At 60.6% G+C, this 55,570-nt stretch carries 54 protein-coding genes, 4 tRNA genes, 2 pseudogenes and 1 riboswitch (1 of these 61 cut by a window edge); of the genes and pseudogenes, 39 read left to right on the top strand and 21 right to left on the bottom strand.

The genetic code is table 11. The features are described from left to right. The 5 genes and pseudogenes from ACKZ62_RS08990 to ACKZ62_RS09010 form a co-directional block, all read left to right on the top strand. On the top strand, positions 1-516 hold the 3' portion of the coding sequence (locus tag ACKZ62_RS08990) for an ABC transporter substrate-binding protein (protein ID WP_095185651.1). It extends 315 nt beyond the left edge of the window; only the last 516 of its 831 coding nucleotides appear in the window; its start codon lies off the left edge, out of view; the stop codon is at positions 514-516. Between the two features lie 50 nt (positions 517-566). Next, positions 567-1,298: a class II aldolase and adducin N-terminal domain-containing protein gene (locus tag ACKZ62_RS08995; protein WP_447096555.1), complete on the top strand. Its 732-nt coding sequence runs from the start codon at positions 567-569 to the stop codon at positions 1,296-1,298. Between the two features lie 9 nt (positions 1,299-1,307). After that, positions 1,308-1,985 (top strand): DUF1028 domain-containing protein, encoded by a 678-nt coding sequence (locus ACKZ62_RS09000; RefSeq protein WP_032885893.1) that lies wholly within the window; start codon positions 1,308-1,310, stop codon positions 1,983-1,985. Beyond that, positions 1,982-3,133, top strand: coding sequence for an acetylornithine deacetylase (gene argE / locus ACKZ62_RS09005; protein WP_032885892.1), 1,152 nt, complete (start codon positions 1,982-1,984; stop codon positions 3,131-3,133). Before ACKZ62_RS09000 ends, argE begins: the two co-directional genes overlap by 4 nt. Continuing rightward, positions 3,134-3,325 (top strand): annotated as a pseudogene (locus tag ACKZ62_RS09010) (addiction module antidote protein); the annotation flags it as partial. Positions 3,326-3,498: 173 nt separating this feature from the next. Here ACKZ62_RS09010 and gudD read toward each other — a convergent pair. Further along, positions 3,499-4,824: a glucarate dehydratase gene (gene gudD, locus ACKZ62_RS09015; protein ID WP_447096556.1), complete on the bottom strand. Its 1,326-nt coding sequence runs from the start codon at positions 4,822-4,824 to the stop codon at positions 3,499-3,501. 19 nt (positions 4,825-4,843) lie between these two features. Beyond that, positions 4,844-6,205, bottom strand: coding sequence for an MFS transporter (locus tag ACKZ62_RS09020; protein WP_447096557.1), 1,362 nt, complete (start codon positions 6,203-6,205; stop codon positions 4,844-4,846). A 339-nt stretch (positions 6,206-6,544) separates the two neighbouring features. Here ACKZ62_RS09020 and ACKZ62_RS09025 point away from each other — a divergent pair, with 339 nt between their 5' ends. The 4 genes from ACKZ62_RS09025 to ACKZ62_RS09040 all read left to right on the top strand — a co-directional run bounded on the left by ACKZ62_RS09025 (position 6,545) and on the right by ACKZ62_RS09040 (position 10,684). Next, a complete protein-coding gene (locus tag ACKZ62_RS09025; protein ID WP_032885889.1) occupies positions 6,545-7,255 on the top strand; it encodes a FadR/GntR family transcriptional regulator in 711 nt (236 codons plus the stop codon). Between the two features lie 13 nt (positions 7,256-7,268). After that, complete coding sequence (locus ACKZ62_RS09030) at positions 7,269-7,961, top strand: tRNA (adenine(22)-N(1))-methyltransferase (protein WP_447096558.1); 693 nt, start codon at positions 7,269-7,271, stop codon at positions 7,959-7,961. Positions 7,962-8,000: 39 nt separating this feature from the next. Further along, complete coding sequence (locus tag ACKZ62_RS09035; RefSeq protein ID WP_032885886.1) at positions 8,001-8,291, top strand: DUF3144 domain-containing protein; 291 nt, start codon at positions 8,001-8,003, stop codon at positions 8,289-8,291. 335 nt (positions 8,292-8,626) lie between these two features. After that, the gene (locus ACKZ62_RS09040) at positions 8,627-10,684 is read left to right on the top strand and encodes a methyl-accepting chemotaxis protein (RefSeq protein WP_032885884.1); all 2,058 of its coding nucleotides are present in this window, start codon (positions 8,627-8,629) and stop codon (positions 10,682-10,684) included. Positions 10,685-10,687: 3 nt separating this feature from the next. On the opposite strand, the gene ACKZ62_RS09045 is transcribed toward ACKZ62_RS09040, so the two are convergent. Further along, complete coding sequence (locus tag ACKZ62_RS09045) at positions 10,688-11,809, bottom strand: beta-propeller fold lactonase family protein (protein WP_181640378.1); 1,122 nt, start codon at positions 11,807-11,809, stop codon at positions 10,688-10,690. A gap of 214 nt (positions 11,810-12,023) precedes the next feature. Here ACKZ62_RS09045 and ACKZ62_RS09050 point away from each other — a divergent pair, with 214 nt between their 5' ends. The 3 genes and pseudogenes from ACKZ62_RS09050 to ACKZ62_RS09060 all read left to right on the top strand — a co-directional run bounded on the left by ACKZ62_RS09050 (position 12,024) and on the right by ACKZ62_RS09060 (position 15,281). Then, positions 12,024-12,482: an REP-associated tyrosine transposase gene (locus ACKZ62_RS09050; RefSeq protein WP_032885881.1), complete on the top strand. Its 459-nt coding sequence runs from the start codon at positions 12,024-12,026 to the stop codon at positions 12,480-12,482. A gap of 271 nt (positions 12,483-12,753) precedes the next feature. After that, a pseudogene (locus tag ACKZ62_RS09055) lies at positions 12,754-12,843 on the top strand (REP-associated tyrosine transposase); the annotation flags it as partial. Between the two features lie 701 nt (positions 12,844-13,544). Next, positions 13,545-15,281 (top strand): OPT family oligopeptide transporter, encoded by a 1,737-nt coding sequence (locus tag ACKZ62_RS09060; RefSeq protein ID WP_447096559.1) that lies wholly within the window; start codon positions 13,545-13,547, stop codon positions 15,279-15,281. 27 nt (positions 15,282-15,308) lie between these two features. Here ACKZ62_RS09060 and ACKZ62_RS09065 read toward each other — a convergent pair whose 3' ends face one another. The 3 genes from ACKZ62_RS09065 to ACKZ62_RS09075 all read right to left on the bottom strand — a co-directional run bounded on the left by ACKZ62_RS09065 (position 15,309) and on the right by ACKZ62_RS09075 (position 17,684). After that, positions 15,309-15,935: a glutathione S-transferase family protein gene (locus tag ACKZ62_RS09065; RefSeq protein ID WP_447096560.1), complete on the bottom strand. Its 627-nt coding sequence runs from the start codon at positions 15,933-15,935 to the stop codon at positions 15,309-15,311. A gap of 89 nt (positions 15,936-16,024) precedes the next feature. Continuing rightward, positions 16,025-17,269, bottom strand: coding sequence for a hypothetical protein (locus ACKZ62_RS09070; protein ID WP_447096561.1), 1,245 nt, complete (start codon positions 17,267-17,269; stop codon positions 16,025-16,027). A 61-nt stretch (positions 17,270-17,330) separates the two neighbouring features. Further along, positions 17,331-17,684 (bottom strand): hypothetical protein, encoded by a 354-nt coding sequence (locus ACKZ62_RS09075; protein ID WP_447096562.1) that lies wholly within the window; start codon positions 17,682-17,684, stop codon positions 17,331-17,333. A gap of 111 nt (positions 17,685-17,795) precedes the next feature. Between ACKZ62_RS09075 and ACKZ62_RS09080 the strand changes: the two genes are divergently transcribed. Continuing rightward, on the top strand, positions 17,796-18,155 hold the full coding sequence (locus ACKZ62_RS09080; RefSeq protein ID WP_164440520.1) for a hypothetical protein: 360 nt from the start codon (positions 17,796-17,798) through the stop codon (positions 18,153-18,155). A 6-nt stretch (positions 18,156-18,161) separates the two neighbouring features. Continuing rightward, positions 18,162-18,470: a hypothetical protein gene (locus tag ACKZ62_RS09085; protein WP_181640374.1), complete on the top strand. Its 309-nt coding sequence runs from the start codon at positions 18,162-18,164 to the stop codon at positions 18,468-18,470. On the opposite strand, the gene ACKZ62_RS09090 is transcribed toward ACKZ62_RS09085, so the two are convergent. Both ACKZ62_RS09090 and ACKZ62_RS09095 read right to left on the bottom strand, forming a co-directional pair. Then, a complete protein-coding gene (locus ACKZ62_RS09090; protein WP_032885870.1) occupies positions 18,458-18,823 on the bottom strand; it encodes a cupin domain-containing protein in 366 nt (121 codons plus the stop codon). The two genes, ACKZ62_RS09085 and ACKZ62_RS09090, sit on opposite strands and share 13 nt — an antisense overlap. Before the next feature lie 91 nt (positions 18,824-18,914). After that, a complete protein-coding gene (locus ACKZ62_RS09095; protein WP_032885869.1) occupies positions 18,915-19,523 on the bottom strand; it encodes a LysE family translocator in 609 nt (202 codons plus the stop codon). 112 nt (positions 19,524-19,635) lie between these two features. On the opposite strand from ACKZ62_RS09095, the gene ACKZ62_RS09100 reads away from it, so the two are divergent. The 3 genes from ACKZ62_RS09100 to ACKZ62_RS09110 all read left to right on the top strand — a co-directional run bounded on the left by ACKZ62_RS09100 (position 19,636) and on the right by ACKZ62_RS09110 (position 22,219). Then, positions 19,636-20,493, top strand: a complete 858-nt coding sequence (locus ACKZ62_RS09100; protein ID WP_122764651.1) for a LysR family transcriptional regulator — start codon at positions 19,636-19,638, stop codon at positions 20,491-20,493. Between the two features lie 74 nt (positions 20,494-20,567). Further along, a complete protein-coding gene (locus tag ACKZ62_RS09105; RefSeq protein WP_032885867.1) occupies positions 20,568-21,296 on the top strand; it encodes a hypothetical protein in 729 nt (242 codons plus the stop codon). Positions 21,297-21,658: 362 nt separating this feature from the next. Further along, positions 21,659-22,219, top strand: a complete 561-nt coding sequence (locus tag ACKZ62_RS09110) for a hypothetical protein (protein ID WP_447096563.1) — start codon at positions 21,659-21,661, stop codon at positions 22,217-22,219. Positions 22,220-22,227: 8 nt separating this feature from the next. Here the strand turns inward: ACKZ62_RS09110 and ACKZ62_RS09115 are convergent, their stop codons facing one another. The 4 genes from ACKZ62_RS09115 to ACKZ62_RS09130 form a co-directional block, all read right to left on the bottom strand. After that, on the bottom strand, positions 22,228-22,851 hold the full coding sequence (locus ACKZ62_RS09115; protein WP_122680505.1) for an SMI1/KNR4 family protein: 624 nt from the start codon (positions 22,849-22,851) through the stop codon (positions 22,228-22,230). Positions 22,852-22,868: 17 nt separating this feature from the next. Continuing rightward, positions 22,869-23,564, bottom strand: coding sequence for a DUF1963 domain-containing protein (locus ACKZ62_RS09120; protein ID WP_179178689.1), 696 nt, complete (start codon positions 23,562-23,564; stop codon positions 22,869-22,871). 81 nt (positions 23,565-23,645) lie between these two features. Continuing rightward, positions 23,646-24,584 (bottom strand): hypothetical protein, encoded by a 939-nt coding sequence (locus ACKZ62_RS09125; RefSeq protein WP_447096946.1) that lies wholly within the window; start codon positions 24,582-24,584, stop codon positions 23,646-23,648. 72 nt (positions 24,585-24,656) lie between these two features. Continuing rightward, on the bottom strand, positions 24,657-24,782 hold the full coding sequence (locus ACKZ62_RS09130; protein WP_447096564.1) for a hypothetical protein: 126 nt from the start codon (positions 24,780-24,782) through the stop codon (positions 24,657-24,659). A gap of 223 nt (positions 24,783-25,005) precedes the next feature. Here ACKZ62_RS09130 and ACKZ62_RS09135 point away from each other — a divergent pair, with 223 nt between their 5' ends. The 4 genes from ACKZ62_RS09135 to ACKZ62_RS09150 all read left to right on the top strand — a co-directional run bounded on the left by ACKZ62_RS09135 (position 25,006) and on the right by ACKZ62_RS09150 (position 27,335). Beyond that, the gene (locus tag ACKZ62_RS09135) at positions 25,006-25,239 is read left to right on the top strand and encodes a hypothetical protein (RefSeq protein ID WP_032885861.1); all 234 of its coding nucleotides are present in this window, start codon (positions 25,006-25,008) and stop codon (positions 25,237-25,239) included. A gap of 67 nt (positions 25,240-25,306) precedes the next feature. Further along, positions 25,307-25,870, top strand: a complete 564-nt coding sequence (locus ACKZ62_RS09140) for a nucleotidyltransferase family protein (protein WP_447096565.1) — start codon at positions 25,307-25,309, stop codon at positions 25,868-25,870. Positions 25,871-25,974: 104 nt separating this feature from the next. Further along, entirely contained in the window at positions 25,975-26,415 is a 441-nt protein-coding gene (gene tspO / locus ACKZ62_RS09145) for a tryptophan-rich sensory protein TspO (RefSeq protein ID WP_032885858.1), read from the top strand. Next, a complete protein-coding gene (locus ACKZ62_RS09150) occupies positions 26,415-27,335 on the top strand; it encodes an alpha/beta hydrolase fold domain-containing protein (protein WP_447096566.1) in 921 nt (306 codons plus the stop codon). The genes tspO and ACKZ62_RS09150 overlap by 1 nt, the downstream gene beginning before the upstream one ends. 88 nt (positions 27,336-27,423) lie before the next feature. On the opposite strand, the gene ACKZ62_RS09155 is transcribed toward ACKZ62_RS09150, so the two are convergent. Beyond that, positions 27,424-28,476 (bottom strand): alkene reductase, encoded by a 1,053-nt coding sequence (locus ACKZ62_RS09155; RefSeq protein ID WP_447096567.1) that lies wholly within the window; start codon positions 28,474-28,476, stop codon positions 27,424-27,426. A gap of 100 nt (positions 28,477-28,576) precedes the next feature. Here ACKZ62_RS09155 and ACKZ62_RS09160 point away from each other — a divergent pair, with 100 nt between their 5' ends. The 3 genes from ACKZ62_RS09160 (at position 28,577) to ACKZ62_RS09170 (ending at position 30,530) form a co-directional block, all read left to right on the top strand. Beyond that, complete coding sequence (locus ACKZ62_RS09160; RefSeq protein ID WP_122764658.1) at positions 28,577-29,458, top strand: LysR family transcriptional regulator; 882 nt, start codon at positions 28,577-28,579, stop codon at positions 29,456-29,458. 137 nt (positions 29,459-29,595) lie between these two features. Next, entirely contained in the window at positions 29,596-30,045 is a 450-nt protein-coding gene (locus tag ACKZ62_RS09165) for a GNAT family N-acetyltransferase (RefSeq protein WP_447096568.1), read from the top strand. Then, positions 30,042-30,530, top strand: coding sequence for a GNAT family N-acetyltransferase (locus ACKZ62_RS09170; RefSeq protein ID WP_099603115.1), 489 nt, complete (start codon positions 30,042-30,044; stop codon positions 30,528-30,530). The genes ACKZ62_RS09165 and ACKZ62_RS09170 overlap by 4 nt, the downstream gene beginning before the upstream one ends. Before the next feature lie 778 nt (positions 30,531-31,308). Here ACKZ62_RS09170 and ACKZ62_RS09175 read toward each other — a convergent pair. The 4 genes from ACKZ62_RS09175 to ACKZ62_RS09190 form a co-directional block, all read right to left on the bottom strand. Continuing rightward, the gene (locus ACKZ62_RS09175) at positions 31,309-32,073 is read right to left on the bottom strand and encodes an ABC transporter ATP-binding protein (RefSeq protein WP_032885852.1); all 765 of its coding nucleotides are present in this window, start codon (positions 32,071-32,073) and stop codon (positions 31,309-31,311) included. Beyond that, entirely contained in the window at positions 32,070-33,074 is a 1,005-nt protein-coding gene (locus ACKZ62_RS09180) for a FecCD family ABC transporter permease (protein ID WP_177326422.1), read from the bottom strand. The genes ACKZ62_RS09175 and ACKZ62_RS09180 overlap by 4 nt, the downstream gene beginning before the upstream one ends. An 8-nt stretch (positions 33,075-33,082) precedes the next feature. Next, the gene (locus tag ACKZ62_RS09185) at positions 33,083-34,093 is read right to left on the bottom strand and encodes an ABC transporter substrate-binding protein (protein ID WP_447096569.1); all 1,011 of its coding nucleotides are present in this window, start codon (positions 34,091-34,093) and stop codon (positions 33,083-33,085) included. A 115-nt stretch (positions 34,094-34,208) separates the two neighbouring features. Continuing rightward, positions 34,209-34,402: riboswitch (cobalamin riboswitch) on the bottom strand. 252 nt (positions 34,403-34,654) lie between these two features. Next, complete coding sequence (locus tag ACKZ62_RS09190) at positions 34,655-36,037, bottom strand: aldehyde dehydrogenase family protein (RefSeq protein ID WP_095185550.1); 1,383 nt, start codon at positions 36,035-36,037, stop codon at positions 34,655-34,657. A gap of 105 nt (positions 36,038-36,142) precedes the next feature. Between ACKZ62_RS09190 and ptrR the strand changes: the two genes are divergently transcribed. Continuing rightward, complete coding sequence (gene ptrR, locus ACKZ62_RS09195) at positions 36,143-37,015, top strand: putrescine utilization regulator PtrR (RefSeq protein WP_032885963.1); 873 nt, start codon at positions 36,143-36,145, stop codon at positions 37,013-37,015. Between the two features lie 44 nt (positions 37,016-37,059). Here the strand turns inward: ptrR and ACKZ62_RS09200 are convergent, their stop codons facing one another. After that, positions 37,060-37,269 carry a hypothetical protein gene (locus ACKZ62_RS09200; RefSeq protein ID WP_032885847.1) on the bottom strand — a complete coding sequence of 70 codons (210 nt, stop codon included), beginning with the start codon at positions 37,267-37,269 and terminating at the stop codon, positions 37,060-37,062. 98 nt (positions 37,270-37,367) lie between these two features. Then, positions 37,368-38,564 carry an amino acid aminotransferase gene (locus ACKZ62_RS09205; RefSeq protein ID WP_032885846.1) on the bottom strand — a complete coding sequence of 399 codons (1,197 nt, stop codon included), beginning with the start codon at positions 38,562-38,564 and terminating at the stop codon, positions 37,368-37,370. 343 nt (positions 38,565-38,907) lie between these two features. On the opposite strand from ACKZ62_RS09205, the gene uvrB reads away from it, so the two are divergent. From uvrB to ACKZ62_RS09255, 10 genes are all read left to right on the top strand, one after another. Then, positions 38,908-40,923, top strand: a complete 2,016-nt coding sequence (uvrB, locus tag ACKZ62_RS09210; RefSeq protein WP_032885845.1) for an excinuclease ABC subunit UvrB — start codon at positions 38,908-38,910, stop codon at positions 40,921-40,923. A gap of 201 nt (positions 40,924-41,124) precedes the next feature. Further along, complete coding sequence (gene gltX, locus ACKZ62_RS09215; RefSeq protein ID WP_032885844.1) at positions 41,125-42,606, top strand: glutamate--tRNA ligase; 1,482 nt, start codon at positions 41,125-41,127, stop codon at positions 42,604-42,606. Between the two features lie 147 nt (positions 42,607-42,753). Continuing rightward, positions 42,754-42,829, top strand: a tRNA-Ala gene (locus ACKZ62_RS09220). Positions 42,830-42,907: 78 nt separating this feature from the next. Beyond that, positions 42,908-42,983: transfer RNA gene (locus ACKZ62_RS09225), tRNA-Glu, on the top strand. Between the two features lie 50 nt (positions 42,984-43,033). Next, positions 43,034-43,109: transfer RNA gene (locus ACKZ62_RS09230), tRNA-Ala, on the top strand. 78 nt (positions 43,110-43,187) lie between these two features. Further along, positions 43,188-43,263, top strand: a tRNA-Glu gene (locus ACKZ62_RS09235). A gap of 183 nt (positions 43,264-43,446) precedes the next feature. Then, a complete protein-coding gene (locus ACKZ62_RS09240) occupies positions 43,447-43,986 on the top strand; it encodes a TetR/AcrR family transcriptional regulator (RefSeq protein WP_032888304.1) in 540 nt (179 codons plus the stop codon). Between the two features lie 16 nt (positions 43,987-44,002). Continuing rightward, positions 44,003-44,836, top strand: a complete 834-nt coding sequence (locus tag ACKZ62_RS09245) for an alpha/beta hydrolase (protein ID WP_447096570.1) — start codon at positions 44,003-44,005, stop codon at positions 44,834-44,836. Between the two features lie 41 nt (positions 44,837-44,877). Further along, positions 44,878-45,312 (top strand): acyl-CoA thioesterase, encoded by a 435-nt coding sequence (locus ACKZ62_RS09250; RefSeq protein ID WP_032888298.1) that lies wholly within the window; start codon positions 44,878-44,880, stop codon positions 45,310-45,312. A 55-nt stretch (positions 45,313-45,367) separates the two neighbouring features. Continuing rightward, the gene (locus ACKZ62_RS09255) at positions 45,368-46,327 is read left to right on the top strand and encodes a tRNA dihydrouridine synthase (protein ID WP_032888297.1); all 960 of its coding nucleotides are present in this window, start codon (positions 45,368-45,370) and stop codon (positions 46,325-46,327) included. A 749-nt stretch (positions 46,328-47,076) separates the two neighbouring features. Here ACKZ62_RS09255 and ACKZ62_RS09260 read toward each other — a convergent pair. Then, positions 47,077-50,355 (bottom strand): EAL domain-containing protein, encoded by a 3,279-nt coding sequence (locus ACKZ62_RS09260; protein WP_032888294.1) that lies wholly within the window; start codon positions 50,353-50,355, stop codon positions 47,077-47,079. 66 nt (positions 50,356-50,421) lie between these two features. Continuing rightward, complete coding sequence (locus tag ACKZ62_RS09265) at positions 50,422-51,312, bottom strand: LysR family transcriptional regulator (RefSeq protein ID WP_032888291.1); 891 nt, start codon at positions 51,310-51,312, stop codon at positions 50,422-50,424. A 139-nt stretch (positions 51,313-51,451) separates the two neighbouring features. Here ACKZ62_RS09265 and leuC point away from each other — a divergent pair, with 139 nt between their 5' ends. The 4 genes from leuC (at position 51,452) to leuB (ending at position 55,554) form a co-directional block, all read left to right on the top strand. Next, a complete protein-coding gene (leuC, locus tag ACKZ62_RS09270; RefSeq protein WP_053128838.1) occupies positions 51,452-52,870 on the top strand; it encodes a 3-isopropylmalate dehydratase large subunit in 1,419 nt (472 codons plus the stop codon). Between the two features lie 10 nt (positions 52,871-52,880). Continuing rightward, entirely contained in the window at positions 52,881-53,525 is a 645-nt protein-coding gene (leuD, locus tag ACKZ62_RS09275) for a 3-isopropylmalate dehydratase small subunit (protein ID WP_032888286.1), read from the top strand. 129 nt (positions 53,526-53,654) lie between these two features. Next, positions 53,655-54,419, top strand: a complete 765-nt coding sequence (locus ACKZ62_RS09280; protein ID WP_122680517.1) for a class I SAM-dependent methyltransferase — start codon at positions 53,655-53,657, stop codon at positions 54,417-54,419. Positions 54,420-54,471: 52 nt separating this feature from the next. Beyond that, positions 54,472-55,554: a 3-isopropylmalate dehydrogenase gene (gene leuB / locus ACKZ62_RS09285; protein WP_017530190.1), complete on the top strand. Its 1,083-nt coding sequence runs from the start codon at positions 54,472-54,474 to the stop codon at positions 55,552-55,554. Positions 55,555-55,570: the final 16 nt, after the last annotated feature.

The raw sequence follows: 55,570 nt of genomic DNA on the forward strand, positions 1-55,570 counted from the left end.
CGGGTCAAGGTCATCGACATGATCCCTTACCTCAAGAGCGGCGAATCGATCCTGGCCCTCAAGGACAGCGCTTTCCAGCCCAAGACTCCGGAAGAGTTCTGCGGCCACAAGATCGGCTCCATGGGCGCTACCTCGTGGCTGGCGCAGATGAACAAGCTGTCGGCCGAGTACTGCGTGGCCAAGGGTTTGAAGCCGATCCTGATCAGCGAATACAGCACTGACCCACAAACCACCCAGGCCCTGTTGGCCCACGCGGTGGAAGCGCAAATTACCGACGCCGCCGTGGCCCGCGGTGTGATCGACAAGCTCGGTAGCCGCGTGGTGATTTCCTCCGACACCCTGATCTATCCGGTGCTGAACGGCTTCGGTGTGAAGAAGGGCAATGACACGGTGAAGCAAGCCTTGCTCGACGGTCTGGAGAAATACCGCGCCACGCCTGAATACGCGGCCTTGCTGAAGAAGTACAACTTCGAGGCGCCGACTGAGGCCGACCTCGCGGCGCTGATGCCGAAGTAACCCTACCGCGCGGCCGCAGCCTTGCGGTCGCGCTCAGAGGAGTCCGATCCATGGCGTTATCCCTCGAAGAACAGACACGCATCGACCTGGCGGCGACCTTTCGCATCATCGCCCACCTAGGCATGCATGAAGCGGTGGCCAACCACTTCAGCGCCGCGGTGTCGGCCGATGGCAAACAGTTTTTGCTCAACCCGAAGTGGAAGCACTTCTCGCGTATTCGCGCCAGCGACCTGGTGTTGTTGAACGCGGACGATCCCGCCTGTGCCGACAACCAAAATGTGGATTCGACGGCCTGGTCGATCCATGGGCAGATCCATCGGCTGCTGCCGCACACCCGCGCCGTGCTGCATTTGCACCCGGTGTACACCACCGCGGTGGCGTGCCTGGCCACGCCGCATATCCCGCCGATCGACCAGAACACCGCACGCTATTTCAACCGCGTGGCGGTGGATGAACTCTACGGCGGCATGGCCGATACGGAGGCGGAAGGCGCGCGCCTGGCCGGCCTGCTTGATGGCAAAACCCGGCTGTTGATGGGTAACCACGGCGTGATGGTGACCGCTGCGTCCATCGGTGAAGCCTTTGACGATATCTGGACCCTGGAACGCTCTTGCCAGATCCTCGTGACGGCCTGGTCCACCGGGCAGCCGCTGCGGTTGTTGTCCGATGAAGTGGCGGAGAAAACTGCGCGGAGTTGGGAAGGCATCGCGGATTTCTCACGCCGGCATTTTGAACAAATGAAGCAAATGATGATCGACGCCGACCCCTCGGTACTCGATTGAGGAACGCCCATGACCTTTTCCGTTGTCGCCCGCTGCGCCGAGACCGGCCAGTTGGGCATTGCGATCAGCTCGTCGAGCATTGCCGTGGGGGCGCGTTGCCCCTGGCTGCGTGCGGGTGTGGGCGCGGTAGCGTCGCAGAACATCACCTTGCCGAGCCTGGGGCCGCAAGTGCTGGATTTATTGGAGCAGGGCATGGCGCCGAGTGAGGCGCTGGCGGCAGTGTTCGCAGGGCAGGAGCACAGTGATTATCGCCAGGTGACGGTGATTGACCGCCAAGGCCGTACCGCGCACTTCAGCGGTGCGCAGACCTTGGGGATTCACGCGGCGGTCAGTGGTGAACAGTGTGTGGCGGCGGGGAATATGCTGGCCAATCCAGGCGTGATTGGCGCCATGGTGCGGGCTTTCGAACAGGCCTCGGGGCACCTTGCCGACCGACTGCTGGCGGCGATGCACACGGCGGTGGCTGAAGGCGGCGAGGCGGGGCCAGTGCATTCGGCGGCGCTGCTGGTGGTCGACGACGTGCTCTGGCCCATCGTCAACCTGCGCGTCGATTGGGCGGATAAAGACCCTATCGGCACGCTCGACAAACTCTGGCAGGCCTATCGCCCGCAATTGCAGGACTACATCGACCGCGCCCTCAACCCGCACATTGCTCCCGGCTATGCGGTACCAGGGGATGACCGATGACCAGCAGTCGCGACCTGCTGGCGCAACTGGTGCGCTTCGACACCACCAGTCGCGAATCCAACCTGGCCTTGATCGACTGTGTGCGCACCTATTTGCAGGACCACGGTGTGACCTGCGAGCTGGTCTACAACGAACACAAGAGCAAGGCCAACCTGCTGGCGACCATCGGCCCGGCTGATGTGCCCGGCATCGTGTTGTCCGGGCATACCGATGTGGTGCCGGTGGACGGCCAGCGCTGGAGCGTGGCGCCGTTCGAGCTGACGGAGAAAGGCGGCAAGTTGTACGGGCGTGGTACCGCCGATATGAAGGGCTATATCGCCTGCGTGTTGGCGTTGGTGCCGGCGTTGGTACAGGCGCCGCTGCGTATGCCGGTGCATATCGCGCTGTCCTATGACGAAGAGGTGGGTTGCCTCGGCGTGCGTTCGTTGCTTGAGCGTTTTCATGGGCAGGCGGTCAAGCCGTTGCTGTGTGTGATCGGCGAACCCACCGAACTCAAGCCGGTGCTCGGCCACAAGGGCAAGTTGGCGATGCGTTGTGACGTGCATGGCGCGGCCTGCCATTCGGCGTATGCGCCGTCCGGGGTGAATGCCATCGAATATGCCGCGCGGTTGATCGGTGAGCTGGTGCGGCTCGGCGAGTCACTCAAGGCACCGCGGCATCTGGATGAACGTTTTGATCCGCCGTTTTCCACGGTTCAGACCGGACTGGTCAACGGCGGCAAGGCGTTGAATATCGTCCCGCAGAATTGCACGTTTGATTTTGAAGTGCGCGCGCTGCCAGCCCAGGATCCCTGGCAGGTGGCGCAGCAGTTACGCGCCTATGCCGAACAGACTCTGCTGCCCGCGATGCAGGCGGTGAACGGGCAGTGCGCGATCAGTATCAGCGAGCTGTCCAGCTACCCGGGGCTGGCGACTTCTCTGGACAGCCAGGCCGCCGGATGGATCGCGCAGTTTTGTGGCTCGCGAGACTTCGGCACGGTTGCGTTTGGCACCGAGGGCGGGTTGTTTGATCAAGCTGGCATTCCCACCGTGGTGTGCGGGCCGGGCAGCATGGAGCAGGGGCATAAGCCGGATGAATTTATCAGCGTGGAACAACTGGAGGCCTGTGACCGAATGCTGGAGCGGGTGCTTGCGTTCGTGCGCCCGTAGGCGGCGGGGGGAAATCGCGAGAGCCTGTATAAAACGCTGAAAGGCGGTTCTAAAACGCGCTATGAGACGATTCAGAAACTGATGCTGTCGTTAGGCGTGGAACTGACGGTGCAGCCGATTGCGGCGGTGGCAAGCAAGAAAACCGCCAGAGCAAAGCGGGCTGCGGCCGGTAAACCCTGCCACGTGGTTTAGCGAGCGACCACAACCCTGAAAACACCGAGGCCCCCTGTGGGAGGGGGCTTGCTCCCGATAGCGGAGTGTCAGTCGATACATTTCTGGCTGATACACCGCAATCGGGAGCAAGCCCCCTCCCACATTGGATTGATTGTGTTTTGGTGGTCGGGCCTCCCTTAGAACCCAGCTCTTCAGCGCACCAGGCAAGGCTGCTTGTTGTTAAAACTCCACCCCGGAATCAAAAATTGCATCGCCACGCTGTCATCCCGTGCGCCAAGGCCCATGCCTTTGTACACCTCGTGGGCCTTGGCCACGGCGTTCATGTCGATGTCCACGCCCAGGCCAGGCTTGGCGGGTACCTTCACATAACCGCCTTCGATTTTCAGCGGCTCCTTGGTCAGGCGTTGGCCGTCCTGCCAGATCCAGTGGGTGTCGATGGCGGTGATGTCGCCCGGTGCGGCGGCGGCCACTTGGGTGAACATCGCCAGGGAAATGTCGAAGTGGTTGTTGGAGTGCGATCCCCAAGTCAGGCCCCAGTCGTTGCACATCTGCGCCACGCGCACGGAGCCCTGCATGGTCCAGAAGTGTGGATCGGCCAGGGGGATGTCCACCGATTGCAACTGGATCGCGTGGCCCATTTCGCGCCAGTCGGTGGCGATCATGTTGGTGGCGGTTTTCAGGCCCGTGGCGCGACGGAATTCAGCCATGACTTCGCGGCCCGAGTAACCATTTTCGGCGCCGCAGGGGTCTTCGGCGTAGGCGAGCACGTGGTGTTGATCGCGGCATAGGCGGATGGCTTCTTTGAGCGACCAGGCGCCGTTCGGGTCCAGCGTGATGCGTGCATCGGGGAAGCGTTCGGCGAGGGCGGTGACGGCTTCGATTTCTTCGTCGCCGCTTAAAACGCCGCCCTTGAGTTTGAAGTCGTTAAAGCCGTATTTGGCTTTGGCGGCTTCGGCCAGGCGCACCACGGCTTCGGCGGTCAGGGCTTTTTCATGGCGCAGGCGGAACCACTCGTCGTCACTGTCCGCCTCGTTGCGGTAGGCCAGGTCGGTGGCGTTGCGGTCGCCCACATAGAACAGATAGCCGAGCATCTTCACCGCGTCACGCTGCTGGCCCTCGCCGAGCAATGCGGCCACCGGCACTTCGAGGAACTGCCCCAGCAGGTCGAGCAGGGCGGCCTCCATCGCGGTGACGGCATGGATGGTGATGCGCAGGTCAAAGGTTTGCAGGCCACGACCAGCCGAATCCCGTGAGGCAAACGTGCTGCGCATTTGGTTGAGGATGCGTTGGTATTGGCCGATGGGTTGGCCGATCACCAGGCTGCGGGCGTCTTCCAGGGTTTCGCGGATGCGTTCGCCACCGGGCACTTCACCAACGCCGGTGTTGCCCGAGCTGTCCTTGAGAATCACGATGTTGCGGGTAAAAAACGGCCCGTGGGCGCCGCTGAGGTTGAGCAGCATGCTGTCGTGGCCGGCGACGGGGATGACCTGGAAGTGGGTGACGACTGGAGTATTCATGGCAAATTCCTAAAGAGGCTCAAAGAGGTTTGCTGAGGGCCGCGCCGGTTGGCGCTACGTCTGGCGACGTCAATGGGGCAGAGGGCGCGGTCTTGGCGAAAAACACCAGGATCGCCGCCAGCACTGAGGTACCGGCCAGGCCGTAGAGGCCGCCTTGGATCGAGCCGGTGGTCTGCTCCAGAAAGCCGAAAGTGGTCGGCGCAACGAAGCCGCCCAGGTTGCCGATGGAGTTGATCAGCGCGATCACGGCAGCGGCAATGCGTACATCCAGATAACCCTGGGGGATCGGCCAGAACAGCGAAGACGCCGACTTGAACCCGATGGCCGCAAAGCAGATCGCCACAAAGGCAAACACTGGCCCGCCGGTGGTGGACATGAACATGCCGGCCGCTGCAATCAACAGCGCCGCCGCGACCCAGGCCTGTTGGAACTTGAACTTTCCCGACAGCGATGCGAAGGCATACATGGCGATGATCGAGATCAGCCACGGAATCGAGTTGAAGAAGCCCACCTGCACATCACTCAAGTCGCCCATCTTTTTGATGATGCTCGGCAGCCAGAATGTCGCCGCGTAAATGGTCAGTTGGATGCAGAAGTACAGGCCGCAGAACAGCAGGATCTGGCGGTCCTTGAGCAGCTTGCCAAGGGTCGGTTTGACGCTGGTCAGCGCCTCACGCTGGCGTTGCTCCTCGTCGATGGCGCCGACCAGTGCGTCCTGTTCTTCGCGAGTCATCCATTTGGCGTCGTGGGGCTTGGAGTCCAGCCAGAACCACACGAAGAAACCGATCACCACCGAGGCCAGGCCTTCGATGGCGAACATCCATTGCCAACCGTGGAAGCCAAAGCCTTCGATCTGCAATAGCACACCCGACAGCGGGCCAGAGATCAACGAGGCCACCGCCGAGCCGCTGAGGAAAATCGCAATGGCTTTACCGCGCTCTGCGCCCGGCAACCAGCGTGTGAAGTAGTAGATCACTCCTGGGAAGAAGCCGGCTTCGGCCACGCCCAGCAGAAAGCGCAGGATGTAGAAGTGGGTTTCGTTTTGGATGAAGGCCATCATCGTCGCGACGATGCCCCAGGTGAACATGATGCGGGTCAGCCAGATACGCGCGCCGACCTTTTGCAGCAGCATGTTGGAGGGCACTTCGAACAGGGCATAACCGATGAAGAACAGCCCGGCACCGAACCCATAGGCCGCTGCGCCGATGCCCAAGTCGTGCTCCATGTGCGTGCGCACAAAGCCGATATTGACCCGGTCGATGTAGTTGAGGATGAACATGATCACGAACAGTGGGAGCACATGGCTCTTCACTTTGCGCACGGCGCGCGCGAGGACCGGATCACTGTGTGGAGCGGCAGATGCATGGCTTGAATTGTTCACAATTCAAAACTCCCCCTGATTATTTTTATGCGGGTTTGCGTGTTTTGTTGATAGACATCATACAAGTGGATTTCTGGAATTCGCAATCCAGTGATTGATGTTTTTGTGTTTATAAGGTCGTTGCTGGAATGATTTTTTTGTTATTAGCCAATGTTTATTGAGGTTTTGTCCGGGTTTTAGGCGTTGAAATGCCACCGTATTGAAGGTGACGGTAACCGTCGAGCGAGTCCGCCATCAGATTGGATGTCATACAAGCTGGATGGTTTTTCAATCAACCTCGGCGGCGTCCTTTGTCTGGGTGTTAAGCTCGCTCCAGCCCAACCCCGTGGACTTGCAGTAATGCCCAATGAAACCCCAACCCCCGTGCGTAAACGCTCCACCAACCTGGCCCAGGGCGTGGTCGACGCCCTGACCCAGCGCATCCTGCTCGGTCAGTTGAAACCCGGCGAAAAGCTGCCGTCGGAATCCACCATCGTGCTGGAGCATGGCGTCAGCCGGACGGTGGTGCGCGAGGCGCTATCCAAGTTGCAGGCTTCGGGGCTGGTAGAGACGCGTCACGGCATCGGCACCTTTGTGCTGGAGCAGAGCGCCCAACAAGGCTTGCGCCTGCATGTGGACACGGTCGCCAGCGTGCGCAACATGTTGGAACTGCGCCTGGGCCTGGAGGTGCAAGCGGTGGCGCTGGCTGCACTGCGTCGCACCGATGCTCAACTGGCCCACATGCGCGAAGCACTGGACGACTACCAGGCCTCTCTCGCCAACAACGACAGCTGCGTGGAAGAGGACAAACGCTTCCACCAACAGATCGCCGAAGCCACCGGCAATACCTTCTTCACCGAAATCATGTTGCACCTGGGTAACGCGATGATTCCGCGCACTCAGGTGAAGGTGGACGAACGTGGCGGGGCGGACTTTGCCAAACTCGGGCAATTGGCGAACCTGGAGCATGAGGCGATTTTCAATGCGATCAAACGCCAGGATCCGGACGCCGCACGCGCCGCCATGGTGTTGCATCTGACTAACAGCCGGGATCGATTTTCCGGGGAATGATAAGGAACACAGGTTGAACGAACACACCTTGTCCATGCGCCTGGAGCGCGTGGCAGCGCATGTGCCGAATGGCGCGCGTCTGGCCGATATCGGCTCGGACCATGCCTATCTGCCGGTGGCGTTAGTGCGCCGTGGCGTGATCGACGCGGCGCTGGCGGGAGAGGTCGCGACCACACCGTTCCAGGCAGCCGAACGGACCGTGCGCTCCAATGGCCTGGAGCAGCAGATTACTGTGCGCCTGGCCGATGGCTTGGCGGCCATCGAAGCGCGTGACGGCATTACAGCCATCAGCCTCTGCGGCATGGGCGGCGAGACGATCCGCGACATCCTTGAGGCCGGCAAAGCCCACCTGAGCGGCGCTGAGCGGCTGATCCTGCAACCCAATGGCGGTGAGCAACCGCTGCGCCTTTGGTTAATGCGCAATGGCTATCGCATCGTCAGCGAAGAGCTGTTGCATGAAAACCGCTTTTACTACGAAATCATCGTCGCTGAGCGCGCAGACCCTGTGGTGTATACCGCCGAACAACTGTTCTTCGGCCCGTTACTGATGCAGGCCCGTAGCCCGGTGTTTTTGGGCAAGTGGCAGCGCGCGTTACGCCTGAAGCAGAAGACCTTGGCTGCCTTTGAGCGTGCGCAGGCGGTGCCCGAGGCGAAGCTCCAAGAGATTAGCCAGCAGATCCGGTGGATGCTCACACTGCTGGCTTGATACACACCCATTCAACCGTGATAAATCAGGAACCCCGCAATGGCAGACGCTACCGACCACGCCTTCTACGATCGCGCCGACGCGCACATCGAACTGTCGAACGAACAGCTGAAAACCTTCGAAGACCTCGGCCAAGTCAGCGCTTCAATGATGTTCGGCACGACGCGGTTCAACGCCTGGGCGTGCGCACGCAACTTCAAGTCCGGTGAGCACATGGCCGAGGAGCGCGAGGCGATGCTCAAGTATTTCTGTGATCAGTATCGGTTGATGCTTGAGGACAATCTGGACGATCACATCAAGAACTTCAGTCGCTACATGCAGGCCAAATAGTCATTGCTCACTGCCTCTCACATAAAGCGCGGCGCCCTTCAAGTTTGGCTGGTTTGCTGCCGATAGGATGCCTGTGAATAAAGGTGTTCTGGACTGCACCTGGGCCAGTCGTCTCCGGCGGTTACAGCAGTCTTGCCAACACTGAGTGCTTTTGCCCCATTTTCGAGCACTCCATCGGCTCCAAAAGCGTGCCGCCCGCCCTGTTTCAGGGCTGTTGGTCAGCGGCCCGTATCTTGCTAGAGCCAAGCTAATCAATGACATGGCACTTTGCCGTTAGTCATTTCACGGCTTGGCCCACCGTGCACCACGTGGGTTGTTTGAGGGAGTAGTCGGACATGCACAGCTTGTTATCACCCGGTATCCGCCTGCTCGGACGTATGGGGTTTGCGCGCAAATTCCAAGTGTTGTTTTTCCTGTTCATGCTGCCCCTGGCTGGGAGCCTCTGGATGATCGGCCAGGACTATCGCGATAAATTAGGCGTGATTTCCACCGAGCAGTCCGGCGTGCGCCAACTGTTGGCCCTGGATGCACTGGACGGTCAATTGACGGCTCAGCGCAACCTGGCCGCGCGTTGGAAAGCGGCGGACATCCTGCACGCGCCGACGCCGGCGGCGAAGGCGGCGATGGACAAGGTCGATACGAATTTCCCGCTGATCCAGCAAAGCCTGCAAGCCTTGGGCGATGAGCTCAAAGCGCAGAACGCCAGCGCCGACATCCTCGCGCGCTACGAGGCGTTGCAGGCCACCGTCAAAGGCATGGACTCCGCTTCGCTGCGCACCGTGGGTTGGTGGCCGGATGGCTACGACCGTTTCACCTCGGCGCTGAGCGCGATGCAAACCCTGCGCGAACAGATCACCCTGGACGCCGGGCTGATCCTCGATCCCTGGCTGGAAACCTACATGCTCATGCAGATGGGCACACAGCAGACGCCAGACCTGATCGAGCGTATCGGTCGTATGGCGGGCGTCGGGCAGTCGTCCATTGCTTCGGGGCAGTTCACCTTGCAAAGCCGTTTGCAGATGCGCGACCTGCGCAGCCGCATTGGCGACGCGCGCGACCAGTTGGCCAAGGCGGCGGCTGCGCTCAAGGCCAAGCAATTCGACGGCATGGAGCCCTGGACTGCGCAGTACGACAACAGCCTGCAACTGTTGGATAACGAGCTTAAAGTGCTGGACGACGGCGTCTTCGGCGGCACCATCAAGCTCGATACCGCCGGTTTCGAGCGCAGTGTCGACGCCATGCTCGGTTCGCTCAGCGCACTGCGTGTGCAGTCGCTGACCTCCCTGGACGAGCGCTTGAGCTACTACCACCGCAACGCGAACGAACGCTTCATTCCTCTGGCGATGACCTTCGGCGTGCTGGCCCTGGCCGCGCTGTACCTGTTCATGTGCCTGCAAGCCTCCATACAGCGCAGCGCAAGAGGCATCACCACCCTGGCCGAATCCTTGCGCGACGGTAACCTGTGCGTCGAAGTGGCGGTGGAAGGGCGGGACGAGCTGGCACTGATCAGCACCGCGCTGAACGTGGCGGTGGTGCAATTGCGCACCAGCCTGCTGGGGGTCAACCACGAAACCCAGCAGCTCGGCTCAGCGGTCCTCACCCTCAATTCGCAATCGGGCAGTACCCTCAGCGAAGTCGAAGACCAGCAGCATCAAATCAGCCAGATCGCCGCCGCCGCTACGCAGTTGGCCGCGACGTCCATGGGCGTCGCCAGAAGCTGTGAACAAGCGTCGGGCAGTGCCCAGCAAACACGACGCATCGCCGAAGACAGCAGCCGCGACAGCCAACGCACCACGGCCAGCATCCAGCAACTCAACCAACGCCTTACCGATACGGCTGATGCTTTGCAGCAAGTCAGTCAGCAGGGGCAGCAGATTCAGTCGGTGGTCGACACGATTCGCGGCATTGCCGAGCAGACCAACCTGCTCGCACTCAACGCGGCCATCGAAGCAGCTCGCGCCGGCGAGCAGGGCAGGGGCTTTGCGGTGGTGGCCGATGAAGTGCGCAGTCTGTCCCAACGCACCCAGGCCTCCACGGCGCAGATCGCCGGCACCGTCGACAGCCTGCGCGCGACCGTGAGCCAGGCCGTTACGCTGATGGGCGCCGCGTGCGAGCAAGCATTGACCGACGCCGAGTCCGTCACCGGCCTGGGCACGCGCTTGGGCGAGATTGCCGGCGCGGTGCAGAACGTCACCGACACCCTGGCGCAAATCGCCACAGCGGTGGAAGAGCAAGCGGCGACGGCGGACGAAGTGAGCGGCAACATCCAGCAAGTCGATCAGGCGGCAGGACGTTTGCTGGATGGCGCGCGAGCGGTCAACCGGGCGGCGGACACCTTGAGCAAGGGCAGCCAGGCGTTGAGTGACAACACCGCGCGGTTTCGTTTGAGCTGAGTGCTATTTGGCTGCGGTGCGCAGGACTTCAATCCACAGCGCACCTTTGCCTGAAGCCGCCTCACCCACGCGTTTCAACGCACCTGCGCCGCTGATCGCGTAGGTACCGACCTTGTCGCTTTTCTCGCCGGTCACCAGCAACCATTGGCCATTGGGAGAGAAGGCGATATTGCGCGGTTGTTTCTCTTCGACCGGGTAGTTGTCGAGAAACGTCAGGCCACCCGTAGCCGCATCCACCGCAAACGCCGACACCGAGCTGCTGGTGCGCTCGCTCATCAGCAGTAGGGTGCCATCTGGGGACAAACGCAGGTCGGCGGCCCAGATGCGTGGCGTCGGGTCGTCCTTCAAATCATTGTTGCGCGCGTCCCGTACTTCGCCGTGGGCCAGTTTCAAACGCGCTGGAATGCCATTGGCTACGCCGATCTGCGTCAGCGCGCCGGTGCTGTCGTCAATGGAAAATGCAGTGACGGTGCCGCTCATTTCGCCGACCACATACAGGTATTTACCGTTGGCTGAAAACGCCAAGTGCCGAGGCCCGGTGTTGGCCGGCACGCTCACGTAGCCGGTGCCGATCGGCGTGAGTGCGCCGGTGTTTGCCTCGAAGCGATATTGCAGCACGTGGTCGTTGCCCAAGTTGCCGGCGTAGGCAAAGCGATTGCTGGGGTCGGTGCGTAGGGAGTGCGCGTGGGGGCCGGTCTTGTAGGTGAGGATCGGCTCGGGCTTATCGACGGGCTGCACACTGAGGGTGTCGGCCCCGTAAGAGGCCGCGAGCAGATAACGTCCGGCGCGGTCGGTGGCCAGGTAGGCCATGCTTTCTGCCAGCGGGGCCTTGGAGCGTGGCGTCAACCGCCCGCTGGCTGGATCAATACTGAAGCTCTGCACTTGAAACGGCTTGACCCGCAGCGCGGCATACAAGGTTTTACCGTCGGGGCTCAGGGCCATCGGGTTGACCTGATCACCGGCTGTTACCTGGTCAACCAGGCTCAACGCGCCGTTGCTCTCGTCCAGCCGGTACTGGGAAATCAAGCCATCGCCGGGGCTGGAAATGTACGCGAAGGTCGCAGCGTTGGCGTGTGCACTGAGTCCGCAGGCAATGGCGGCTGCCATGAGGAGGGGTTTATTCACGAGTGAGCCTTTATTGTTATGTTTGTGATCAGTCATCGTATGACTGTATTTCTGTCTCCGCAATAGTTGGTTTTTGGGCTCACTTGGCTGTGTCTCTTGCGACGCGCCGGTATGCCTGACCCACAGGGTTACATGTGGTCAACAAGTGACAGTTGCTCGTCCCCTGCGGCGCGCTAGCGTTAAGTCTCTTCAGGCATTTCACGTAGAGCAGCGGATGCGCCCCACACCTCAATCACACCGTCTGCGTCACGGCCGTTACTCGGAACACGGTCGCAGCTACCTCATCACCGCCGTGGTTCATCAGCGCCAGCGCTTATTCACTGACCTTTACCTGGGTCGCCTGCTGGTTGCCGAATTCCGGCAGGCTCATGAACTGGGACTGGTCGATTCACTGGCCTGGGTCGTCATGCCTGACCACATTCACTGGTTGTTTGAGTTGAAGCAAAAGGCGTTGGCAGACGTGGTGCGACGTATTAAGTCGCGCAGTACGCTGGTCATTAACCAGCGTCGTCAAAGTAAAGAGCGTGTTTGGCAACCCGGCTATCACGATAGGGCAGTGCGTGCGGACGATGATCTTCGCAAGATGGCGCGTTACATCATTGCCAACCCTCTACGAGCCGGCCTGGTGGAGCGGGTGGGGGATTATTCGTTGTGGGATGCGGCGTGGCTATGAATAAGAGGGGCGAACTCCTGTGTTTGGCAGACTTCCCTGGTGAGCAGGTTTTTGTGGTGGGCAGGCTTCTCTGGTGAGCAGGTTTCTGTAGTGAGCAGGCTTCTTATGGTGAGCAGTGGCTTTTGTGGTGAGCGGGCTTGCCCCGCGCTGGGCTGCGAAGCAGCCCCAAAACCTGCCAGCGCGATCTACCTGACGAAACGCGGTGTTCTTGATGGGGCCGCTTCGCAGCCCAGCGCGGGGCAAGCCCGCTCACCACAAAAAAAGCTTGCCTGCCACGCGTTACATCATTGCCAACCCTTTACGAGCCGGTCTGGTGGAGCGGGTGGGGGATTATTCGTTGTGGGATGCGGCGTGGCTATGAAGAAGAGGGGCGAACTCCTGTGTTTGGCAGACTTCCCTGGTGAGCAGGTTTTTGTGGTGAGCAGGCTTCTCTGGTGAGCCGGTTTCTGTAGTGAGCAGGCTTCTTACGGTGAGCAGTGGCTTTTGTGGTGAGCGGGCTTGCCCCGCGCTGGGCTGCGAAGCAGCCCTAAAACCTGCCAGCGCGATCTACCTGACGAAACGCGGTGTTCTTGATGGGGCCGCTTCGCAGCCCAGCGCGGGGCAAGCCCGCTCACCACAAAAAGCTTTCTTGCCACCCACAAGCAGGCTGATCACAAAAAGCTCACTTGCCACCTAAGAACAGGCGAACTCCTGTGTTTGGCAGGCTTCTTACGGTGAGCAGTGGCTTTTGTGGTGAGCGGGCTTGCCCCGCGCTGGGCTGCGAAGCAGCCCCAAAACCTGCCAGCGCGATCTACCTGACGAAACGCGGTGTTCTTGATAGGGCCGCTTCGCAGCCCAGCGCGGGGCAAGCCCGCTCACTACAAAAAGCTTAGTTGCCACCTACAGCAGGCTGACCACAAAAAGCTTATGTGCCACCTACACGCAGGCTGACCAAAAAAAGCCCGCACATCACAAGAGCGGACGTGCTTTGCGCTGCTGTTCCTTCTTGCCGATTCAGGAACCTTCAGGGCCCACAGGGCTCACTTGTTAGGTCGCCCTGTTTCATTGCCGAAAGGAATCCGCATGCTGTCAGCCTCGCCAGCCATTCCCCAGTACGCCCCCGTCGAACGCGAACTCAGCCTGCGTGCCGTCGTCACCGGCACCGTGCTCGGTATTTTGCTCACACCATCCAATGTGTACGCCGGCTTGAAGATCGGCTGGTCGTTCAACATGTCGATCATCGCCCTGCTGGCGGGTTATGCGATCTGGCAAGGCTTGGCTAAGCGTTCCACCGAGCAACTGCCGTGGACCTTGCATGAGAGCAATATCAACCAGACCGTCGCCTCGGCCGCCGCTTCGATCATCTCTGGCGGTTTGGTGGCGCCGATTCCGGCCTACACCTTGTTGACCGGCAACCAGTTAGACGCGTTGCCGATGATCGCCTGGGTGTTCTCGGTGAGTTTCCTGGGCATTTGGATCGCCTGGTACCTGCGCCCCTCGTTGCTCAATGACAAGGCGCTGAAGTTCCCCGAAGGCATGGCCACCCTGGAAACCCTGCTGCACATCTACAACCACGGACGCGAAGCCGCGACACGATTGAAGGTGCTGCTCAGCGCCGCGTTGCTGTCCGGATTGGTGAAGTGGGTGGACACCTTCATGTGGGCCTTTCCGCGCTGGTCGCCGACAGCCCCGTTGGAGCGTCTGACCTTTACCGCCGATCCTTCGCTGTTGCTGCTGGGGTTCGGCGGCATTATCGGTATTCGCGTCGGCCTGACTCTGCTGCTCGGCGCCTTGATTGCGTGGGGTGGCCTGGGCCCGTGGCTGCTGGCACAGAACCTGGTGACGTTGCCGGCAGACAGCAGCGGCCCGCAATTCGCTGCATTGGTGGAATGGTTGCTGTGGCCCGGTGTGAGCCTGATGGTGTGTTCCACCTTGGCCTCGCTGACGATTCGTTTGTGGGCGTTGCGCTCCTCCACGAAAGCTGACGGCGGCAAGATGTGCAGCGTGCCCAAGCCCGGGCCGGCCGCTGGTTTTATCCTGTCGATAGGCTTGGTAGTCAGCCTGCAAGCGCTGTTGTTCGGCATCAATCTGTGGATGGCATTGCTGACCATTCCTCTGGCGATCTGCCTCGCGGCCGTCGCCGCCCGCGTGGTGGGTGCCACCGGTATTCCGCCGATTGGCGCCATCGGGCAATTGTCCCAACTGAGCTTCGGCATCGTTGCTCCCGGCCAGGTGCCGATCAACCTGATGAGCGCCAACACCGCTGGCGGCTCGGCGGGGCAATGTACGGACTTGATGAACGATTTCAAGGTGGGCAAAGCGATTGGTGCTACGCCGCACAAACAAGTGATCGCGCAGATCCTGGGGATTTTCATCGGCAGCATCGTTGGCGTGTTTGCGTACCTGGCGCTGATTCCGGATCCGCAGTCCATGCTGCTTACCGAAGAGTGGCCGGCGCCCGCGGTGGCGACGTGGAAAGCCGTGGCGCAAACCCTGACCCACGGGCTGGATTCATTGTCGACGAGCATCCGCTGGGCGATTGCCATTGGCGGCGGTGCAGGCGTGTTGTTGGGCGTGCTCGACAGCCTGTTGCCGGCCCATCGTTCCCGCTACTTGCCGAGTGCCGCCGCGTTGGGGTTGGCTTTTGTCCTGCCGGCTTCGGTGTCGTTGATGATGGCGATGGGCGCGGTGCTCACCTGGTTGGTGAGTTGCCGTTGGCCAAGTATCACTGAGCGCTTTGCGATTACCGCAGCGGCGGGGTTGATTGCCGGGGAGAGCATTACCGGGGTGGGCGCATCGTTGTGGCAGATGGTGGGCTAGTCGCACACCCACCGTGCCCGGGTTTACTTAGTGGGCAAATGCATACTCGCCGCCCTGTTCCAGCGCCTGGCGATACGCCGGCCGCGCCTGGAGCCGCTGCACCCACGCTGACAGGTGCGGGTACGCCTGCAACTTGCCCTGGGCCTTGGCGATTTCGCCGATGAAACTCATCTGGATGTCTGCCCCGCTCAGCTCATCACCCAGCAGATACGGCGCGTGCCCCAGCGCATCGTTGAGATAGCCCAAATAGTTGGCGACCTCGGATTCGATGCGTGGATGCAACGGTGCACCGGCATCCCCCAGGCGTCCCACGTAGAGGTTAAGCATCAGCGGCAACATGGCCGAACCTTCGGCGAAATGCAGCCATTGCACGTATTTATCGTAGTCGGCCGAGGCAGGATCGGGTTGCAGGCGGCCGTCGCCATGGCGGCGGATCAGGTAGTCGACGATGGCGCCGGATTCGATCACCACATTGGCACCGTCTTCAATCACCGGGGACTTGCCCAGGGCGTTGATTGCCTTGAGTTCAGGCGGTGCGAGGTTGGTCTTTGGGTCGCGCTGGTAACGCTTGATTTCGTAGGGCAGGCCAAGCTCTTCCAGCAGCCACAGGATGCGCTGCGAGCGTGAGTTGTTGAGGTGGTGAACAATGATCATGGGAACTCCACGGGGCAGGGGGTGTGCATCAACAGACCGCTGGGCTGGCGCAGAGTGCCCCAGATCCCAGCGTCCTGGCGTTGGGCTGATCAGCGCACGACATCCAGCGCGGTGTATTGATTCACGTAGTGGAACCGGCTCGACGTCGACTCCAGCGTCAGGGCCACGCCCAAGTCCTCGATAAACGCACGCGAGGTCTTGTAGTCGCCCTGGTCGCACTCAAGCTTGATGGCGTCGCCGGTCAAGGAGGCAAACACCTGGCGCGCCGGGAAGCGCTCACCCACCTTGCAGATCAATGAGGTGTCGGTGGGGGTGTCGGTGGGCTTGGCGGGGACGTTCAGCATCTGCATGTCTGCGCGCAGGATCTGGCCAGGGGCCCAACTGCTCGGCACTTTCAACTCGACTGCGAGGGTTTGCAGCACTCGCCCATCGCCGACGCCGTTCATCTTCGACTTCAACTGGATCAAGTCGGCGAGCACCAGGCGATCGACGTTGAAGGCGTTGCCGTACACCTCATTCTTCTTCAGCAAGCCGCCGTCGGCGGTGAAGGTGACCGAGGTCGGACTGTCCTGGCTGCCGTCGCCTTTCTTGGACAGGTAGGAGTAGCTCAACCTCTTGAATTTCGGCTGCAACAGCGGCGAATCGAGGCGTTGGAGCACGCTGGCAGGTACGTCGACATCGTTGATGCTGGTTTCTACCACGGTACGCGGGTAGTCAACCGGCGCAATGTCCGGCCGCAGCCAGGCCAGCAGCGCAGCATCGACGCCGCCCTGTACCGAGCAACTGACGCGTGTTTGCTCGCCATCGGGTTCGACGATCAGCACGCGCTCAACGTTGCGCGTGCCCGGTGCCTTGCCCGGTTGCGGTTTGATCGCCTGCCAGCGGTCGCCGACCTTGAGTTCACTGCGAATATAAGACCCGTCGATTTTTTGCAGCCGCGCGGGCACGTCCAGCAGTGGTGCCAGGTGCTGGGCTACCTCGTCCACACCGCCTTGCACGACAAAACCCCAGTAATAGTAGCGTCCCAACTGATCGAGGTCGGCGGCCTCGTCGGCGTACGACAACAGCTTCAGGCCTGCGATGGGCGGCGCGCTGACGGGCACCTGATTGGCTTGGCGGTCGGCACGGTTTTTAACGGCGATCCAGGTGAAGTCCTTGTCCTGCTTGAGCGGCGCATAGGCCTGCCACGCGGCACGGTGCGTGTTCAGGCTGCTGAAGAAGGTCGCGTCGCAGCGCGTGAAGGCCTTGAGCGTCTCGGTCAATGCGGCGTCGTCGGCGTGGGCGATGGCGGGCAGCAACAGGGCAGAAGCGAGAAGCAGGGCGGGCGACTTCATTGAGCGGGATTTCCGTATCGGGGCAGGAGGAGGGCATTATCCAGAGATTACGAGGCAGCCACTAGCGTTGCAGGCGCACACGCCAATCGCCACCGTGCTGGCGCTGGCATTCCTCTTCAGAGTCAAAACGCACACAGCGGTCAACCTGTACGGGCGCTACCTCGGCGTCATCCAGCGCCGCAGCGGTCAATTCACGCATGCGCTGGTCGACACCGGTCGCAAGGGCGTGGTCCTTGTTGGCGTGCGTATCGAACACCCAGATCACCCGCAGGCTTTGGGGAAAGGCTGTGTAATCGACAATGTGGGTCAACCATTCGAAGCCGGGGATTTCGGCTTTGGCGGTTTCGCAGGCGTCGGTCAGGGTGGCGACGAGTCGGCGCTCAATGCGGGCGCTGTCGCGTTTGGTCGGTGGCATAAGGGCTCCGGGGGGCGCAGGAAAAACAAACAATGGCGCGACAATGGCAGAACCTAGGGCCCTTTTCCACGTCCAACCTCGCGACATTCACGTCTGAAGGATATGGAATCCGTGACCAAAGCTTTTGCCGCTCTTGCCTTTCTCCTCCTCGGCGCTTGCACGCAGTACCGCTACATCCACCCTGAAACCCCACAGGGCCAGCAGTGCGTGGCCGAGCTGGATGCCAACGTCAACGCCTGCGAACAGCGCGCAAAAGACAGCGCCGAGGGCCAGCGCGTGTTGGATGAGGCGCAAAGAAACAGCTACCAAACGTGCACTCATCAATTTTCGTCGAGCGCCTCGAACCCCGATCCGTGCTCCGGTTTGAAGCCGAGCAGCGTGGCGTCTGTGCAAAGCAACACCTGTCGTGAAGGCTATACCGACAAGTTCATCGCCTGCGGCGGACGGCTGGAAGAGATCAAGGACAAATAACCCGCAATGGACCAAAAAACCCAACTGATCCTACTCGCAGAGCAGGCCACCGAGGACCTGTTCCGCTGGAGTCGTTTTGTCGCCCATACCGAATTTCTGTGGCAGGACATCACCCTGGTCACCGACGCTGACGCTTGGCAACGCCAGTGGTTTGAGCTGGAAATCGTCAACGGCCTGGCGTTATCTGAGTGGGAAGAAGACGGCCGACCGAATGATTGGTCGGCGCGCTGGTGTGAAGGCTATCAGCAGGAGGCGGTTGAGTTGGTGAATGAGCTACTGGGGTTGCTGGGGGCGGCGACGTTTCAGATCCACTGATCATTCTCGGCAGTGCGCTCACCCCCTTCATGCCCGGTGTTCAGGATGCCGCGTGGTTCGATCATCATCAGCTTGGCTTCGCCGTCGGCCGCCGTCCTGTGTTCGACGCCACGGGGCACCACGTACAGCTCGCCCGGAGCCACATACACCGGGCCATCCGGGAGGTCGATACGCAAAGTGCCTTCAAGCACCAGAAAGGCCTCATCGGTTTCCGGATGCGAGTGCCAGATGAATTCGCCTTCGATCCGCACGACCTTGAACTGGTAGTCGTTCATTTGCGCGACCACTCGCGGGCTCCACAGTTGATCGATGAGCGATGCTTTTTGGGTGAGATTTACCGGGTGCTGGGCCATGGTGGATCCTCGGGTGGAATGAGAGATCCAAGGCTACTCACGTTGCGGGTCAGTGGGCTTGTACGATCCTGCAAGGGCAACCATCAAGCTGTCAGGCACGAATGGGGAGCGCCAAGCCAAACAGCACAAAAAAACCACCACAGACTTTATTGAACCGGCGCCCGGTCCTCGCCAACCAAGGCCTGACCCGGTGCGCCGCGCTGGCGACCAGATACTCAACCACAAACTCCACCCCGGCGTAGGTCAGTGCGATGGCGGCCGTCTGGGCGATCAGGCTCCTGTGCGGATCCAGGAACGGTGGGATAAACGCGGTAAACAGCAGCAACGCCTTGGGATTTGAAAGGGCCGATACCAGGCCTTGGCGCAACAGTGACCAACCGCTGAAGCCAGCCGTATCGGCAGTCTCAAGCGTCATCGGCGCAGCCCGCCACAGTCCGAAGCCCAGCCAGATCAGGTACAGCCCCCCGGCCACCTTCAGCGCGTTGAACCACGCGGACGACGCCTGAATCAGTGCGCCCAGGCCCAGCGCGCAAAACGAAAGCACCACCGCAAAACCGAGCACTCCGCCGGTGATGGTGAACAGCGTTTTGCGGCGCCCGTGAATGGCACCATGGGTCAGCACCAATAACGCATTGGGCCCCGGCACGACCGCGATACCGCAGCAGGTAAACACATAGAGCAACCAGGTCTCGAATGGCATGTTCAAATCCCGCAGTGGTGATTCAGGCGAATCATCATTAGGGCTGGGCGACTATCCTGAAAAGCGCATAATTCACATCGTAGTCATTCGATTAACGCATAGAGGTAGCCCCATGCTCGCCAGCGATCTGCAGATTGATTGGCTCAAGTGCTTCGTGGCGGTGGTGGATGCTGGTTCGCTGTCGGGCGCAGCGCACGAGGTGAACCGATCCCAGTCCGCCGTCAGTATGCAGATGAAAAAGCTTGAAGCCGCGCTTGGACGGCAACTGCTGAACCGTGGTCCGCGCCACCTGCAACTGACCGCTGATGGCCAGACGCTGCTGGGCTATGCCCGCCGCCTGCTCGCCCTGCATGCTGAAACCCAGGCGGCTTTTCATGGGGAAGCATTGACCGGTCGCATCCGCCTGGGCGTCGCCGAGGACTACGCGGCCAAGTACCTCACGCCGCTGCTCAAGCGCTTTGCACCGCGCTACGCAGGCGTGGACATAGAGCTGACCTGTGAACAGTCGACCACCTTGATCCCGCGTGTGCGAAGCGGCGATCTTGACCTTGCACTGGTGTCCAGGGACTCGCCGCAAAGCGGCACGTTTCTGTTCAAGGAACCCATGGTGTGGGTGGGCTCACCGCAGTTCGAACTGTGGCGTCGAGAGCCGGTGCCCATCGCTGTTTACGAAAGTGAAAGCCTGGCTCGGCGTTATGCGGTGGACTCACTGACCCGACAGGGCCGCCAATTCAAAGTGGTCTACAACAGCTCAAGCCTCGCTGGCCAAGTGGCCGCCGTCGAAGGTGGACTGGCAATTGCCGCGATCACTCAGTGCAGCGTGCCGGCATCGCTGCAGGTCTTGGGCAGTGAGCAGGGGTTGGGGAACATTGCGCCGATGGAGGTTTCGATCTTGCGCAGCCGAGCTTCTCGCGGGTCCAACGCCGTCAATGGTCTTCACGCGTTCATCATCAGTGCGCTGAGAGGCTAGGCGGGTCATTGAGCTAAAGGTTGCTCCAGCACCGTCGATAACCTTGAGGAACCCGCCAATCATGGACCGATTAAATGGCTCTCTCCGTCAGCTCCGCCTATCCCTCGCCGGCCAACGTCACCCTTGCGCCTTCCAACCAGACGCTTACGCCCCAGCCGCTGACGGATGTCGCCAAGGAAGCCCTGGCAAACGCCGCGCCAGCCGCCATCTACCATCCCAGTGAAGACACCAGCACCACGTCGAAACCACTGGAGGTCGTCGACGTCTGGGTGGGTCGCTCTGAATCGCCGGAGTACCCTCGGTTCGCCGAAATCTTCAAAGGTGCGCACAACACGTTGAAAGCCTCTTTCCAGGCCTTCCAGTCAACTCTGTCGACTACCGCGCCCGACCTTGCCAGCAAAAAATACGGCTTCACCGTCGACGCTGACGGCAGTCTGAAAGTGCTCAATACCGCCGGCCAGCTCAACAGCTCGGACACCCAGCGGCTCACGGATCTGCTCAACAAATCCCTGGGTCTCAAAACCGCAGCCGTCGCCTACCGAGATGCTGCCATCGACATGACGGACGCCAGCTCGCCCTGGTCCGGCAGCGTCATGGGTTACTACAGCCTGACCCAGGAAAACTTCGCCAGCTCCCTTGATCTGGCGCCGCTGTTCAAAGACACGCACAGCATGGTCCCTGCAGAGTTCAGGGATGCGAAGTTTTTGACGCAGTTGGCCTATAAGGGTGAGCGGGCGACTCAGGAGACGGAAGCGGCGATGTATGAGCGGCGTGCGGCGCAGCGGTTCAGTGCGCAGGCGTGAGTCGCTTGGGGTTTTTTTGGTGAGGTGCTTTTTTGGTGCGCTGATCTCTCATGGTAAACGGGCTTTCTGTGGTGATCGAACTTTGTGTGTTGAGTAGGCTCTCTGTGGTGAGCGGGCTTGCCCCGCGCTGGGCTGCGAAGCAGCCCTAAAACCAGGCACTGCGGTTTTTCTGAGAAATTGGGGTGGCCTTATTGGGGCCGCTTCGCAGCCCAGCGCGGGGCAAGCCCGCTCACCACAAGAAGCCCGCTTACCACAGGAAAGCCCGCTCACTACAAGAAGCCTGTACATCACAGGAGAGCCCGCTCACCCTCCTGACCGACTTGGATGAAGTCGGCCCAATTCATAGCCAGGGAAAACCCAAGATGCGTGGCGCACTCGTTAACAGTCTGATGCTTCTCACCATGGCGATATCCGTCGCCGGATGCACCACCTACGCGTCCAAGCCAATCATCAACGACCGCGTTGAAGCCGCCAAAACCGAAAGCATCCCAAGCTTCACTTATGAAGTTGACGCGCCCTGGAAAGACAGCCGCTTCGGCAAGCGCGCCTACCAGGCCACACAAGAAATAATCCCGGCGGCGCAAGACATCAGCTCAGCACCGCTCGCGTCGTCGCGCCCTGTATTAGCCATAAAAATCTCGGAGTTTTCATCGGGCGGCGCGTGTACGCAGGAGTACCTGACGGGCTTGAGTCTTGGCTTGATTCCCAGCTGGTGTACCCGGCCGAAACTGTTCACGTTTCAGTTCATGCTCAATGGCAATAACGGCGTGTGCAGGCAGAAAACCTATTCAATCAGTGCCCAGACGTTTTCACATATCACCGCGATTCCATTTGCCATGCTCGATACCCGGGACCAGCCACTCACGCTGTATCAGGCAGCGCTGAAAGACTTCCTCCAGCCAGCACAATGCGCGACGCCCTGACACCGGCTTCAAATCGGCCTGTCCACCACCCGCGCATTCCACAGGTCCCGATAGCGCTCCCGCCAACCGGGACTGCTTTGATCCAGCCACGCCAGCGTCGCGTCAATGGTGTCGTCGCTGATGACGAAGTGATTGATGTGCTCCGCGATCCGTTCCTGCGACACGTGCAACAAGTCCAGGTAGGCATTGAACGAGTCCGCCAGCACCACGTACTCATCGCCTTGCTGGCGACGCCCCGTCCAGGCAGGTAAACCTGCGACCATCGCCCCCACATCCTGGCGACCCTCGCGCAGGTCAAGTAACAGCACGCTGGCGCCGCCATCGCGGCCGATCGGCAATAACCCTGTCGCGGGGAAGCCAGGTTGCTTGCGCAGTTGCTCCAGTTCAAAGGGGTTGGATTCATACTGCTCGCTGGGGTCCAGGCCATACAGCAAGAAACTCAGCAGCTCTTTATCGCCATTGCTCATGGTCGCCAGCACGTCGTATTCCACGGTGGCGCCGTTGCAGGTCTTGAGAAACTGCCGGTAATCGTCCGGCAGGCGGGCGCCGAGGGTGGCTTCCAATTGCGCGAGGGCGTGGTCGGATGCGCTTTCTCGGGTGTCGTCGAAGATCAATCCACGGTAGTCAGTCATTCGGGGCTCCCAGCACCTTAGTAAAAATCATAATAGAGCGCCCATTCCCCGGTTTGGTTGTGCTTCCAGAACATCAGGCTGCCACTGTCGATCACGTTGAGGTTGATCTTGGGGTCCGACGAAATCTGGAACACAAACTCGAAACCTTCACCCGGATCCACCCCCGACTGGCAGAACGAGGGGTAACCGCCGATCTTGTGTTCGTAAGCATGGGTGATCAAGTCGTAATAGCTCTGTATCTCGCCGGCGCGCTCCAGCGTGAGAATGGCTTGCTCAAGGTCCGCGGGGACACCGCCGCCATCCCACAGTGGGAAGTCCTCCGGCACCGCTTCTGCCTTCAACGGGAAAGGTTTGAGAAATGTGCCCGGTACCGGCAGCGCCTTGCGCACCAATACGTCATCGGGACCATATTCGCGGATCACCCAGTTATTTCCCATCGGCTCAAAGTCTTCAGGAAACGGGTCCGAGATAAACACCGTCAGCACACGAACCCCCGCCAGCAGCGGGCTGTTGAAGGGCAGGGCGGGCAGGTAAAACTGCGCGTAGGGCAGCAAGGGTTGTCCGGCCTGATTGGTGGGTACGCCTTCATCCGGGCGGAACAGGAAGACATTCCCCAGCCAGCTTTCTTCATCGGTGCCGAGAGGGCGAAAGCCGCCGGCCATGAACTTCACGGCGGGGCGGGCCAGGCGTTGCTTGATTTGTTGAATGTCCATGTCGCTGTAAACCTTCCTTTTGCTACAGGCACAAAGGCCGCAGATTAGCAGTGCGCGGGCGCGGTGCCCAATTGGTCTCCTTCACGAGTTGGCTTTCAGCCGCCCCAGAATCGCCGTACGCAAACACCCCCAGGCGATCACGCCGATAATCAGCACCTCGGCGACACCCACCAGCACATTGAATGAAAACACCAGCGGTTGCTCGGCCCAATAAAAGCTCGTCGAACCCGATCGAATGCCACTGACCCGCAGCCGCCCGGTAAACAGCGCGCGCACCAACGCGATCACATGCGTCAGCTCCAGCACCGCCAGGAAAACACCCAGCAGGGAGAGCAGGGCGCGTGCGGGCCTGCCGAGTTTGTCGGTGGACTCAGCCACGGGTGCCGGCCCCTCGGATTTGCGCCGCCGGGCCACCTTCGCCGGTGATGGCGCAGGCCTGTAGGGCGCCGCGGCCGCCGACCCAACGTGCACCTCAGTGGGCACGGCCACGTTCAGATAGTCAGCCAGTTCTCGCAGCCACATATCGGTGCGTGTGTTCCCCGGTATCACGGGCACGTTGTCGGTGGTCAAGCGCTGCTCGGTGCCGTCGCGCATCACCAGCCACAACTGGGTGTTGGCCGGCTCTGCCTGTGGACGGCGGCGCAGTTCGAGGTGGTGGGCTTTATCGATGCTGAAGGTTGACTGCACACGCTCGCGGCCACCGAAAAAGTTTCGAGTGCGGCGCTTGCCTTCGCCGTTGGCCCGCGACAACAACAAGCTCTCGCGGATGCCGGTGTACACCATCAGCAGCAGGCCAAGGGCAGGAATGAGCAGCAGGCCGAGCACGATCAGCAGCGAGGTCAGCGGGTCCGTGTCCGCCCACTGCGAGCTGCTATCGGTGAGCCAAAACACGACGAAGGCCAATGGCAGGGTGAACGCCATTGCGCCTGTCAGCAGTACCAATGCGCTTTGCACCCCGTTGCGCGAGTGGATGTGCAAGTCACCCTGCGCGGTGCGCTCGAAGCGATGCCCAATCAATATGCAAATCTCCTGATGCGCCTTGAGGGGCAGCGATTGGCGGCCGAGGTCGGCATTAACGCCATGGAGAATACCTTAAGCCGAGAGCGCCACGCGTTTCCCGGCCCGGAATGCCAGGTAGCGGTGATATTCAAGGGTGAACGCTGGGTTCGGTGTGTCGTTGGCGTGGGTGTAACGCACCACACGTATCGTGTCGCGCATTTGCCGTGCGTCTTCGCCCTTGAGTCCTCACACGATGCCTGCTCAGGCGCGCGGTGATGCGGTGCCGAGCGCTGCATGACAATGAAATGCCATGATGAAGGCATCTTGAGTTTTAAACCGGATGACTCGCAAACACCCCTTTGCAGGGCATATCGGTCTACCATGCCATCCCCCGGCAGTGGTTCCACGCGCTACCGATCTCTCTCTCGCAAGGTATCGCCTCATGTCCATCGACCAAATCAGCCTCCCCAAGGGCGTCGGCCCGCATGCCACCAAGCTGCTCGACGCCATCACCGGCGCGTCCACCCATGAAGAACTCAACCGCGCGGGCGGTAAGGCGGAAGGGTTTGTGTTGGGTCTGGAGGCTTCCAAGGCCATTAAGAGCCAGATCGCTGAGTCGCTGTATGTGGCTTATGACGATGCGGCGAGTCATCGGGCCAGTGAGTTGAAGGGGTAAACCTCAACGCCCTCCCTGATGTTGTACAGTCGACTTCCACCAAAGGGCTGATTAACTCAGGGATCCCATGACATTGACCGTCGACACCTTGCTCAACCTGGCCATGGCCAACCCCATCAACGCCGAAATCACCGCGCGTCTGCCCGACCTCAGGGTGGAGCAATGCATGCTCACGGCGGGATGTCTATTCCAGGCGGTGTGGAATCATCAATCCAATCTCCCTGCCGCGCAGGGCGTAAAGGACTACGACGTTTTCTACTTCGACACCGACTTGTCCTATGAGGCCGAGGACGCTGTGATTCGCAGGGCCGAGCAGTTGTTCCAGGATTTGGGCGTGAATGTTGAGGTCAAGAACCAGGCGCGGGTTCACCTCTGGTATGGGCAGCGGTTTGGCCGACCGTATCCGCAGTTGCACTCGGCTAAACAGGGGGTGGACCGTTACCTGGTGGCGGGGACGTGCATCGGGTTGGAGATCGCCACCGGTGAGGTGTATGCGCCCTATGGGCTGGCGGATGTGGAGCAGGGGATTCTTCGGATTAACCCACTGCACCCGGAGCCTGAATTGTTTGCGCGCAAAGCCAGGAGTTATCAGGTGCGGTGGCCGTGGCTGAGGATTGTGGAGCCGGTTTGAGCACCGTGCAGTCCATTTTTGTGTGGTTGATTGAATTTATCTGCGGCGGTTTGAGTCACTGATGCTATGCGTGGTTTTCTTTCAACCGACCTCAAGGACCGACCATGACCTTCTTCATCTTCCTGCTCGCCTGCGCCGCCGCCGCCAGCACCGGCATCCTTTTCAAACCTGGCGCCTGGTATGAATCCCTCGTCAAACCCAGCTTCACCCCGCCCAATTGGCTGTTCCCGGTCGCGTGGACGATTATCTACCTGCTGCTGGCCTGGGCCGGTTATCGCCTCACACTGATCCCAGGCAGCGAAATGGTATTGGCGCTGTGGGCTGCGCAGATCGCACTGAATACGTTGTGGACCCCGGTGTTCTTCGGCGCCCATCGCATCTTTGCGGGGATGGTGATTATTGCGGTGCTGTGGGTAACGGTGGCGACGATGGTGGTGATGGCGGTGCGTCTGGACCTGATCACCGGCTTGATCCTGTTCCCGTATTTGGCGTGGCTGTGCGTAGCGGCGGCGTTGAATTTCTCGATCCTGCGGAATAACCGTTGATGGCCCACCAACCTTGGCCGGCCAGCGAGTCGGATTTGGCCCAGATGCGCCGCTTCAATCAAAAGCTCGCCTGGATGCCGCGCTTCAAGATCCGTAACCGCGTGACGCCGCGTTTGATCCAGGGATTGTTGCGCGTCAGCCAAACGCTCAAGAAGGCGCCAGCGGCGCAGTGCAAAATTGTCGACAACGTCCCCGTACGCATCCTGCGGCCAGTCGGCAAGCCTAAAGGCGTGGTGCTGGATATCCACGGCGGCGGCTGGGTGATTGGCAATGCGCAGATGGACGACGATCTTAACCTCGGCATGGTTAACGCATGCGACGTGGCGGTGGTGTCGGTGGATTACCGGCTGGCGGTGGATACGCCGGTGGAAGGGCTGATGGAGGATTGCCTGGCGGCGGCGCGCTGGTTGCTCTGTGAGGATGAGTTCAAAAAGCTGCCGGTCATCGTCGTCGGCGAATCGGCCGGCGGGCACCTTGCGGCGGCGACGTTGTTGGCGCTCAAGCAATGGCCGGAGTTGCTCCAGCGTGTGAGCGGCGCGGTGCTGTATTACGGTGTTTACGATTTGACCGGTACGCCGAGTGTGCGCAACGCCGGGCCGGAGACCTTGTTGCTGGACGGACCAGGAATGGTCGATGCGCTGCGCATGCTGACGCCAGGTCTCAGCGATGACGAGCGCAGACAGGCGCCGTTGTCGCCGCTGTATGGCGACTTCGACGGCCTGCCACCGGCGTTGATGTTTGTGGGTGAGTTGGACCCGCTCAAAGACGACACACTGTTAATCGCTGAACGGTGGCCACAGGCAGAGGCCCATCTGCTGCCGGAGTCGGCCCATGGATTTATCCATTTTCCAGTGGCGATGGGCGAGGCGGTGTTGGCGTATAGCCGAGGGTGGATCTCGACGAGGATCAGTGGTGAATAGGTGTTTTGGTGGGGCAGCCCTGCTCACCACAACTGGATCCTATTCACCAACCGTCCCGTATCAGACAAGTGACTGAAGGTTCTACGCTTCAGAGTGCTGGGTAGTCGATGTAACCCTCGGCACCTGGCGTGTAGAAGGTGTCTTTGTCGGGCACATTCAAAGCGGCACCACTGAGAAAGCGCGCGGGCAGGTCCGGATTGGCCAGGAACGCGCCGCCGAACACCGCCGCATCGGCTTTGCCCTCGGCGATCAAGGTGTCGGCGCTGTCCCGTGTAAGGCCGCCTCCGATCAGGTAGCGGCCCTCGAACAATTCTCGCAACGCAGCGTGATAGTCGAAGCTCGCCCCGAACAGTGCCACATGCAAGTAGGCCAGTTTCAGCTCGCGCAGTTGCTTGACCAGGTAGGTGAAGGTTTCCTGCGGGTTGGCATCGCTGATGTCGTTGAAGTTCATCTCCGGGGAAATTTTGATGCCCACGCGATCACTGCCTACTTCATCGACCATTGCGGCGAGCACTTCCAGTACGAAGCGGCTACGGTTTTCCACCGAACCACCGTACTGATCTTTGCGTTGGTTGCTGCTGCTGGAGAGGAATTGCTCGGGCAGGTAACCGGAGGCGGCGTGCAACTCCACCCCGTCAAAGCCTGCCTCGATTGCCCGGCGTGCGGCATGACGGTAGCTGTCGACCACGCCACCGATCTGCGTGACGCTCAAAGCATGGGGCGTGACGAAATCCTGCAGGCCGTTCGCGGTCCAGGTCTGGCCCGCCGGTTTGATCGCAGAAGGGGCCAGCGGCAGCGCGCCGTCGGGCAGCAGTGAAGGGTGAGAGACCCGCCCGCAATGCATCAGTTGCATGAAGATGTGCCCGCCCTGGGCGTGCACGGCTTGGGTGACAGATTTCCAGGCGGCCACGTGTTCGGCGGTTTCGATACCTGGAGTGCGGACGTAGCCTTTGCCCGACGCGTCGGGAAATACGCCTTCCGAGATGATCAAACCGGCGGTGGCGCGTTGGGCGTAGTAGGTGGTCACAAGGTCGGAAGGCACACCGGCGTCGTTGGCGCGCGAGCGTGTCATCGGCGCCATGATCAGGCGGTTGGCGAGGGTGTAGCGACCAAGGGAAAGGGGAGAGAAAAGAGCATTCATGGCGGTGTTCCTCATCAGTGATGGGGTTATGATTGATCAATCCGATTTCGGGATAAATGCCTGAAATACGAAATGACTAATCCACTGATGGGATAATGCTGTGGAATTTCTCAACGATATGGCGCTGTTTGTCGAGGTGGTGAAGGCACGCAGTTTCAGTCGCGCGGCCGAAAGCCTGGGCATGCCGAACTCGACGCTGTCCCGGCGCATCAGCGAATTGGAAAAAGGTATCGGCCTGCGGCTGTTGCACCGCACTACGCGCAAGATTGAGCCCACTGAGGCGGGTCAGTTGTACTTTGAGCGGTGCAAGCGCATCGTCGACGAGGCCCGCCTGGCCCATGAACAACTCGGCGAAATGCTCGCCCAACCCAACGGCGTGCTGCGCGCTTCGTTGCCGGTGGATTTCGCGATGGTCTACCTGGCGCCGTTGATTGCCGAGTTTTCCCGGTTGTATCCGGACATCACGTTCGAACTCGACTTAACGCCGCGCCAGGTCGACTTGATCAGCGATCCAGTGGACGTGGTCATTCGCATGGGCGAGCCCGCCAATTCCCACCTGATCGCGCGCAAACTCGCGAATATGCGGCGAGCGTTTTACGCCTCGCCCCAGTACCTGGAACGCGCCGGACTGCCAGCTCAGCCAGCAGATCTGGCGCATCACGAATGTTTGCGCATGCGCGGGTCAAGGGCGCATCGATGGGTCTTGGAGTCGGGGTCGGAGAAGGTGGACGTCGACGTGAGTGGGCGGTTTGAGCTCAACAGCGTGGGCATGCTCAGACGCCTGGCCGCGTTGAACCTGGGGATTGCGCTGCTGCCCGAAGGCATTGCCGAGCAGGATGTGGTCAGCGGGACACTGTGCAGAGTACTGCCCGACTGGCATGGCTCGTCGGTTTCAGTTTATGCCCTGACCGAAACGCGGCTGCTGCCCGCGAAGACCCAGCGGTTTATCGAGTTTTTGCGCGACAAGCTGGAGGATGCATGACTGGCCGGGTAACCTTTCGCCTCCCACTCAAACGAAGGGATGTACATGAGATTCTTCAACCCGGCCTCAAGCGCTCAGCCCCATCCTGCCTGTCCGCCTGCAGCCCTGAAGGGCACTTCATTCTGCGAGTTGCTTGAGTGAACGAGCTGACGCTACGGCCGGCCAGGATCACCGACCTGCCCGCGGTTTACCGGGGCGAGCGGGGATATATCCAGCGTTGGGAGCCTGCACACGAAGTGGTCTGGCAAGAGCAGTTGGAACGGCACCTCACACGTTGGGTCAACAACGTTGAGCGATTGACGGTGGCCATGCTCGACGGACAGTTCGCCGGTTATTCGATGTGGATGCCCGAGGACGGTCTTGCCGAGTTGTGCACGATCAACGTCGGCGAGGCATATCGGCGCAAGGGTATTGGGCGTGCATTGCTGGAGGCCTACCGGGCGGCGGCGGGGCAGGACGGTTATGCGCGGTTGAGCTTGTGCGTGCGGGCGGACAACCCGGCCCGGTTGATGTATGAGGTGGCTGGGTTCGTGTGTGTGGGAACAGCGGCCAACGGGTATTTGCGCTACGAGCGAGTGAGTGAATGATCAATATCCAGACGGTCACGGTTGCCGACATTCCAGAGGTTCTGGCCTTCGTCCTGGCAGCCCGTGCCGAGCTGTTCCCCAAGCTCAGCGATACCAGCATGCCCGCCGACCTGGCGCAATTCGAGGCCACTTACCTTCACGGCGATGGGCACTTCCTGATCGCTCGCCAGGACCACCAGATCATCGCCGCCATCGGTTATTTGCCCTACGACGATCGTTTCCCCCAATTGAATTACCAAGGCCGCAAGACTGTGGAAGTCGTGCGCCTGTTCGTCCTTCCGGCCTTTCGCCGCTTCGGTCTGGCGGGGGAGTTATACCGCGCGTTGGAGGGCAGGGCGCGGGCGGATGGCGTGGACGTGGTGTATCTGCATACCCACCCATTCCTGCCTGGGGCGATTGATTTTTGGGGGCGGCAGGGGTTTGAGATTGTGGATGTCGAGGCCGACCCGGTGTGGCAGACGACGCATATGCAGCGGAGTTTATAGGTTTGCGGTGAGCGCGCTCGTCGTGGTCAGAGGGCTTCTTGTGGTGGAAGTATTTCCTGTGGTGAAAGTACGTCCTGTGCTGAAAGTGCTTTCTGTAGTGAAAGTACTTCCTGTGGTGAAAGTGCTTTCCGTGGTGAGCGGGCTTGCCCCGCGCTGGGCTGCGCAGCAGCCCCCAAACCAGGCACTGCGGTTTTTCTGAGAAATTGCGGTGGCCTTATCGGGGCCGCTTCGCAGCCCAGCGCGGGGCAAGCCCGCTCACCACAAAAGGCTCATCGGTCACATAACGCCCATCTGCGTGGAAGTGCTGTCTGTGGTGAAAGTACTTGCTGTAGTGAAAGTACTTCCTGTGGTGAAAGTGCTTTCTGTAGTGAGCGGGCTTGCCCCGCGCTGGGCTGCGCAGCGGCCCTAAAACCAGGCACCGGTTTTTCTGAGGAATTGCGGTGGCCTTATTGGGGCTGCTTCGCAGCCCAGCGCGGGGCAAGCCCGCTCACCACAAAAGGCTCATCGGTCACATAACGCCCGGCCGCGTGGAAGTGCTGTCTGTGGTGAAAGTACTTGCTATGGAGGAAGTGCTTTATGTGCTGAAAGTGCTTTCTGTAGTGAGCGGGCTTGCCCCGCGCTGGGCTGCGCAGCGGCCCTAAAACCAGGCACTGCGGTTTTTCTGAGAAATTGCGGTGGCTTTATTGGGGCCGCTTCGCAGCCCAGCGCGGGGCAAGCCCGCTCACCACAAAAGGCTCATCGGTCACTTAACGTCCATCTGCGGTGCTCACCGAGCGCCTCAGTTAGAACGCAACCGCAGTATCTGCGCCCCATCAAACGGGTCCGTCAGGTAATGCCCCTGCACACCGAACGTCTCCTGCAACCGCTGCGGTGTCAGCACGTCCAGCGGTGTGCCCAGCGCCACCAATTGCCCGTGATCGAGCACCGCCAATCGATCACAGGTCAGGGCCTGATTAAGGTCATGCAGCGCGATCAGCGTCGTCACCGGTAACCCTTGCACACCCTTCAAGATTGCCAGTTGATGTTGAATATCCAGGTGATTGGTCGGCTCATCCAACAGCAGAATCTGTGGCCGTTGCGCCAAGGCGCGGGCGATGTGCACACGTTGGCGTTCGCCGCCGGAGAGGCTGCGCCAGGCGCGTTGGCTCAGGTGGGTGGCGTCCACATCGTGCAGGGCCTGGCACACGATGGCGTCGTCCTCGCGTGACCACGGGCTCAGCGCCGACAACCATGGCGTGCGCCCCAACGCCACGGCGTCGAATACGCGGATGGCGTCGTCGGTGTCGGCCTGTTGCTCCACCACTGCCAGCTGTTGCGCGATGGCGCGGCGGGACAGGTCGCCCAAACGCGTGCCCCCAAGCCGTACCTCACCAGAGGCGGGTGTTCGCAACCCCGCCAGCAGTTTGAGCAAGGTGGATTTACCGGAGCCGTTCGGGCCGACAATCCCCAAGGTTTCCCCTAACTGCACCTCAAGATGAATATCGCGTAGCAACTCGGCATCGCGCACCTTGAAACCCAGGCCCGTACAACTGAGCACCTTCATCGCGCATTCCTCCGCCCGATCAGGATCAACGCGAACACCGGCGCGCCGACCAGGGCAGTGACCACGCCCACAGGAATCACTTGGCCTTTGATCAAGGTGCGCGACAGCACATCCGCCGCGATCAAAAACAGCGCGCCGCCCAAGGCGCTGGCTGGCAGCAACCGCGAGTGCCCGGTGCCCAGCAACAGGCGCACCGCATGGGGGATCACCAGGCCGACAAAGCCGATGGAGCCGACAATCGACACCATCACCGCCGTCACCAACGCCGCGCAGCCCACCAGCACAAATTGCACGCGGCGCACCGGAATGCCGAGGGACGCCGCCGAGTCACTGCCGAAGGTAAACGCATCCAGCGCACGCCGATGCCACAAGCACACCGCCAAGCCGGCAACCGCTACCGGCACCGCCAGCCACACCGAAGGCCAGCGCACACCGCTGAGGTTGCCCAGCAGCCAGAACATGATGCCGCGGGCCTGCTCGGAACTGGCCGACTTGGTAATGAGAAACGCGGTCAGGGCATTGAACATCTGCGAACCGGCAATGCCCGCGAGGATGATCTGGCCGGTACCGCTCATAGAGCCGCTGGCCCGCGCGAGCAAGATCACCAGGGCAAACGCCGCCATGGCCCCGACAAACGCGCCGGCCGACAGTGAAATCAACCCGCCGCCCACGCCCATCAGCGCCACCAACACCGCGCCGGTGGAGGCGCCGGCGCTGATACCCAGCAGATAGGGATCGGCCAGCGGGTTGCGCAGCAACGACTGCAAGATCACCCCACAGGTGGCCAGCCCCGCACCGCACGCGGCAGCGACCAGGGCGCGCGTCAGGCGGTAGTTCCACACCACGCCTTCGTCGATTGGATCGAGCAGATAGCCGGCGTTCCACAGCTTATTGGCGAGCACTTGAAGCACCACCTGCGGCTCGATGGACGTTTCGCCGATGGCCACGCCCGCGAGTAGGGCGGCTGAAAGCAGGGTCAGGGCGAGCAGGGTGCGGATCACGCTTTTACTCATTTGCGCAGGTCGTAGCCGTCGATGGCGCCGGCCAGCTGTTCAAGGCCATCGAACGTGCGGAGGCTGGCCTGCAGCGCCAAGGCGTCGAGGATGATGATGCGGTTGTGTTTGACGGCGTCCATGTTGCGCGTGACCGGGTCGCTGCGTAGGAAGGCGAGTTTCTTTTCATGGTCGTCGGCAGGGTAGCGGCGACGGTCCATGCGGGCGATCACCAGGAACGTCGGGTTGGCCTTGGCGATGGTTTCCCAGCCAACAGCGGGCCACTCTTCATCGGACTGCACCACGTTGTGCAGGCCGAGGGTTTCGAGCATGAATTCGGGGATGCCCTTGTGGCCCGCCACGTACGGGTCGCTGGCTATCTCGGAACTGGAGAACCAGACCAGCGCGCTGGCTTGCTTGAGGCCTTTACTCTGCGCGGTGGCAACGGACTTGGCCAGGCGCGCCTTGAGGTCGTCGTTCAGCTGTTGGCCGTGCGCCTGCACGTCGAAAATCTCGGCCAGTTGGCTGATGCTCTTGTAGAGGGTCTCGATGCGGAACGGCTCCAGCCGCGTGCCGTCGGCGCCCACCAGATTGTCCTTGCCTTCGCAGTCGGAAGGCAGCAGGTAGGTGGGGATCTTCAATTCGTGGAATTGCTCACGGGTGCCCACCACGCCTTGCGGGCCGACCACCCATTCCAGCTCGGCAGCCACCAGTTGCGGGCGTTTGGCGATCACTGCTTCAAAGCTTGGCTCGTTGTTGGCCAGGCGTTCGATTTTGTCGTTCTGCGCCTGGTACTGGGGCAGCACACTGTTGAACCACAGCGAGGTGCCGACCACTTTGTCGCCGACGCCCAGGGCATACAGCATTTCGGTGGCGGCCTGGCCGATGGTCACGCTGCGTGCGGGGGCTTGCGGGAAGGTCACGGCGCTGCCGCAGTTTTGGACCGTCAGCGGGTAGTGAGTGGGCGCCGCTTGAGCCAGGGCACAGAAACCCAGACCGGTGATCAGGGCAGTAACGCGTGGCAGCATGGGGCGATCTCCGTGTGAACCGTAGGTGAAGCAGGGGCAGTACGGCTCGGAAATACGCCCTTGAACGCTGCCGGTCGGGCAGGCAAGGATGTCCTTCCCGGACACCCCGCCGGTTAGTGATTGTGCTGGGCCGGCAGGTCTCCTGACTGATGCGTCTTCGCCACGCTCCAGCCTTCCCGGACGAGGTCCAGTGGCGTTAAGGAGCAGGCTCGGCACCTACAGTTGCGGGGGCAGTTTCGATTGACGCCGCGGGCGGCGTTTCGAATTCCCTATTAGTCCCATGGGGGAACCGGCGGCGCTATGGTAGTTGATTCAGCCTCGCAGAGGGAGGCTGAGCTTCAGTTCGCGTGCCGGTGGCGCGATCTTCGATGTCGCGCCAAGTCATGGCGCCTATCGTTAAAAAGTCGCTAGGACGTTCGCGCCTCGCAAAAAGGAGGCGGCCAATGTGTGTTCGTCAGTAGCTTCGCAATCCGTTTTTTGCTTGATCCCGCCTAAATGCGCGATCAGATGGCTCACCACAACACGGCCGCCTGCCATGAAAGGCCCGCTGCGCAGCCGGGGTTATTTTCGATCCAGCCACACCGTCTGCGCATTGCAGAACTCGCGAACGCCGAAGTGCGACAGCTCGCGACCGAATCCACTTTTCTTCACGCCGCCAAACGCCACCCGTGGGTCGGAGACGCTGAAGGCGTTGACGAAGATCCCGCCGGTTTCCAGCTGATTGGCGATATCCCGTGCTTTCGCTGCGTCAGTGGTGAAGATGCTCGCGGTGAGGCCAAATTCGCTGTCATTGGCCAGGGCCACCGCGTGGTCGGCGTCGCGGGCGGTGATGATCGAGGCCACGGGGCCGAACAGTTCCTGTTTGAACGAGGTCATCTGGTCGGTGACGTTGGCGAGTACGGTCGGCTCGTAGTAGTTGCCGTCGCCTGTGACTTTATGGCCGCCGAGCAACAGGGTCGCGCCTTCCTCCAGGGTGGCCTGGACCTGACCGTGCAGCTCGTCGCGCAGGTCGAAGCGGGCCATTGGGCCAATGTAGGTGGCAGCTGATGTGGGATCGCCCATCACCAGGGCACGGCTGGCTTCGACGAACTTGGCCGTGAAGGCTTCCACAACACCGGCTTCGATGATCAGGCGCTTGGCGGCGGCGCAGACTTGGCCACTGTTCTGGAAGCGGCCGATGAGCGCGGCTTGCACGGCGGCGTCGAGGTCGGCGTCGTTGAGCACGATGAACGGGTCGGAGCCGCCCAGTTCCAGCACGCATTTTTTCAACGCGGCACCGGCCTGGGAGCCGATAGCGATGCCGGCGCGCACGCTGCCGGTGAGGGTCACGGCGGCAATACGTGGGTCCGCGATGGCTTTGGACACGCCCTCGGGGGTGACGTTGATCACTTCGAATAAGCCTTCAGCAAAGCCGGCTTTACGGAACGCTTGTTGGATCAGGTAGGCGCTGCCCATCACATTCGGCGCGTGTTTGAGCACGTAAGTGTTGCCGGCGAGCATGGTTGGCACGGCGCCGCGCAGTACCTGCCATACCGGGAAGTTCCACGGCATTACGGCGAGAATCGGGCCCAGCGGGCGGTATTCGATGTGGGCGGTGCCGTTGTCGACCAGGGTCGGTTCCGGGGCGAGCATGGCCGGGCCTTGGGCTGCGTACCATTCACTCAGTTGCGCGCATTTTTCGACTTCGGCACGTGCCTGGGCGATGGGTTTGCCCATTTCCAGAGTGATCATCTGCGCCATGGCTTCGGCTTGCTCGCGCAAGGCGGCGGCCAGGGCTAACAGCAGCTCGGCGCGCTGGCTCACCGGCTGGCGGCGCCAGGTGCGGAAGGCGCTGGTGGCGCGGTCGAGGGCGGCATCCAGCTGCGCTGTTGTTTCGTAGGGATAGTTGCCGACGGTTTGGCCGTTGGCGGGGTTGATCGATAAGGCGTGGGTGTTCGCGTTCATGGCACCGTCCTGCGTGTACGTTGGGAATGGAGGTCAGCGTACGGGGCTGGATCTTTTCTGGAAACTGAATAATATTAAGCAATACATTCACGAATGGAGAATGAATTGGATCTCGTGCAACTGGAAATCTTCAAGGCCGTCGCCGAACAAGGCAGCATCAGCGCCGCCGCGCAGTTGATTCATCGGGTGCCGTCAAACTTGACCACGCGGATCAAGCAACTGGAGCAGGATCTGGGCGTGGAGCTGTTTATCCGCGAGAAGAGCCGACTGCGCCTGTCGCCGGCAGGTTGGAATTTCCTCGGTTACGCGCGGCGCATTCTCGATCTGGTGCAAGAGGCTCGCGCGACGGTGGCGGGGGAAGAACCTCAGGGGGCGTTTGCCCTCGGCTCCCTGGAAAGCACGGCGGCGGTGCGTATCCCGGCGTTGCTGGCGGCGTATAACCAGAAGCACACCAAGGTCGAACTGGACCTGAGCACCGGGCCGTCGGGCACCATGATCGAGGGGGTATTGTCGGGGCGCCTGACCGCCGCGTTTGTCGACGGGCCGGTGCTGCATTCGACCCTGGAGGGCGTGGCGGTGTTTGAGGAGGAGATGGTGGTGATCGCGCCACTGCACCATGCGCCGATCAGCCGGGGGCAGGACGTAAATGGCGAGAACATCTATACGTTCCGCTCAAACTGCTCGTACCGGCATCACTTTGAACGCTGGTTCTCACAGGATGGCGCGGTGCCGGGCAAGATCTTCGAGATTGAGTCCTACCACGGCATGCTTGCCTGCGTCAGCGCCGGTGCTGGGCTGGCGCTGATGCCGCGCAGTATGTTGGAAAGCATGCCCGGGTTCGCTGCGGTGAGTGTGTGGCCGCTGATGGACAGCTTTCGCTTGCTGAACACTTGGTTGATCTGGCGGCGGGGGACTGTTTCGCAGAGTTTGAACAGCTTTGTGAAGTTGCTGGAAGAGCGCGGGCTGGTAGCCGCCTGAATCCACTGTGGGAGGGGATAAGCCCCGTCCCACCTGTTTTTTTATCAGCCGCCGAACTGGAAGGTGCCCATGGCGAGTTTCGCCATAATTGCTGTCGCACCCAACTGCACCAGCCACAACGCCAAACCACCAAGGAATACACCGAGGGCCACCTGCAACACCAAACTCTTCTGCCGCTTCACCTGCGGCGCACGTGGGGTGTAGTCGTGCAGTTCGTCGCGGTCGGCGCGCAGGTCCAAGTCGTCGTTTCTCATAGAGCTCTCACAGCAAAGGGGCGGTCAGGGTTCAGTCTAGGGGCTGGACACAAAAAAGGGGAAACCATGGCTTCCCCTTCTGTGCAACGCTAGCAGGTTTACAGCACCTGAACGATTGCCTGTGTGACCGCAGCAATGTTCGACTGGTTCAACGCCGCCACACAGATACGCCCGGTATCCAGCGCGTAGATACCAAACTCGCTGCGCAGGCGGGTGACTTGCTCAACGGTCAGACCGGAGTAGGAGAACATCCCACGCTGGCGACCGACGAAGCTGAAGTCGTGGCCCGGCGCAGCCTTGGCCAGTTCGGCAACCATCTGCTCACGCATGCCACGGATGCGCAGGCGCATCTCGGCCAGTTCGGCTTCCCACTGGGCGCGCAGTTCAGGGCTGTTCAACACGGCGGCAACGATTGCTGCGCCGTGGGTTGGCGGGTTGGAGTAGTTGGTGCGGATCACACGCTTGACCTGGGACAGGATGCGCGCGCTTTCTTCCTTGGAGTCGCCGACGATGGACAGCGCGCCCACACGTTCGCCGTACAGGGAGAACGACTTGGAGAACGAACTGGAGACAAAGAAGGTCAAGCCCGATTCCGCGAACAGGCGCACAGCGGCTGCGTCTTCGTGGATGCCATCGCCAAAGCCCTGGTAGGCCATGTCGAGGAACGGCACCAGGTTCTTGGCCTTGACCACGTCCAGCACGTTTTGCCAGTCGGCCGGGCTCAGGTCGACGCCGGTCGGGTTGTGGCAGCAGGCGTGCAGCACCACGATGGACTGCGGCGGCAGGGCGTTGAGGTCTTCGAGCAGGCCGGCGCGGTTCACGTCGTGGGTGGCGGCGTCGTAGTAGCGGTAGTTCTGCACCGGGAAACCAGCGGTTTCGAACAGCGCACGGTGGTTTTCCCAGCTCGGGTCGCTGATGGCGACGACGGCGTCTGGCAGCAGTTGCTTGAGGAAATCAGCGCCGATCTTCAGGGCGCCAGTGCCACCAACGGCCTGGACGGTCACGACACGACCAGCTTCGAGCAGTGGCGAGTCGTTCCCGAACAGCAGGGTTTGAACGGCCTTGTCATAGGCGGCGATACCGTCGATCGGCAAGTAGCCACGGGCGGCGTGTTGCGCCACGCGAATGGCTTCCGCTTCGGCAACGGCACGCAAGAGTGGAATCTTCCCCTCCTCGTTGCAGTAAACGCCTACGCCAAGGTTGACCTTGGTGGTTCGTGTGTCGGCGTTGAATGCTTCGTTGAGGCCCAGGATAGGATCGCGTGGTGCCATTTCGACAGCGGAGAACAGGCTCATTTTTGCGGCAGCTCTATGGGGGAAGGGAGGGACGTGTCGCGCTCCAGCCGAATGCACTAGAGCGGTGCACAAACGGGGAACTAGTATAGAGGCCATCACGGCTGAGGGCGACAACCGAAACGGCTTTTCGGCCAAGTTTTTCGGTTTATTTGCTGACCGTTAGTCTTATTGCAACGTCGATCCCAGATGGCAGGCAGGACGATTGCCTTGAAACCCGTCACATTCGCCACCACTTCTATGGCTATCATGGTTTTTTCCTACTGCTCGCTCTGAAAGTTCGCGGGTGGTGGTCTATTTCTTCCCCGACGGGTTTACAGTCCGGGGTGACTTCAAGAGGTACGTTATGTCGGATTTCCAACTAGTCACCCGCTTTGAACCCGCTGGCGATCAGCCAGAAGCCATTCGCCAGATGGTCGAAGGCATCGAGGCCGGCCTGGCTCACCAGACGCTGCTCGGCGTGACCGGTTCAGGCAAGACTTTCAGCATTGCCAACGTGATCGCACAGATCAACCGGCCCACCTTGGTGCTGGCGCCAAACAAGACCCTGGCCGCGCAGCTCTACGGCGAGTTCAAGGCGTTCTTCCCGAATAACGCAGTGGAATACTTCGTTTCCTACTACGACTACTACCAGCCTGAAGCTTATGTGCCGTCTTCCGACACCTTTATCGAGAAGGATGCGTCGATCAATGACCATATCGAGCAGATGCGGCTGTCGGCGACCAAGGCGCTGCTGGAGCGCAAGGACGCGATCATTGTCACCACGGTGTCGTGTATCTACGGCCTGGGCAGCCCGGAAGCGTATTTGAAGATGGTGCTGCACGTGGACCGTGGCGACAAACTCGACCAGCGGGAGTTGTTGCGCCGCCTGACGAGTTTGCAGTACACCCGCAACGACATGGACTTTGCCCGCGCCACCTTCCGCGTGCGCGGCGACGTGATCGATATTTACCCGGCCGAATCCGATCTGGAAGCGATCCGCATCGAGCTGTTCGACGATGAAGTGGAGAGCCTCTCAGCCTTCGACCCGTTGACCGGCGAGGTCATCCGCAAGCTGCCGCGCTTCACCTTCTATCCGAAAAGTCACTACGTGACCCCGCGTGAAACCCTGATGGGTGCCATCGAGGGCATCAAGGTGGAGTTGGCCGAGCGCCTGGAATACCTGCGGGCCAATAACAAGCTGGTGGAAGCCCAGCGTCTTGAGCAGCGCACCCGGTTTGACTTGGAGATGATCCTGGAGCTGGGCTACTGCAACGGCATCGAAAACTACTCGCGCTACCTCTCGGGTCGCGAATCCGGCGCGCCGCCGCCGACGCTCTATGACTACCTGCCCGATGACGCGCTGCTGGTGATCGACGAATCCCATGTCAGCGTGCCGCAAGTGGGCGCTATGTATAAGGGCGACCGCTCACGTAAAGAGACGTTGGTGGAGTACGGTTTCCGGCTGCCGTCGGCACTGGATAACCGGCCGATGCGCTTCGACGAGTGGGAGGCTATTAGCCCGCAGACCATTTTTGTGTCGGCCACACCGGGTAACTACGAGGCCGAGCATGCCGGCCGCGTTATTGAGCAACTGGTGCGTCCGACCGGCCTGGTGGACCCGGAAATTGAAATCCGCCCGGCGCTGACCCAGGTCGATGACCTGCTGTCCGAGATCAATAAGCGTGTCGCTCTGGAAGAGCGGGTGCTGGTCACCACGCTGACCAAGCGCATGTCCGAAGACTTGACCGACTATCTGGCCGACCACGGCGTGCGGGTGCGCTATCTGCACTCGGATATCGACACGGTGGAGCGCGTTGAGATCATCCGTGATCTGCGCCTGGGTACCTTTGATGTGTTGGTAGGCATCAACCTGCTGCGCGAAGGTTTGGACATGCCGGAAGTGTCGCTGGTGGCGATCCTCGATGCGGACAAGGAGGGCTTTCTGCGCTCCGAACGCTCGCTGATCCAGACCATCGGGCGGGCGGCGCGAAACCTTAATGGCAGGGCGATTCTCTACGCGGACCGCATCACCGGTTCTATGGAACGGGCGATTGGCGAGACTCAGCGTCGTCGCGACAAGCAGATCGCGTTCAACCTGGAAAATGGCATCACGCCAAAAGGCGTGTTCAAGGACGTCGCCGACATCATGGAAGGCGCCACCGTGCCCGGTTCGCGCAGCAAGAAGCGCAAGGGCATGGCCAAGGCCGCAGAGGAAAGCGCCAAGTACGAGAACGAACTGCGCTCGCCGAGTGAGATCACCAAGCGGATTCGCCAGTTGGAAGAGAAGATGTACCAGTTGGCGCGGGATCTGGAGTTCGAGGCGGCGGCGCAGACGCGGGATGAGATTGGCAAGTTGCGCGAGCGCTTGCTGGCTGTCTGATCTGCGGTGGCTGGGCGGGCCTTATCGGGGGCAAGCCTCCTCCCTCGCTTTGACTTGTGAACACCGTCAAATGTGGGAGGGGCGTTGCGACGATTCGACTTGCCCTCGATGGTTACGCCTCGGTTTTCCAGAAATCACCCAGGCTGTTACCATTCGCCCCTTGTTTCAATTTTAAGTTTTATCGCCCATTCGAGACCCGCCATGACCACCGTCCGCACGCGCATTGCGCCATCGCCTACTGGGGATCCCCACGTCGGCACCGCCTACATCGCCTTGTTCAACTACTGTTTTGCCAAGCAGCACGGCGGTGAATTCATCCTGCGGATCGAAGACACCGATCAACTGCGCTCCACTCGCGAGTCTGAACAGCAGATTTTCGATGCCCTGCGCTGGCTGGGCATTACCTGGGCTGAAGGCCCGGACGTCGGCGGGCCGCACGGTCCGTATCGCCAAAGCGAGCGCAGCGACATTTACAAGCAATACACACAGCAGCTGGTCGACATGGGCCATGCGTTCCCGTGCTTCTGCACCGCCGAAGAACTGGACCAGATGCGCGCCGAGCAACAGGCCCGTGGCGAAACCCCGCGCTACGATGGCCGCGCGCTGCTGCTGTCCAAGGAAGAAGTGGCTCGGCGCCTGGCTGCTGGCGAACCGCACGTTATCCGCATGAAAGTGCCGAGCGAAGGCGTGTGCGTGGTGCCGGATATGCTGCGCGGTGACGTCGAGATCCCATGGGATCGCATGGACATGCAAGTGCTGATGAAGACCGACGGCCTGCCGACGTACTTCCTGGCCAATGTGGTCGACGACCACCTGATGGGCATCACCCACGTACTGCGTGGCGAAGAGTGGCTGCCGTCGGCGCCGAAACTGATCCTGCTTTACGAATACTTCGGTTGGGAACAGCCGCAGCTGTGCTACATGCCGCTGCTGCGTAACCCGGACAAGAGCAAGCTGTCCAAGCGCAAGAACCCGACTTCGGTGACCTTCTACGAGCGCATGGGCTTCATGCCGGAAGCGATGCTCAACTACCTGGGCCGTATGGGCTGGTCGATGCCGGACGAGCGTGAGAAGTTCTCGTTGCAGGAAATGGTCGACAACTTCGACCTGTCACGCGTGTCCCTGGGCGGTCCGATTTTCGATGTCGAGAAACTGTCCTGGCTCAACGGCCAGTGGTTGCGCGATCTGCCGGTGGAAGAGTTTGCCAGCCGCGTGCAGCAGTGGGCGTTGAACCCCGAGTACATGATGAAGATCGCGCCGCTGGTGCAGGGCAGGGTGGAAACTTTCAGCCAGGTTGCACCATTGGCCAGTTTCTTCTTTGCCGGGGGCGTTAACCCGGATGCCAAGCTGTTCGAGTCCAAGAAGCTCTCTGGCGACCAGGTTCGTCAGTTGATGCAGTTGATCCTGTGGAAGCTGGAGAGCCTGCGTCAGTGGGAGAAGGATGCGATCACTGCGACGATTCAGGCGGTGGTTGAATCCCTGGAACTGAAGTTGCGTGATGCCATGCCGCTGATGTTTGCTGCGATTACCGGGCAGGCCAGTTCGGTGTCGGTGCTCGATGCGATGGAAATTCTCGGTCCGGATCTCACCCGTTTCCGTCTGCGCCAAGCCCTTGATTTGCTTGGTGGTGTCTCGAAGAAAGAAAACAAAGAGTGGGAAAAGCTGCTGGGCGCTATCGCATAAGCAGGCCGTTGCAGTGACGAAACCCCGGTTTTCCGGGGTTTCGTCGGTAAGTGATTGTTATCCCGGCAAAAAAATTTGGAAAATGTTGAAAATAAATTTGACACACTTCCAAGCCGCCATTAAGATTCGCCCCGTCCTCACCGATGAGGGGCTATAGCTCAGCTGGGAGAGCGCTTGCATGGCATGCAAGAGGTCAACGGTTCGATCCCGTTTAGCTCCACCAATTTACAGGTTCAAGGTCTGGCCACACCGTCCTTGAATAGATCAGGTCTCAGCTCTGATCGGTTGTACAGAAGGTTTTGTCCCCTTCGTCTAGTGGCCTAGGACACCGCCCTTTCACGGCGGTAACAGGGGTTCGAGTCCCCTAGGGGACGCCATTTTCAACAAGCAGCTCGAAAGGTCTGCTGCGCCGCGAGGCGAAAAATCTGGGGCTATAGCTCAGCTGGGAGAGCGCTTGCATGGCATGCAAGAGGTCAACGGTTCGATCCCGTTTAGCTCCACCAATTTACAGGTTCAAGGTTCCGGCCACACCGTCCTTGAATCGACCGATCTCAGCTCGGTCAGTTGTATAGAAGGTTTGTGTCCCCTTCGTCTAGTGGCCTAGGACACCGCCCTTTCACGGCGGTAACAGGGGTTCGAGTCCCCTAGGGGACGCCACGATTACCCGCTCTGCGGGATTTTTAAGGGTCATTCAATTATTGAATGGCCCTTTTGTTTGTCTGGCGTTTGACCACTTCTCTCATCACCTCCTTTCTTCCTGTTCTGACCAGTGGTCATGACTGTCGCTTGCTAAATATTATTATGGTAATAATATTCAACCCATGAGAGTCGGAGGCTTTGATGAACGATAAAAAAGCGCAAACCCGCGAACGCATTCTGCAGGCCGCCAGCGCCGCGTTGATCCAGCGCGGCCCGGCCGAGCCGAGTGTCGGTGAAGTCATGGGCGCGGCGGGGCTGACCGTCGGCGGCTTCTACGCGCACTTTGAAAGCAAGGATGCGTTGATGCTGGAGGCCTTTACGCAACTGCTGGCAAGGCGTCGCGCCTCCATCGACGATATGGACGCGCAGTTGACCGGAGAAGAGCGCAGGGGGTTGGTTGCGGCGTTTTACCTCTCGCGCAAGCATCGCGACTCCACCGCGCAGGCCTGCCCGATTCCAGCGACTGTAGGGGAGATGGCTCGCCTGCCGGACGCCTTTCGCGACGCGCTGAGCGAACATGTCGAGTTGATGGCTGCTCAGCTTGCCGCAAGCCCTGAAGACACCGACAAGGCCTTAGCCGATATGGCATTAATGATCGGTGGTCTGGCCTTGGCCCGCGCCTTGGGGCCGGGTGAGCTGTCGGACCGAGTGTTGCGCGCTGCCAAGTCGGCTGTGCGATAGGAAGAGGGCTCGCAAAATGGGCGCGTTAACCTGGATTCGTCGCTTCAACGGCACGCTGGGGTACCTGGCGCCGCACACGGTGGCCAACAAGATGCGTCGAGCCTTCATGACGCCCCGCGACCTGCCGCCCCGTGACTGGGAGTTACCGCTGCTGGCGCAATCGGAGCGCATCACCTTGCGCTTTGGCTTGTCGGCCCTGCGCTGGGGGCAGGGTCCGGCAGTTTTGTTGATGCACGGCTGGGAAGGCCGGCCAACCCAGTTTGCCAGTCTGATCACCGCCTTAGTCGACAATGGCTACTCCGTGATTGCTCTGGACGGGCCTGCCCATGGCCGCTCACCGGGGCGTGAGGCTCATGTGCTGCTGTTTGCTCGCGCCATGCTGGAGGCGGCGGCCGAGTTGCCGCCCCTGCATGCAGTGGTCGGCCATTCCATGGGGGGCGCCAGTGCAATGTTGGCGGTGCAGTTGGGGTTGCGTACCCAGGCGTTGGTCAGTATCGCTGCACCGTCGCGTTTCCTGGATGTACTGCGTGGTTTTACCCAAATGGTCGGTTTGCCAGCGAAGGCGCGTTCGGTGTTTATTCAGGAGGTGGAGCAAACATTCGGAATGCCACTCAAGCATTTGGATGTGGCCCACTATCAAATGAATATTCCCGGGCTGATCGTGCACGCTGAAGACGATACCTTTGTCCCCGTCAACGCCTCCCAAGCCATTCACGAAGCCTGGTTCGACAGCCGCCTGCTGCGCCTTGAACAAGGCGGCCACCAGAAAGTACTGGCCGATCCGCGGGTGATCGATGGCGTGCTGGCGCTGTTGGCGGGTTGCCGTCTACAGGAGCGGCAAAGCGCCTGATACACTGCCTCCCGCCGCCATTAATCGACTGGGAGCAAGGCATGGGCTGGGATTTGGCAACGCCGTTTATCATTGACCTGCAGGTCGCCCCTGAGGATATCGACGGCCTGGGGCACGCAAATAATGCGGTGTACGTGTCCTGGCTGGAGCGCTGTGCCTGGCGTCATTCCCAGCGTTTGGGGCTGGACCTGACCGAGTATCGCCGTCTGGACCGCGCCATGGCGGTGGTGCGCCATGAGATTGATTACCTGGCTGCCGGCTACGAAGGCGACGAGCTGCAACTGGCCACCTGGATCGTCGATTGGGACCAGCGTCTGAAGATGACCCGCCGCTTTCAACTGGTCCGCCCGCGTGACGGTGCAACCCTTCTGCGCGCGCAAACCACCTTCGTCTGCATCGAATTGTCCACGGGCAAGCCCAAGCGCATGCCGAGCGAGTTTCTCGATGGCTATGGCCCCGCCCTGACAGGGGGTTAACGGTTGCCGTAGGAAACCCAGTAAACTGCGCCACGATTTTTGTTGAGTGTTTTCCATGCAAATTGCTTTGGCGCCCATGGAAGGGTTGGTCGACAACATCCTGCGGGACGTGTTGACCCGTGTGGGCGGTATTGACTGGTGCGTGACCGAGTTTATCCGCGTCAACGACCGCCTGCTGACCCCGGCGTACTTCCACAAACTTGCTCCAGAGCTGCTGCACGGTGCCCACACCGCTGCGGGCGTGCCCTTGCGCGTGCAATTGCTCGGTTCCGACCCCGTGTGCCTTGCGGAGAATGCCGCACTGGCCTGTGAGCTGGGTTCGCAAGTGATCGATCTGAACTTTGGCTGCCCGGCCAAGACCGTCAACAAGTCCCGAGGCGGTGCCGTGCTGCTCAAGGAGCCGGAGTTGCTCAACCAGATCGTTGAACACGTGCGGCGTGCGGTGCCTGCCCATATCCCGGTGACTGCCAAGATGCGCCTGGGCTTCGATAGCCCGGATGGCGCGCTGGTGTGCGCCACGGCCCTGGCCGAAGGCGGTGCGGCGCATATCGTGGTGCATGCGCGTACCAAGGCCGATGGTTACAAGCCGCCGGCTCATTGGGAGTGGATCCCGCGAGTCCAGGACGTGGTCAAGGTGCCGGTGTTCGCTAATGGCGATATCTGGAGTGTCGAAGACTGGCGCCGCTGTCGGGAGATCAGCGGCGTAGAGGACATCATGCTTGGCCGTGGCCTGGTGGCGCGCCCTGACCTGGCGCGGCAGATTGCAGCAGCGCGCGCAGGCGAGGAAGTGGTCGAAATGACGTGGGCAGAGATGCAGCCCATGCTCCGCGAGTTCTGGACCCAGTCGGTAGCGCAACTGACTGAAAAACAGGCGCCTGGGCGATTGAAACAATGGTTGGCGATGTTAACGCGTAATTACCCGCAGGCGGTGGAACTGTTTACCGCCCTTCGTCGCGAGACGGATGTGCGGCAGGTAAGTTGTCTATTGGGTATGAGTCATCCTGACGTGCTTTAAATGTTGATGTAAGTCATTCGGGCTGTATGACAAATTCAACGTGAGCGGTTGGCATTGATCAAGGAACTTTTTTGGGGGGATGGCCACGTAAGGGTTGGGCGTCAGGTAGTTAGTGCGTAAAAAATACTGGTCTTCTGTATTGCTGCTATCTGCCGTCTTAACTCGGATAAATATAGGACTAAAATTCTTATGCGTGATCCAGTTGTGAGCCGTACCTATGGCGTTAATTCCGTTTACTCCCCTAACTGCGGTTCCAGTGCGACGTTGCCCATCCGTGCCTCAGGCCCTGGTTGCGGCATCCGGTTTGGGTGTTATAACCCGCCCCCGCCAACATACTGTGTACCCTGCAAGCCAGCCCCGCCAAAGCTTTGCAGGCCTTGTAAGCCAGCCCCGAAGAAGCAGAGTTTTTTTTCCAAGATTGGCAGCTTTTTCGGAAAAGTCTTTGACAAAGTCGGCAGTGTTTTCAGTGGGATTGGTAAGGTGTTGGGGGGAGTAGTAAAAGCACTTAGTCCGCTGATAAGTCTGGCGGCGCCGTTATTAGGTCCGGTCGGGTTGGCGATTTCCGGTGCGGTTAGTATCGGTGGTTCACTTGCTGCTTCGATGTTTGAAAAGGTGGGTGGGGCCATGAGCGGATTGAAGTCGTTTTTTAAAGCGTAATGTTTTAGCAATTGATTAATGTATTGGCGTTGGCCTGAAAAATAATCGACTGTCGCTGTTCGTCATGAAAGTAGCAGTCGACTATTTAATAGTTATATCAGCAATTGCCTGAACTCTTTCAGCGGTAGCGGCCTGCTGTAAATGAACCCTTGATACAGATGACACCCCAACGCTTGCAGGAATGCCAGTTGCTCGGGGGTCTCCACACCCTCGGCAATCACCTCCAGATTCAAACTGCGAGCCATCGCCACGATCGCCCTGATGATTTCCGCGTCGTTTGGATCATGGGTCGCGTCTCGCACAAACGACTGATCGATCTTCAGCGCGTCCACCGGCAGGCGCTTGAGGTATGTCAGTGAAGAGTAACCGGTGCCAAAGTCATCCATCGCAAAGCTCACGCCGAGCTTCTTCAGGCGGCGCATCTTGTTGACGGTGTCATCCAGGTTCTGGATCACGATACCTTCGGTGATTTCCAATTTCAGAAGGCTGCAGGGCAAGGAATGCTGCTTAAGGCTGTGCTCCACCCGTTCCACGAAATCGTTCTGGCGAAACTGCCGGGGGCTGATATTCACGCATAGACTGAAATTCAGCGGGTCCACCAAGCCTTCTTTGATCAGTTGCCCAAAGGCGGCGCAGGCCTCATCAAGGATCCAGGTGCCCACTTCAAGGATCAGGCCGCTGTCTTCCAGCACCTTGATAAATTCCGACGGTGACTGCGCACCCAATTGTGGGTGCTGCCAACGCACCAGTGCCTCCGCACCTACGATCTTGTTACCGCGCGCATCCACCTGGGGTTGGTAATGAACGCTGAATTCGCCGCGCGCCAGGGCCAGGCGCAGGTCGGTTTCCATGCGCAGGCGTTCGCTGGCGGCTTTTTGCATGCTGTTGTGAAACATCTGCGTGGTGTTGCGCCCTGAGTCCTTGGCGCGGTAAAGGGCAATGTCGGCGCGCTTGAGCAGGTCGGCCGGTGTGGAGCCGTGATCGGGAATCAACGCCACGCCAATGCTCGGCGTGACCTGCAATCTGTGCCCGTCCAGGAACATCGGCTCCGAAAGCAATTCACGCAGGGTGTCGGCCAGTTCCTGCACCTGGTTGCTGACTTCCTGGCGCGAGCCATCCAGGCCGCTGAGCAGCACCACGAATTCATCGCCACCCAGGCGCGCCACGGTGTCTTCCATGCGCACGCTGGCTTCCAGCCGCGCGGTGACGATTTTCAGCACGGTGTCGCCGACCGGATGGCCCAAGGAGTCATTGATGTGCTTGAAGTGGTCAAGATCGAGGAACAGCAGCGCGCCGCGTAGGTTATGGCGTTTGAGCAGGGCGATCTGCTGGCTCAGGCGGTCCATCAACAGCGCACGGTTGGGCAGGTTGGTCAGCGGGTCGTGGTAGGCCAGATGGCGGATCTGCGCCTGGGCGTTTTTCAGCAGGCTCACGTCCCGCGCGGTCAGCAGCAGGCACGGGGTTTCATTCAGGGTGATGGGCTCGACCGAGACTTCTACTGCCAGCACTTCACCGCGTTTGTTGTGCCAGAGCATTTCCAGATGGTGAATGCGGCCCTTGATCTGCAACTCGGCCAATAGCGCCGAGCGTTGGTTCTCATCGGCCCAGATGCCGATCTGGTAAAAAGTCAGGCCAATAGCTTCTTCAGCTCGCAAGCCGGTCAGGCGGCAGAAGCCATCGTTGACCTCCACATAGCGGCCGGTGTCGCGCTCGGTGATGGAAATCGCGTCAGGGCTGGAATGGAAGGCCTTGGCGAATTTCTCCTCGCTGGCCTTCAGCGCGGCCTCGGAGCGCTGTTGTTGGGTGATATCGCGCAACGTCGTAACGATGCACGCTTGATCTCCGACCTTGATCAGGCGGCTGGAAATCATGCAGGTCAGGCTGTGGCCATTCTTGTGATGCACCACCACGGCCACGTTGCTCAACGACTGCTCGCGAATGACCCGCTCGATACGCTCCAGGCGCTGGCTGGAATCATCCCATAGGCCGATCTGGTCAGCGCTCTTGTCGATTACCTCGGCAGCGCTCCAGCCAAAGGTTTGGGTAAAGGCCGGATTGATCTCGATAAAGGCGCCACTCTCCAGGCCTGTGACGCAGATCGGGTCGGGGCTGGCCTGGAACAGGCTGGCGAATTTTTCTTCGGAGGCGCTCAGGCGTTGTTCGCGCTCCACTTGGTCTGTGATATCGAGCAGCGTGCCGGCCATGCGCAGGGGTAAACCTCGCTCGTCGCGGTACAGGCGAGCACGGCTTTCCAGGTAGCGCGAGCTGCCATCTTCCATGGCCACGCGGTAGGTCAGTTGGTAGTTTCCGGCAGGGCCTTCGCGCAGGGTGCGGTAGGCGTTGCGCATGTTGTCCCGTTCCTCGTTGGGCATGCCTTCGAAAAAGGCGTCGAAGGATTCGTGGAACGGTTCGGACGGCAGACCGTGCAATTGGGCTGCGCGCGCCGAGCCATAGAGCATGCCGCTGGGAATGTGCCAGTCCCAAGTGCCCAGTTGTGCCGAGTCCAGCGCCAGGTCGAGGCGCTCCTGACTGTCCTTGAGCGCCTGCTCTGCATTTTTGCGTTCGGTGGTGTCGAGGAAGGTGCTGATCAGATAGGCCTCACCCTCCAACTCGACTTTTTGCGCGCTGAGCGTGCCATTGTGGACTTGGCCGTTGCTGGCGCAAAACTGCACCTCCATGGTAATGGGCTCGCCCTTGCGCTGCGTGGCCTTGACCAATTGTGCGCGTTGTTCCGGGTGGCGCCACAGGCCCAGTTCCAGGGTCGTGCGGCCGATGGCATCGCCCAAGGGCCAGCCGAAGAGCATCTCGAAATACTGGTTGGCTTCGCTGATCAGGCCGTCGGCCCGGCGCGTCAGCAGTACCATGTTCGGGCACAGGTGAAACAGCGTGGCGAAGCGTTTTTCGGAGTGCCCGAGGGCGTTTTCACGTTCACGCTGGTGGGTAACCTCGCGGATCACCCCGATCATGCGGCGCCGACCGGTTTTGTCCGGCTGCAGGCTGCCGTTGATTTCCAGCCAGTGAAAGCTGCCGTCAGGCCATTGGATGCGGTGATGCATGGCCTGCTCAAGCGGCTCGCCGGCCAGTACGGCGTGAAAAGCCCGTACCACTCGGGCGCGATCGGACTGGGCCAGCAAGTCAAGGTAGTCCAGGTCCTGGGGCAGCGGTTGGCGCGGATCAAAACCAAACAACGCCTGGGTGCCCCGTGACCAACTTATGCGGCCGGTGTCTATTTCCCAGCACCATGCGCCCAGCCGCGCAGCATTAAGGGCTGCCAGCAGTTGTGGCGCGCTCTCCCAGCTTTGTTCCGCCTGTTGAGGGTCCAGCGCGTAAATGCGGGGTAGGGGTGGCACGGGGTCGACGGGGTTGCGCATTATCAAAGGGCCTTGATTCGATGGGCAAACAGCACGGTGTTACTCAGAACCCGAGGCCGCACAGTGTCATGCCGGTATCCCTGGCAAATCCATCTGTGCGTCCAATAGGCTCATGAAAGCCCGCGCAGCATTCGACAGCGTCCTTTCGGTGTGCACGATATAGCCTAGCTGGCGACTGAGTTGTATGCCTGGCAAAGCGATACTTGCCACCTGATCGTCGAGCATGGTGCGCGGCAACACGCTCCAGGCCAGGCCGATAGACACCATCATTTTGATAGTTTCCAAGTAGTTAGTACTCATCGCGATGTTCGGGGTAAGGCCTTGGGCCTCGAACAACCGGCTGACAATATGGTGGGTAAACGTGTTGCCGCCAGGGAAAACCGCCGGATGGCCGGCAATATCAGCCAGGCTGATGGAGCCGTTACTGATCAGGCTATGCTCCGGCGCCACCACAAAGTCCAGCGGGTCGTCCCACACTGGCGTGGCGCGCACCAAGTTGTGGGGATCGGGCGCCAGGGTGATCACTGCCACTTCAGCGCGGCCATGGAGGATTTCTTCGTAGGCCACTTCAGAATCGAGAAATTGAATATCCAGCGCCACGTTCGGGTATTCCCGTGTAAAGGTTCGCAGGATAGGCGGCAGGCGATGCAGGCCTATATGGTGGCTGGTGGCTAATGTGAGCCGCCCGCTGACCTCGCCGGTAAGGTTGGTGAGGGCGCGGCGGGTGTCGTCCAGCACATTGAGAATCTGGTAAGCGCGCGGGAGCAAGGCGCGTCCGGCCTCGGTCAGGCCGACTTCGCGGCCCAGGCGATCAAACAGTCGCACCTTCAATTGCTGTTCCAGGCCGGCGATACGTTTGCTGATGGCCGGTTGGGTCAAGTGCAGGCGTTCTCCAGCGCCGGAGAAGCTGCCGATCTCGGCGATGGCGATAAAGGCATTGAGGTTGGCCAAGTCCATTGTGGTATTCCAGTTGGTAATCCAAAGCATAAAAAATATGAATTTGAGTTATTTAATGTAGCGCCATACCATCAGCCTCACAAGCCAAAGGGTTATTGAAAAGCCCGGCGAATGAAATACCGCTGATGAGGATCGACTGATGGCCGGCAAAACGCTTTACGACAAGCTTTGGGATTCCCATGAAGTGAAACGGCGCGATGATGGGTCGTCGCTGATCTATATCGACCGTCACATCATCCATGAAGTGACCTCGCCACAAGCGTTCGAAGGCCTGCGACTGGCCGGGCGCAAGCCTTGGCGCGTCGACTCGATCATCGCCACCCCGGATCACAACGTACCGACCACCCCGGAGCGCAAGGGCGGCATCGACGCCATCGTCGACACTGTGTCGCGGTTGCAGGTGCAGACCCTCGATGATTACTGCGATGAATATGGCATCACCGAATTCAAGATGAATGATGTGCGTCAAGGCATCGTCCATGTGATCGGCCCGGAGCAGGGCGCCACCTTGCCAGGCATGACCGTGGTTTGCGGTGACTCCCACACGTCGACCCACGGTGCCTTCGGCGCTCTGGCTCACGGTATCGGCACCTCGGAGGTCGAGCACGTGTTCGCCACCCAGTGCCTGGTTGCCAAGAAAATGAAGAACATGCTGGTGCGCGTCGAAGGCAAGTTGCCGTTTGGCGTCACCGCCAAGGACATCGTCCTCGCTGTGATCGGCAAGATCGGCACCGCTGGCGGTAACGGCCATGCCATCGAATTCGCCGGCAGCGCCATTCGCGACCTCTCCATCGAAGGCCGCATGACCATCTGCAACATGTCCATCGAAGCCGGTGCCCGCGTGGGCATGGTGGCGGCGGATGAAAAGACCGTCGAATACGTCAAGGGTCGTCCTTTCGCACCGGCTGGTGCCGATTGGGATGCCGCCGTCGAAGCCTGGAAAGACTTGGTCTCCGACGCTGATGCGGTGTTCGATACCGTGGTCGAACTCGACGCTGCCCAGATCAAGCCGCAAGTCAGCTGGGGTACTTCGCCGGAAATGGTCCTGGCCGTCGACCAGAACGTGCCGGACCCGGCTCAGGAAGCTGACCTGGTCAAGCGCGGTTCCATCGAGCGCGCCTTGAAGTACATGGGCTTGAAGGCCAACCAGGCAATCACCGACATCCAGTTGGATCGCGTGTTTATCGGTTCCTGCACCAACTCGCGGATCGAAGACCTGCGCGCTGCGGCGGTGATCGCCAAGGGACGCAAAGTCGCCTCGACCATCAAGCAGGCCATTGTGGTTCCGGGCTCAGGCTTGGTTAAAGCCCAGGCTGAAGCCGAAGGCCTGGACAAGATCTTCCTCGAAGCCGGTTTTGAATGGCGTGAGCCGGGCTGCTCGATGTGCCTGGCGATGAACCCGGACCGCCTGGAGTCGGGCGAGCATTGCGCGTCGACCTCCAACCGTAACTTCGAAGGGCGTCAGGGCGCCGGTGGCCGTACCCACCTGGTGAGCCCGGCCATGGCCGCCGCCGCTGCCGTCAACGGTCGTTTCATCGACGTTCGCGAATTGATCTGAGGAATACCCGATGAGAGCTTTTACCCAACACACAGGTCTTGTCGCGCCGTTGGACCGTGCCAACGTGGACACCGACCAGATCATCCCAAAGCAGTTTTTGAAGTCGATCAAACGCACCGGTTTCGGCCCTAACCTGTTCGACGAGTGGCGCTACCTGGACGTGGGCTACGCCTACCAGGACAACTCCAAGCGCCCGCTGAACAAGGACTTCGTGCTTAACGCCGAACGCTACCAAGGCGCCAGCGTGTTGCTGGCCCGGGAAAACTTCGGGTGCGGTTCCAGCCGCGAGCACGCGCCGTGGGCCCTGGAAGAATATGGCTTTCGCAGCATCATCGCGCCGAGCTATGCCGACATCTTCTTCAACAACAGCTTCAAGAACGGCCTGTTGCCGATCATCTTGACTGACGAAGAAGTCGACGAGCTGTTCAAGCAAGTGGAAGCCGATGTGGGCTACCAGTTGACCGTCGACCTCGCTGCGCAAACCGTGACTCGTCCGGACGGCAAGGTGTACCACTTTGAGGTGGACGCCTTCCGTAAACACTGCCTGATCAACGGCCTGGACGATATCGGCCTGACCTTGCAGGACGGTGATGCGATTGCGGCGTTTGAAGCCAAGCACCGGGCGAGCCAGCCTTGGCTGTTTCGCGACGCCTAAATTGATATAGGCAGGACCGGCCTCATCGGGGGCAAGCCCCCTCCCACATTTGGAATGCGTTCCCCTGTGGGAGGGGGGTTGCCCCCGATAGGGCCGGTACTAGCAACGCAACCCTTGAAGGATGCCACCATGACCAACACCGCCCACACCCAAGTCGTGCAAAAACAATTCGGCGAACAGGCGTCTGCCTACCTGAGCAGTGCCGTGCACGCCCAGGGCACAGAATTCGCGCTGCTGCAGGCAGAACTGGCCGGGCAGGGCAGTGCGCGACTGCTGGATCTCGGTTGCGGTGCCGGTCATGTGAGCTTCAATGTGGCGCCGCTGGTCAAGGAAGTGGTGGCCTATGACCTGTCCCAGCAGATGCTTGATGTGGTGGCTGCCGCTGCGCAAGATCGCGGCTTCACCAATATCAGCACCGTAAATGGCGCCGCCGAGCGCCTGCCGTTCGCCGATGGCGAGTTCGACTTCGTGTTCAGCCGCTACTCGGCCCACCACTGGAGCGACCTTGGCCTGGCCCTGCGTGAAGTGCGCCGCGTGCTCAAGCCGGGCGGCGTGGCGGCCTTTGTTGACGTGTTGTCACCGGGTAGTCCGCTGTTGGACACTTACCTGCAGACCGTCGAGGTGCTGCGCGACACCAGTCACGTGCGCGATTACTCCGCCGCCGAGTGGATGCGTCAGCTCAGCGAAGCCGGTTTGCATGTACGCAACAGCAGCCGCCAGCGCCTGCGCCTGGAATACACCTCGTGGGTCGAACGTATGCGTACACCGCAAGCGCTGCGCGCCGCGATCCTGGAGTTGCAGCAGGCGATGGGCCAGGAAGTGCGCGATTACTACGAAATTCAAGCCGACGGCACCTTCAGCACCGATGTGCTCGTGGTATGGGCCGAACGCTGATTAATTTTCCCGACCTGCCCACGGGCAGGTCGCTCGATGAAATGAGGAACCCATGAGCAAGCAGATTCTGATTCTCCCTGGTGACGGTATTGGTCCGGAAATCATGGCCGAAGCGGTCAAAGTCCTGGAACTCGCCAACAGCAAGTACAGCCTGGGGTTCGAGCTGAGCCACGACGTGATCGGCGGCGCCGCCATCGACAAACACGGCGTGCCACTGGCCGATGAAACCCTGGACCGCGCCCGTGCTGCCGATGCTGTGCTGCTCGGCGCCGTGGGTGGTCCGAAGTGGGACAAAATCGAACGTGACATCCGCCCTGAGCGCGGCCTGCTGAAGATCCGCGCGCAACTGGGCCTGTTCGGCAATCTGCGCCCGGCGATCCTCTACCCGCAACTGGCCGACGCGTCGAGCCTGAAGCCGGAAGTGGTGGCTGGTCTCGATATTCTGATCGTGCGTGAGTTGACCGGCGGCATCTACTTCGGCTCGCCACGCGGCGTGCGCGAACTGGAAAATGGCGAGCGCCAGGCCTACGACACCCTGCCGTATAGCGAGAGCGAAATCCGCCGTATCGCCCGTGTCGGTTTCGACATGGCCCGCGTGCGCGGCAAGAAAGTCTGCTCGGTGGATAAGGCCAACGTACTGGCCTCCAGCCAACTGTGGCGCGAAATCGTCGAGGAAGTGGCCAAGGACTACCCGGATGTCGAACTGAGCCACATGTACGTGGATAACGCCGCCATGCAACTGGTGCGCGCGCCGAAGCAATTCGACGTGATCGTCACCGACAACCTGTTCGGCGACATCCTGTCCGACCAGGCGTCGATGCTCACGGGCTCTATCGGCATGCTGCCTTCGGCGTCGCTGGACACCAACAACAAGGGTATGTACGAGCCTTGCCACGGTTCGGCGCCGGACATTGCGGGCCAGGGCATTGCCAACCCGCTGGCGACCATTTTGTCGGTCTCGATGATGCTGCGTTACAGCTTCAACCTGAGCGATGCGGCGGACGCGATCGAGAAGGCCGTGAGTCTGGTGCTGGATCAGGGTTTGCGCACCGGTGACATCTGGTCGCAGGGTTGCACCAAAGTCGGTACGCAAGAAATGGGCGACGCAGTAGTCGCCGCGCTGCGGAATCTGTAATCTCTCGGGCCCGCTT

It is taken from the genome of Pseudomonas sivasensis (genome assembly GCF_052938085.1).

Excerpts from the sequence above, each read along its gene's own strand:
- ACKZ62_RS08995 (WP_447096555.1), top strand. The coding sequence starts at position 567 with ATGGCGTTATCCCTCGAAGAACAGACACGCATCGACCTGGCGGCGACC.
- ACKZ62_RS09000 (WP_032885893.1), top strand. The coding sequence starts at position 1,308 with ATGACCTTTTCCGTTGTCGCCCGCTGCGCCGAGACCGGCCAGTTGGGC.
- argE (WP_032885892.1), top strand. The coding sequence starts at position 1,982 with ATGACCAGCAGTCGCGACCTGCTGGCGCAACTGGTGCGCTTCGACACC.
- gudD (WP_447096556.1), bottom strand. The coding sequence starts at position 4,824 with ATGAATACTCCAGTCGTCACCCACTTCCAGGTCATCCCCGTCGCCGGC.
- ACKZ62_RS09025 (WP_032885889.1), top strand. The coding sequence starts at position 6,545 with ATGCCCAATGAAACCCCAACCCCCGTGCGTAAACGCTCCACCAACCTG.
- ACKZ62_RS09035 (WP_032885886.1), top strand. The coding sequence starts at position 8,001 with ATGGCAGACGCTACCGACCACGCCTTCTACGATCGCGCCGACGCGCAC.
- ACKZ62_RS09040 (WP_032885884.1), top strand. The coding sequence starts at position 8,627 with ATGCACAGCTTGTTATCACCCGGTATCCGCCTGCTCGGACGTATGGGG.
- ACKZ62_RS09050 (WP_032885881.1), top strand. The coding sequence starts at position 12,024 with ATGCGCCCCACACCTCAATCACACCGTCTGCGTCACGGCCGTTACTCG.
- ACKZ62_RS09060 (WP_447096559.1), top strand. The coding sequence starts at position 13,545 with ATGCTGTCAGCCTCGCCAGCCATTCCCCAGTACGCCCCCGTCGAACGC.
- ACKZ62_RS09065 (WP_447096560.1), bottom strand. The coding sequence starts at position 15,935 with ATGATCATTGTTCACCACCTCAACAACTCACGCTCGCAGCGCATCCTG.
- ACKZ62_RS09070 (WP_447096561.1), bottom strand. The coding sequence starts at position 17,269 with ATGAAGTCGCCCGCCCTGCTTCTCGCTTCTGCCCTGTTGCTGCCCGCC.
- ACKZ62_RS09075 (WP_447096562.1), bottom strand. The coding sequence starts at position 17,684 with ATGCCACCGACCAAACGCGACAGCGCCCGCATTGAGCGCCGACTCGTC.
- ACKZ62_RS09085 (WP_181640374.1), top strand. The coding sequence starts at position 18,162 with ATGGACCAAAAAACCCAACTGATCCTACTCGCAGAGCAGGCCACCGAG.
- ACKZ62_RS09090 (WP_032885870.1), bottom strand. The coding sequence starts at position 18,823 with ATGGCCCAGCACCCGGTAAATCTCACCCAAAAAGCATCGCTCATCGAT.
- ACKZ62_RS09095 (WP_032885869.1), bottom strand. The coding sequence starts at position 19,523 with ATGCCATTCGAGACCTGGTTGCTCTATGTGTTTACCTGCTGCGGTATC.
- ACKZ62_RS09100 (WP_122764651.1), top strand. The coding sequence starts at position 19,636 with ATGCTCGCCAGCGATCTGCAGATTGATTGGCTCAAGTGCTTCGTGGCG.
- ACKZ62_RS09105 (WP_032885867.1), top strand. The coding sequence starts at position 20,568 with ATGGCTCTCTCCGTCAGCTCCGCCTATCCCTCGCCGGCCAACGTCACC.
- ACKZ62_RS09110 (WP_447096563.1), top strand. The coding sequence starts at position 21,659 with ATGCGTGGCGCACTCGTTAACAGTCTGATGCTTCTCACCATGGCGATA.
- ACKZ62_RS09115 (WP_122680505.1), bottom strand. The coding sequence starts at position 22,851 with ATGACTGACTACCGTGGATTGATCTTCGACGACACCCGAGAAAGCGCA.
- ACKZ62_RS09120 (WP_179178689.1), bottom strand. The coding sequence starts at position 23,564 with ATGGACATTCAACAAATCAAGCAACGCCTGGCCCGCCCCGCCGTGAAG.
- ACKZ62_RS09130 (WP_447096564.1), bottom strand. The coding sequence starts at position 24,782 with ATGCGCGACACGATACGTGTGGTGCGTTACACCCACGCCAACGACACA.
- ACKZ62_RS09135 (WP_032885861.1), top strand. The coding sequence starts at position 25,006 with ATGTCCATCGACCAAATCAGCCTCCCCAAGGGCGTCGGCCCGCATGCC.
- ACKZ62_RS09140 (WP_447096565.1), top strand. The coding sequence starts at position 25,307 with ATGACATTGACCGTCGACACCTTGCTCAACCTGGCCATGGCCAACCCC.
- tspO (WP_032885858.1), top strand. The coding sequence starts at position 25,975 with ATGACCTTCTTCATCTTCCTGCTCGCCTGCGCCGCCGCCGCCAGCACC.
- ACKZ62_RS09150 (WP_447096566.1), top strand. The coding sequence starts at position 26,415 with ATGGCCCACCAACCTTGGCCGGCCAGCGAGTCGGATTTGGCCCAGATG.
- ACKZ62_RS09155 (WP_447096567.1), bottom strand. The coding sequence starts at position 28,476 with ATGAATGCTCTTTTCTCTCCCCTTTCCCTTGGTCGCTACACCCTCGCC.
- ACKZ62_RS09170 (WP_099603115.1), top strand. The coding sequence starts at position 30,042 with ATGATCAATATCCAGACGGTCACGGTTGCCGACATTCCAGAGGTTCTG.
- ACKZ62_RS09175 (WP_032885852.1), bottom strand. The coding sequence starts at position 32,073 with ATGAAGGTGCTCAGTTGTACGGGCCTGGGTTTCAAGGTGCGCGATGCC.
- ACKZ62_RS09185 (WP_447096569.1), bottom strand. The coding sequence starts at position 34,093 with ATGCTGCCACGCGTTACTGCCCTGATCACCGGTCTGGGTTTCTGTGCC.
- ACKZ62_RS09190 (WP_095185550.1), bottom strand. The coding sequence starts at position 36,037 with ATGAACGCGAACACCCACGCCTTATCGATCAACCCCGCCAACGGCCAA.
- ACKZ62_RS09200 (WP_032885847.1), bottom strand. The coding sequence starts at position 37,269 with ATGAGAAACGACGACTTGGACCTGCGCGCCGACCGCGACGAACTGCAC.
- ACKZ62_RS09205 (WP_032885846.1), bottom strand. The coding sequence starts at position 38,564 with ATGAGCCTGTTCTCCGCTGTCGAAATGGCACCACGCGATCCTATCCTG.
- uvrB (WP_032885845.1), top strand. The coding sequence starts at position 38,908 with ATGTCGGATTTCCAACTAGTCACCCGCTTTGAACCCGCTGGCGATCAG.
- gltX (WP_032885844.1), top strand. The coding sequence starts at position 41,125 with ATGACCACCGTCCGCACGCGCATTGCGCCATCGCCTACTGGGGATCCC.
- ACKZ62_RS09240 (WP_032888304.1), top strand. The coding sequence starts at position 43,447 with ATGAACGATAAAAAAGCGCAAACCCGCGAACGCATTCTGCAGGCCGCC.
- ACKZ62_RS09245 (WP_447096570.1), top strand. The coding sequence starts at position 44,003 with ATGGGCGCGTTAACCTGGATTCGTCGCTTCAACGGCACGCTGGGGTAC.
- ACKZ62_RS09250 (WP_032888298.1), top strand. The coding sequence starts at position 44,878 with ATGGGCTGGGATTTGGCAACGCCGTTTATCATTGACCTGCAGGTCGCC.
- ACKZ62_RS09255 (WP_032888297.1), top strand. The coding sequence starts at position 45,368 with ATGCAAATTGCTTTGGCGCCCATGGAAGGGTTGGTCGACAACATCCTG.
- ACKZ62_RS09260 (WP_032888294.1), bottom strand. The coding sequence starts at position 50,355 with ATGCGCAACCCCGTCGACCCCGTGCCACCCCTACCCCGCATTTACGCG.
- ACKZ62_RS09265 (WP_032888291.1), bottom strand. The coding sequence starts at position 51,312 with ATGGACTTGGCCAACCTCAATGCCTTTATCGCCATCGCCGAGATCGGC.
- leuC (WP_053128838.1), top strand. The coding sequence starts at position 51,452 with ATGGCCGGCAAAACGCTTTACGACAAGCTTTGGGATTCCCATGAAGTG.
- leuD (WP_032888286.1), top strand. The coding sequence starts at position 52,881 with ATGAGAGCTTTTACCCAACACACAGGTCTTGTCGCGCCGTTGGACCGT.
- ACKZ62_RS09280 (WP_122680517.1), top strand. The coding sequence starts at position 53,655 with ATGACCAACACCGCCCACACCCAAGTCGTGCAAAAACAATTCGGCGAA.
- leuB (WP_017530190.1), top strand. The coding sequence starts at position 54,472 with ATGAGCAAGCAGATTCTGATTCTCCCTGGTGACGGTATTGGTCCGGAA.